The following is a 57671-nucleotide window of genomic DNA, read 5'->3' on the forward strand; positions in this document are numbered from 1 at the left end:
GTGAAGTCATTGCTATGAAGCCACTTGATATTATAGAATTTGAGTAATCTGAAATTTTGAAGAAACCCGGTATTATGTGGGCTTGCGGATTTTCAGGCAGTCTTTTGATAACAAATTCATATTATTTAGAAAGCCATTAACTGTGGATAGAAACTCATAGTTAATGGCTTTTTGTGCGGCTGAAATCTCGGCAAAATCTGGAAGTTTATGATTGACAGAAAAAAGAGATTGCTTTATAATATTATGATGCAATTAGTATGGAGCCTTAGGCCTTCCGGTCTGGGGTTTTGATAGGCTTAAAGTAACTTTTTAACGGTTGTTTAAATATTTAAGGAGTGAAAAACCGTCAATGAACAGTATGAAGCGTATTAAGCCAGTGAAATCTGGCAGAGGCATTCGTATGAGCTACGCAAAGCAGCGAGAAGTTCTTGAGATGCCGAACCTCATTGAAGTACAGAAAAACTCTTATCAGTGGTTTCTGGATACCGGTTTGAAAGAAGTATTTGATGATATTTCCCCGATTGCGGATTACAGTGGCCATTTAAGTCTTGAATTTACAGATTTTACATTATGTAAGGATGATGTAAAATACAGCATTGACGAATGTAAAGAAAGAGATGCGACTTACGCAGCGCCTTTGAAGGTGAGAGTACGTCTCATCAATAAAGAAACGGATGAAATTAACGAGCATGAAATCTTCATGGGCGATCTGCCGTTAATGACGGAAACAGGAACCTTCGTGATCAATGGTGCTGAACGAGTTATCGTCAGCCAGTTGGTTCGTTCTCCAGGCATCTACTATGGCATCGGTCATGATAAGATTGGTAAGAAGCTTTATTCCTGCACAGTTATTCCGAACCGTGGCGCCTGGCTGGAATATGAAACGGATTCCAATGACGTATTCAGTGTTCGTGTTGACCGTACCCGTAAAGTACCGGTAACCGTTCTGATTCGTTCTCTTGGTATTGGTACAAACCAGGAAATCATCGATATGTTTGGTGAGGAACCAAAGATTCTTGCAAGTATTTCCAAAGATACATCCGACAATTATCAGGATGGTCTTCTGGAATTATATAAGAAGATTCGTCCGGGCGAGCCTTTGGCTGTAGAAAGTGCGGAGAGCCTTATCAATGCCATGTTCTTTGACCCGAGACGTTACGACCTGGCAAAGGTTGGACGTTATAAGTTTAATAAAAAACTGGCGTTCAAGAATCGTATAAAGAACTGGCCGCTGGCTGAGGAAGTTGTGGACACAACCACCGGTGAGATTATTGCCGAGGCAGGCACCGTTGTGACTGAGCAGCTGGCAAATGATATTCAGAATGCGGCTGTTCCGTATGTTTTCATTCAGACAGAAGAAAGAATTGTCAAAGTGCTGTCCAATATGATGGTTGATCTGACAAGCTGGGTGGATGTGGATCCTGCCGAAGTCGGCGTTACAGAAAAGGTTTATTATCCGCTGTTGAGCTCTATTCTTGAAGAGAATGAAGATATCGATGCGATCAAAGAGGCAATTCGCCGGAATCTGAGCGAATTAGTACCAATGCATATCACAAAGGAAGATATTTTTGCTTCCATTAACTATAATATTCATCTGGAATATGGCATCGGAAATGATGATGATATCGACCATTTGGGCAATCGTCGTATCCGTGCTGTTGGTGAGCTTTTGCAGAACCAGTACCGTATCGGCTTGTCCCGTATGGAACGTGTGGTTCGTGAACGTATGACAACTCAGGATTTGGATGGCATTTCCCCACAGTCCCTGATCAACATCAAACCGGTGACTGCGGCTGTGAAGGAGTTCTTCGGAAGCTCCCAGTTGTCCCAGTTTATGGACCAGAATAATCCATTGTCCGAGTTGACACATAAGCGTCGTCTTTCCGCATTGGGACCAGGCGGTCTGTCCCGAGACAGAGCAGGTTTCGAAGTCCGAGACGTTCACTATTCCCATTATGGGAGAATGTGCCCGATTGAGACGCCTGAAGGCCCGAACATCGGTCTGATCAACTCCCTGGCATCCTATGCCCGGATAAATCAGTATGGCTTTATTGAAGCACCGTATCGTGTTCTGGATAAGTCCGATCCGAAGAATCCTCGGGTAACGGATGAGGTTGTTTATCTGACAGCCGATGAAGAAGATAACTACACCGTAGCACAGGCCAATGAGCCGATTGACGCGGATGGATATTTTGTAAATAACTCTGTGTCCGGACGTTATCGTGAAGAAACTTCTCAGTTTGATAAATCTAAAGTAGATTTGATGGATGTTTCTCCTCGGATGGTATTCTCTGTGGCAACTTCTATGATTCCGTTCCTTCAGAACGATGATGCGAACCGTGCGCTGATGGGATCCAACATGCAGCGTCAGGCCGTGCCGTTGATGCTTACGGATTCATCCATTGTCGGTACAGGGATGGAACAGAAAGCAGCCGTAGACTCCGGTGTCTGTGTAATTGCTAAGCGCAGTGGCGTGGTTGAGCGTTCCGCAGCCAGCGAGGTTATCGTTAAGACGGATGATGGCCAGCGTGATGTTTATAAATTACAGAAATTTGTGGGCAGCAACCAGGGTGCCTGCTACAATCAGCGTCCGATCGTATTCAAGAATGAACGGGTAGAAGCCGGCGACGTTCTGGCTGACGGGCCATCCACTTCACAGGGTGAACTTGGTCTCGGTAAGAATCCATTGATTGGTTTCATGACCTGGGAAGGTTATAATTTCGAGGATGCTGTTCTTCTGAGCGAGCGTCTTGTGCAGGAGGATGTTTACACATCGATTCATATCGCTGAATATGAGGCGGAAGCCAGAGATACAAAACTGGGACCGGAAGAAATCACAAGAGATGTACCGGGTGTCGGAGATGATGCTCTGAAGAATCTGGATGAAAGAGGTATTATCCGTGTGGGTGCGGAGGTTCGTGCCGGAGATATCCTTGTCGGAAAGGTGACACCAAAGGGTGAAACTGAACTGACAGCCGAAGAACGTCTGCTGCGTGCTATTTTCGGTGAAAAGGCCAGAGAGGTTCGTGACACATCTCTGAAAGTGCCGCACGGTGATTATGGTATTATTATCGATGCCAAGGTATTTACAAGAGAAAACGGAGACGAGCTTCCGCCGGGAGTAAATGAATCCGTTCGTGTATATATTGCTCAGAAACGTAAGATTTCCGTTGGCGATAAGATGGCCGGACGTCATGGTAACAAGGGTGTTGTTTCCCGTATTTTACCAGTTGAAGATATGCCGTTCCTGCCGAATGGCCGACCGCTGGATATCGTGCTGAACCCGCTGGGCGTACCTTCCCGTATGAATATCGGACAGGTCCTGGAGGTCCATCTTGGTCTTGCCGCCAAAGCTCTTGGCTTTAAGATTGAAACACCGGTATTCAATGGTGCGGATGAAGAGGATATTATGCAGACATTGGAAATGGCCAATGACTACGTAAATAAATCCTGGGAAGAGTTTACGGAAATCTGGAAAGACCGTATTTCCGAGGAAACTTACAACTACCTTGAAGAGCATATGGACTATCGCGAAGAGTGGAAAGGTGTTCCGATTGACCGTACCGGTAAAGTACGCCTTCGTGACGGACGTACCGGTGAAGAGTTTGACAGTCCGGTTACCGTAGGTTATATGCACTACCTGAAACTCCATCATCTGGTTGATGATAAGATTCATGCCCGTTCCACAGGTCCCTACTCCCTCGTTACACAACAGCCTCTGGGTGGTAAAGCCCAGTTTGGCGGACAGCGTTTCGGTGAAATGGAGGTTTGGGCGCTGGAAGCTTATGGCGCATCTTATACATTGCAGGAAATCCTGACCTTCAAGTCAGATGACGTGACTGGCCGTGTGAAGACTTATGAAGCTATTATCAAGGGCGAAAACATTACTGAGCCGGGTATTCCGGAATCCTTTAAGGTACTTCTTAAGGAACTTCAGTCTCTGGCTCTGGATGTTCGGGTGCTCCGTGATGATCAGACAGAGGTCGAAATCGGTGAAACTGTCGATTACACCGATGATGAAGAATATCGCAGTTATATGGACAGCCAGAGAAATTATGTCGGTTCCGATGAGTCCTTTGGCGATTATGGATATAGAGAACAAACCGTGGAGGGCGATGAAATTGTGGACGTTGACGTGAGCGACGACCCGGATGACAGTGAAGACTTTGACCTGTATGAAGAACCGGACATGGATTAAAGAAAGGAGTGTCGTGAATGCCTGAGATGAATAGTAGTGAAGCATATCAACCGATGACATTTGATGCCATTAAGATTGGTCTGGCTTCCCCTGAGAAAATCAGAAGCTGGTCCCATGGTGAAGTAAAAAAACCGGAGACCATTAACTATAGAACTTTGAAACCGGAAAAAGACGGCTTGTTCTGTGAGCGGATTTTTGGACCTCAGAAAGACTGGGAGTGCCATTGCGGTAAGTATAAGAAAATCCGTTACAAAGGCGTTGTCTGTGATCGATGCGGCGTTGAGGTAACAAAATCCAATGTTCGTAGAGAGCGTATGGGACATATCGAGCTGGCCGCTCCTGTGTCGCATATCTGGTATTTTAAAGGTATTCCGAGCCGTCTGGGCCTGATCCTTGACATGTCTCCTCGGAATCTGGAAAAAGTCCTTTATTTTGCATCTTACGTTGTTCTGGATAAAGGTTCCACAGATCTGCAGAATAAGCAGGTTCTTTCTGAAAAAGAATATCGGGATGCCTATGAAAAATTCGGTAATGCCTTCCGGGCCGGAATGGGTGCGGAATCCATAAAAGAACTGTTGGAAGGCATTGATCTGGAAAAAGAAGCAGATGAACTGAAAAAAGATCTGAAAAATTCCTCCGGTCAGAAGCGGGCGCGGATCATTAAACGTCTGGAAGTTGTTGAAGCATTCCGCACTTCCGGTAACCGTCCGGAGTGGATGATACTGACTGTGATTCCGGTCATCCCGCCGGATATCCGTCCAATGGTCCAGCTGGATGGCGGCCGTTTTGCAACGTCTGACCTGAACGACCTTTACCGTCGTATTATTAATAGAAATAACCGTCTGAAACGTCTCCTTGAACTGGGAGCGCCGGACATCATCGTGCGTAATGAAAAGCGTATGCTTCAGGAAGCTGTTGACGCCCTGATCGATAATGGACGCCGCGGCCGTCCGGTAACAGGACCTGGAAACCGTGCGTTGAAATCCCTTTCTGATATGCTGAAAGGTAAACAAGGGCGTTTCCGTCAGAACCTTCTTGGTAAACGTGTTGACTATTCCGGTCGTTCTGTTATTGTCGTAGGCCCTGAATTAAAGATTTATCAGTGCGGTCTGCCAAAGGAAATGGCCATTGAGCTGTTTAAACCGTTCGTAATGAAAGAACTGGTTGCCGGCGGACTGGCTCACAATATTAAGTCTGCCAAGAAGATGGTCGAACGTCTTCAGCCGGAAGTCTGGGACGTATTGGAAGATGTTATCAAAGAACATCCGGTTATGCTGAACCGTGCACCTACACTGCACCGTCTGGGTATCCAGGCTTTTGAACCGGTGTTGGTTGAAGGTAAAGCCATCAAGCTGCATCCGCTGGTATGTACCGCTTACAATGCCGACTTCGATGGTGACCAGATGGCTGTGCATGTACCATTGTTTGTGGAAGCTCAGGCAGAATGCCGCTTTATGCTGCTTTCTCCAAACAACCTGCTGAAACCGTCCGATGGCGCGCCGGTAGCCGTACCTTCTCAGGATATGGTCCTCGGTATTTACTATCTGACGCTGGAGAAGCCGGGAGACCCTGGCGAAGGCAAGTTCTTCCACAATGTGAATGAAGCGATCATGGCTTATGAGAATAAAGTCATTACCCTTCAGGCAAGGATTAAAATCCGTAAAGAAGGTTATGTGAACGGTCAAAAAACAAGCCGTATCATCGAATCCACACTGGGACGGTTCATTTTCAATGAAATCATTCCTCAGGACCTGGGTTTTGTAAATCGTTCATTACCTGAAAATGATCTGGTTCCTGAAATTGATTTCCTTGTTGGGAAGAAACAGCTGAAACAGATTATTGATAAATGCATCAATACTCACGGTGCTACAAAGACTGCGGAAGTACTCGACCTGATCAAATCAACAGGTTACAAATATTCCACTGTCAGCGCTATCACCGTATCCGTATCCGATATGTCCGTACCGGGAGCTAAGAAACAGCTCATTGACGATGCGGAGAAGACGATTGAAAGGATTACAAAAAACTTCCGTCGTGGTTTTACTACTGAAGAAGAACGTTATAAAGCTGTTGTTGAGACCTGGAAACAGGCCGATGATAAGATTACGGATGCTCTGTTGTCGAATCTTGACAAATATAACAATATTTATATGATGGCCGATTCCGGTGCCCGTGGTTCTAACCAGCAGATCAAACAGCTGGCGGGTATGCGTGGTCTGATGGCCGACACATCCGGACGCACCATCGAATTGCCGATCAAATCCAACTTCCGTGAAGGTCTGGACGTACTGGAATACTTCATTTCCGCCCATGGAGCCCGTAAAGGTTTGTCCGACACAGCTCTTCGTACCGCCGACTCGGGTTACCTGACCCGCCGACTGGTTGATGTATCTCAGGATTTGATCATCCGTGAGACAGACTGCTGCGAAGGCACAGGCGAGATTCCGGGTATGTGGATCAATGCTTTCATGGATGGCAAGGAAGTCATTGAAAGTCTTGAAGACCGTATGACCGGCCGTTATGCGGCAGAGGATATCGTTGATCCTCAGACCGGCGAGGTTCTTGTCAAAGCCAATACGATGATCACGCCGAAACGTGCATCAATCGTGACAAAAGCGGGAATTGAAAAAGTTAAGATTCGTACGGTCCTTTCCTGCCGTTCTCACATTGGTGTGTGTGCAAAATGTTATGGTGCCAATATGGCTACCGGACAGGCCGTACAGGTTGGTGAAGCGGTGGGTATTATCGCTGCCCAGTCCATTGGTGAACCTGGTACTCAGCTGACCATGCGTACGTTCCATACCGGTGGTGTTGCCGGTGATGATATCACTCAGGGTCTTCCGCGTGTCGAGGAGCTTTTTGAGGCAAGAAAGCCAAAGGGCCTTGCGATCATTTCTGAATTTGCCGGAACGATCAGCATCAAGGACACGAAGAAAAAGCGTGAAGTTGTTGTTTCTAACAGTGAGACCGGAGAGACAAAGGCTTATCTTATCCCGTATGGTTCGAGAATTAAGGTTCTGGAGGGACAGGTCATTGAAGCCGGAGATGAACTGACAGAAGGTAGCGTTAACCCACATGATATTCTGAAGATCAAAGGTGTGCGTGCCGTCCAGGATTACATGATTCAGGAAGTTCAGCGTGTATATCGTCTCCAGGGTGTAGAAATCAATGATAAACACGTTGAAGTCATCGTGCGTCAGATGCTGAAAAAGATTCGTATTGAAAATAGTGGAGATACAGATTATCTTCCGGGAACTCTGGTTGACGTCCTTGATTTTGAAGAAATCAATGAAAATCTCGTTGATCAGGGTAAAGAACCGGCTGAGGGAAGTCAGGTTATGCTTGGTATTACCAAAGCATCTCTGGCAACAAACTCCTTCTTGTCTGCCGCATCCTTCCAGGAGACAACCAAGGTTTTGACCGATGCTGCAATTAAGGGAAAAGTTGACCCGTTGATCGGTCTGAAGGAAAATGTTCTTATTGGTAAACTGATTCCGGCCGGTACCGGTATGCGCCGTTATCGGGCAACACGCTTGAATACAGATATCTATATGGATATGGATGTTGTATTGGATGAGAGTGAAGAAGAAGATGTGACAGGTGAAGAAGTCGCAGAATATACAGATGTTCAGCCGGAAGAGATAAATTCTGATGAAGAATCTGTCATCGGTGTTGTTGAGGAGTAGGCAACTATATAAAAATATGGTAGGAATCCACAGTTTATTTAGAATTGTGGGTTCCTTTTATGTTTATGAGAGAAAAAAATGGGAAAACTTTTAGTAAAAGCAATTGACAAGGGAAAAAATAGTTGATATACTCAGTTAGTGTGCGTAAATGGACATCTTTGTTTATTTGCGCAAAAAACGTAAAAATTTACGGTAACCGATTTAATTTACGCAGGAGGTGAAAATAATGCCAACATTTAACCAGTTAGTAAGAAAAGGAAGACAGACTGTAGAGAAAAAATCCACAGCACCAGCACTTCAGAAAGGTTATAACTCCCTTCACAAAAAGCCGACAGATCAGTCAGCTCCACAGAAACGAGGAGTTTGTACAGCAGTGAAGACAGCGACTCCTAAGAAACCTAACTCAGCTCTTAGAAAAATCGCCAGAGTTCGTCTCTCCAACGGTATCGAAGTAACAAGTTATATTCCGGGTGAAGGCCACAACCTTCAGGAGCATAGCGTTGTGCTTATCCGTGGCGGTAGAGTAAAAGACTTACCAGGTACAAGATATCACATTATCCGTGGTACATTGGATACAGCTGGTGTCGCTAAGAGAAGACAGGCCCGTTCCAAATATGGAGCTAAGAGACCAAAGGACGCTAAATAATACTGTTTTCAAACCAAATACTATTGCGGCGAATGTAGCATTATTTTACCAGGCAGTGAAGGTTGCAGGTTTATATAAACGCGATTCGGCGCGAACACGTAGGGAAACGTGAGTACCTATGAATTAAATAGCCGGACGGAATTCCGGCCGGTAATATTAAGGAGGGAAGTAACGTGCCAAGAAAAGGACATATTGCAAAAAGAGACGTATTAGCAGATCCTATTTACAACAACAAGGTTGTAACTAAGCTTATCAACAACGTTATGTTAGATGGTAAGAAGGGTGTTGCTCAGAAGATCGTATACGGTGCATTTGACAGAGTGGCAGAGAAAACAGGCAAAGATGCCGTTGAAGTTTTCGAAGAAGCTATGAATAATGTAATGCCTGTATTGGAAGTAAAAGCTCGTCGTATCGGTGGTGCAACATATCAGGTACCAATCGAAGTAAGAGCTGACAGAAGACAAGCATTAGCGCTGAGATGGTTAACTCTTTATTCTCGTAAGAGAGGCGAGAAGACCATGGAAGAAAGGCTCGCTAATGAAATTATGGATGCAGCAAACAACACAGGTGCATCTGTTAAGAAGAAAGAAGACATGCACAAGATGGCAGAAGCAAACAAGGCATTTGCTCACTACAGATGGTAAGCAGAACCTTGCTGCCTGACTTATTTTTAAGGAGGAATTATCCTTGGCTGGAAGAGAATATCCATTAGAGAGAACCAGAAACATTGGTATTATGGCGCATATTGATGCTGGTAAAACAACAACAACAGAGCGTATCCTTTACTATACCGGTGTTAACTATAAGATTGGTGATACTCACGAAGGTACTGCAACCATGGACTGGATGGAGCAGGAACAGGAACGAGGTATTACAATTACATCAGCCGCCACAACATGTCACTGGACACTCCAGGAACAGAACAAACCGAAGCCGGGTGCGGAAGAAAACCGTATCAATATTATTGATACCCCTGGACATGTTGACTTTACAGTAGAGGTTGAACGTTCTTTGCGTGTGCTCGACGGTGCTGTCGGTGTATTTTGTGCAAAGGGCGGTGTTGAGCCTCAGTCTGAAAACGTATGGCGTCAGGCTGATACCTATAATGTACCACGTATGGCATTCATTAATAAGATGGATATCATCGGTGCAAACTTCTATGGCGCAGTTGATCAGATTAAAACCCGCCTGGGTAAAAATGCCATCTGTATCCAGCTGCCAATTGGTAAAGAAGATGAATTCAAAGGAATCATTGACTTATTTGAAATGAAAGCATACATCTATAATGATGAGAAGGGTGACGATATTTCAGTTGTCGATATCCCTGAAGATATGCAGGATGAAGCTGAGCTTTATCGTACAGAATTAGTAGAAAAAATCTGCGAGCTGGACGATGATTTAATGTTAGCTTATCTTGAAGGCGAAGAACCATCCGTTGATGAGATGAAAGCTGTTTTAAGAAAAGCAACATGTAATTGCGAAGCTGTTCCGGTATGCTGTGGTACAGCATATAGAAATAAAGGAGTTCAGAAACTTCTGGATGCTGTTGTTGAGTTCATGCCGTCTCCATTAGACGTTCCGCCTATTCAGGGTGTCGATGAAGATGGTAATGAAACGGTTCGTCATTCCTCTGATGAAGAACCATTTTCAGCGCTTGTATTTAAGATCATGGCAGACCCATTTGTAGGTAAACTGGCATTCTTCCGTGTTTACTCCGGTACAATGAACTCCGGTTCCTATGTATTAAATGCGACAAAGGGCAAAAAAGAACGTGTTGGACGTATCCTTCAGATGCATGCTAACAAGAGACAGGAACTTGATAAAGTTTATTCCGGTGATATCGCTGCCGCTGTAGGTTTTAAAGTATCTGCAACAGGTGATACCATCTGTGATGAACAGCATCCGGTAATCCTTGAGTCCATGGAATTCCCAGAACCGGTTATTGAGCTTGCTATCGAACCTAAGACAAAAGCTGGTCAGGGCAAGATGGGTGAGGCTTTGGCAAAGCTTGCTGAAGAAGACCCGACCTTCCGTGCACATACGGATCAGGAAACAGGCCAGACGATCATTGCTGGTATGGGTGAGCTTCATTTGGAGATCATCGTAGACAGACTTTTACGTGAATTCAAAGTTGAAGCCAATGTAGGTGCCCCTCAGGTTGCTTACAAAGAGACCTTTACGAAACCTGTTGATGTTGACAGCAAGTATGCAAAACAGTCCGGTGGCCGTGGACAGTATGGTCATTGTAAAGTTAAATTCGAGCCAATGGATCCAAATGCTGAAGAAACATTCAAATTTGATTCCACTGTTGTCGGCGGTTCTATTCCTAAGGAATACATTCCGGCCGTTGGCGAAGGTATCGAAGAAGCATCCAAAGCCGGTATCCTTGGCGGATTCCCTGTATTGGGTGTTCATGCAACTGTATACGATGGTTCTTATCATGAAGTCGACTCTTCTGAAATGGCATTCCACATTGCTGGTTCCCTGGCATTTAAGGATGCTATGAAGAAAGGTAATCCGGTATTACTTGAGCCAATCATGAAAGTTGAAGTAACCATGCCTGAAGAATACATGGGTGATGTTATCGGTGATATCAACTCCCGGCGTGGACGTATCGAAGGTATGGAAGACATCGGCGGCGGCAAGATGGTTAAAGCCTATGTTCCGCTGGCAGAGATGTTCGGTTACTCTACAGACCTTCGTTCCAGAACTCAGGGACGTGGTAACTATTCCATGTTCTTCGAAAGATACGAACAGGTTCCGAAGAGTGTACAGGAAAAAGTGCTTAACGCAAAAGAAAAATAAATAATATAGAGTCTTGAATATATGCGTGAAATGCAATATAATCAAAGATAGCCAAAAATGAAGCCCAGAGAGGCATTATAAAAAGGAGGACGTTAAAAATGGCAAAAGCTAAGTTTGACAGAAGTAAGCCACATTGTAACATTGGTACTATCGGTCACGTTGACCACGGTAAAACAACTTTAACAGCTGCTATCACAAGAGTATTAGCAGAAAGAGTAGAAGGTAACGAAAAAGTAGATTTCGAAAATATTGATAAGGCTCCAGAAGAAAGAGAACGTGGTATCACAATCTCTACAGCACACGTTGAATATCAGACAGCTCGTCGTCACTATGCACATGTTGACTGCCCAGGACATGCCGATTATGTAAAGAACATGATCACAGGTGCTGCTCAGATGGATGGTGCTATTCTTGTTGTAGCCGCTACTGATGGTGTTATGGCTCAGACTAAAGAACATATCCTTCTTTCCCGTCAGGTAGGTGTTCCTTACATCGTTGTATTCATGAACAAATGTGATATGGTTGACGATGAAGAATTACTTGAATTAGTTGAAATGGAAATCACAGAACAGCTTGAAGAATATGAATTTACAGATTGCCCAATCATCAAAGGTTCTGCTTTAAAAGCTCTTGAAGATCCAAACAGCGAATGGGGCGACAAGATTATGGAACTTATGGATACAGTTGACAGCTATATCCCAGATCCACAGCGTGCTACAGACCAGCCATTCCTTATGCCTGTAGAAGATGTATTCTCTATCACAGGTCGTGGTACAGTTGCTACTGGTAGAGTAGAACGTGGTACACTTCATCTGTCCGAAGAAGTTGAAATCGTTGGTGTTAAAGAAGATACACGTAAAGTCGTTGTTACAGGTATCGAAATGTTCCGTAAACTTCTTGATGAAGCTCAGGCTGGTGATAACATTGGCTGCTTGCTTCGTGGTGTTCAGAGAACTGAAATCGAAAGAGGACAGGTTCTTGCAAAACCAGGCAGTGTTCATCCACACAAAAAATTCACAGCTCAGGTTTACGTATTAACAAAAGATGAAGGTGGACGTCATACTCCATTTTTCAACAACTACAGACCACAGTTCTACTTCAGAACAACAGATATCACAGGTGTTATCAACCTTCCAGAAGGTACAGAAATGTGCATGCCTGGTGATAACGTAGAAATGACAATTGAACTGATTCATCCAATCGCTATGGAACAGGGTCTTACATTCGCTATCCGTGAAGGTGGACGTACTGTTGGATCAGGCCGTGTTGCTACAATCATCGAGTAATACAATCTGAAAACAGATTTGTTATCGCAAGATAACGTTGTGTTCAAACGCAAAATGAGGGTGTTGCAAAATCATCAAATTAGATGATGGAGCAATGCCCTCGTTCTATATATGCAATAATCCAGAAAGAATCTTTTGGACTGTTGAATCTTTCTGGATTTTTTGCACTCAGGATATTTTCATAAGATTTCTCATAGACAAATGTATTCTGTGGAAGTATAATGTTTAGAAAAGGAAAGAGGAGATTTTTATAAGAGAAGCACCAGAAAAATTTAAGTTGGAAGATACAACGATATGGTCTTTTCCGGAAAGAGGGGATTGGGCTACACATTCAGGAAAATATAGAGGAAACTGGTCTCCATACATTCCTAGGAATCTTATTTTACGATATTCAAAGAAAAACGATTGGATATTGGATCAATTCTTAGGCAGCGGTACAACATTGATTGAAGCAAAACTATTAGGAAGAAATGCCATCGGTGTTGATATAAATTCTGAAGCTGTCAAATTATCTAACACAAATCTTAATTTTACTTGTCAAGAAAGATCAAAAATTTTCACTAAACAAGGAAATGCAACCAATTTATCATTTATAAAAGATGAGAGTATAGATCTTATTTGTACGCATCCGCCTTATGCAGATATTATAAGGTATAGCAAGGATATTCAGGGAGACATCTCTCATTTAAAATATGATGAGTTTTTGAAAAAATTGGAACAAGTTGCAAGAGAGGCTTATAGAGTATTAAAGAAACAAAGGATATGTACATATATGATTGGAGATATACGGAAAAAGGGATATGTGCTACCTTTGGGAATGAACTCTATGCAGAAATTTGTAGATGCGGGATTTAAACTTAAAGAAATTATTATAAAAGAACAGCATAATTGTCGATCATCAGATTACTGGGAAGGGAGAGAACGAAAATTCTTAATGTTAGCACATGAGTATATTTTAGTCTTAGAAAAATTAAACTGATATGGGGGAGTTTATTAGTGATTAAAGAACAACTTTTATAAATACAAACAAATGTTCGCGCAAAAGTCTGCGATCGCTGAAATTAATATTGATACCGCTGAAATCATATGATAGAATAACGCTATAGCAATATTTTAGAAAGTTGATTTAGAGGTTCAAATATGGCGGTTAGTTATAAAAAGTTGTGGAAATTACTTATTGATAGAGATATGAAAAAGAAGGATTTATGTGCGGCTGCAGGTATTAGTCATGCTTCAGTAGCAAAACTTGGAAAAAATGAAAATGTTACTACAGATGTGCTGGTGAAAATTTGCACTGCTTTAAAATGTGATATTAGTGATATCATGGAAATAATAGAGATTGAAGGGGAAAAGGCGTGATGGAACAAGTTTTAAAGAAAGAAAAACGGATACAGGCAAAGCCTATCATAAAATGGGCTGGTGGAAAGACTCAGATGTTAGGCGATATCATGCCAAAAATTCCTCAAAAGTATGGAAAGTACATAGAGCCATTTATTGGCGGTGGTGCGTTGTTTTTTGCATTAAGTCCGGATAAAGCAATAATTGCAGATAGTAATCCAGAACTGATCAATATGTATCGGCAAGTTGCAGATAATGTAGAAGCTGTTATTTCATACTTGAAAAAATATAAAAATACTAAAGAAGATTTTTATGAAGTACGTTCATTGGATTGGGTTAAATTAAAAAAGGAAGAAGCTGCAGCAAGAACTATTTATTTGAATAAAACATGTTTTAATGGTTTGTATCGTGTAAATAAAAAAGGACAGTTTAATGTTCCATTTGGCAAATATAAAGCACCAAATTTTTGTGATGAAGAGGCTTTATATGCTGCTTCAGACGTGTTGAAAAAAGCGACTATAACATGTGGAGATTATCTTTGGGTATTGAAAGAATATGCAGAACCAGGAGATTTTATCTTTTTAGATCCTCCGTATTTGCCAATTTCAGAATATTCAGATTTTAAGAGATATACGAAAGAACAATTTTATGAAGAAGATCATGTAGAATTAGCGAAAGAAGTCAAAAGATTACAGGAGTTAGGGTGCCATGTAATATTGACAAATTCCAATCATCCATTGGTTCATGAGTTATATGCAGATTATAAGATTGAGGTTATTCAAACAAAAAGGTATATTTCTTGTAATGGAAGTAAAAGAAAAGGCGAAGATATTATAGTAAATATTCCACCAAAACAGAAAACTATGTTAAAAATAGTTCCAAAACCTTTGCCTGAACAGGTAATGAAATATCCAGCAACTAGATATATGGGTTCTAAAAGTAAATTATTGCCTCAAATTTGGGCTGTCGCTTCACAATTCAATTTTGATACGGTAGTGGATCTGTTCTCAGGTTCTGGAATTGTTGGTTATATGTTTAAGGCTCAAGGGAAAACGGTAATTAGCAATGATTATATGGCAATGTCGGCAACTTTTACCAAAGCAATGGTGGAAAACAATAATGTTGTATTGCCGTTGGATGAAGCAAAAAAATTACTGATTGAAAAAAAGGAGTCTGATCATTTTGTAGAAGAGACGTTTCAAGGATTATATTATAAAGATGAAGAGAATAAACTAATAGATATTCTACGAACCAATATCGCTAGTATTAGAGATCAATATAAGAAAGCGATTGCAATGACAGCACTGATTAGAGCCTGCACAAAGAAAAGACCAAGAGGAATTTTTACATATACCGGAGATCGATATAATGATGGAAGAAAAGATTTGCAGAAATCTTTAGAGCAACAATTCCTGGAAGCAGTGGAGAGTATCAATAATGCAATTTTTGATAATGGGTGCAAAAATAAATCTAAACATGGAGATGCAATGGAAGTAAAAATTAAACATCCAGATTTAGTATATATCGATCCACCGTATTATTCTCCACTGTCAGATAATGAATATGTTCGTAGATACCATTTTGTTGAAGGACTGGCACGAGACTGGAAAGGTGTAGAAATACAAGAAAATACGATAACAAAGAAATTTAAGTCATATCCTACACCATTCTCAACTAGGAAAGGTGCTGCAGATGCATTCGATAAGCTGTTTAAAAAGTTTTCGAATAGTATTTTGATTGTATCTTATTCCTCAAATAGTCAACCAACACAAGATGAAATGGTTGCGCTTATGTCTAAGTATAAAGAACATGTAGAAGTGGTGCCAATAGATTATACATATTCTTTTGGAAATCAAAAGCATGCTAAGACAAATCGAAATAAGGTACAGGAATATTTGTTTGTTGGGTTTAACGGAGAAGACGTATGGAAGAAAAAATAGATATTTGGTTAGTAGGAAATACCGGATTACGGAATCCCAATAGAATACAGGAAGGTTTTAAAGCATTTGCAAATTCACCGTATGTGGGAAAACTTCGTGGAAAAGAGAATGAAATTGGTTTTATGAATTTTCTTAATGACCAGGGAATCATTCAAAATGAAGCCGGAAAAGATACATCCGGTAGTCATGCTCGGAAATGGCGTTTGATGTTTTCAAAAAATGGCTTCATCTATCCACAAGTAAAGAAGAAGGATGGAGATCAAGATGAACTGGGAAACTTGGATGACATAACACCATTCGGACGAACTTTTTTAAAGGCGGATACGTATCCGGCAGTGCAAGAATGTTATTTAAGGGCATTAAGTGTTGAACAATTTGCCATGCCAGATGGTAATTCTTATTTTTCTCCATTGAGATGGATATTGGCAATTATGCTGGAGTTAGAGAAGCGAACAGGAAGTTCAGAGATTACCAGAATAGAGTTTGCATTATGGGGGCATACGACAAATCCGAGTTATTCAACTGGAGAGGTTGTGGACAATATTTTGGATTTGCGTACTCGTAGAAAACAAGCATCGTCAAAGCGCAATTTTGATAGGAAAGAAGTTGCAGAACGTGGAAAATACTATGATAAGAAAGCAGATAATTTTCTTGATTATTGTGATATGAACATGCGGTACTTACGTATTTCAGGGGTGTTACAACGAAAAGGAAGAGGAATGGTCATTGCTCCGGCTAAGCATATTCTGGCTGAAAAATTAGCAAAATCAACATCGAATGAAGAATCAATAGTGCTTCAATATAAGAGATTATGCGAAGGTGCAGAATTACCAACGGATAATGTGGATACGGCTAGAGCTTTACTGAATGACTTGATGATGCAGATGAAGAGCAGACAAATTATGTTTGATATTTCTGATCTGCCGTTGAATACCGCAACAGAAATCAATATTGCCAGACGGCGTTTGGAAAATATATTATCCCAAACAGATGAAATTCAATATGCAAAAGAGCAGTGTAATCAATGGCAAGAAATAGCCGATTATATGGAACTGTTGATCAAAGGTGGTGGAAAGCGTACATACGATGATGACAATGTTATTGAAGTTCCAAAAGACGAAACTCCGGCATATTTGGAATGGATTTTATGGAGAGCATCTTTAGCCATTGATCATATGATCAATAAACCATATGAAGTGAGGGGCTTTAAACTGGATTCAGATTTTCTTCCGGTATCTGCAGCTGGTGGTGGAAAAGGTGATCTGTATTGTGAATTTAACGATTTTACAATTTTAACAGAAGTTACGATGTCTACGTCATCACGCCAGGAAGCAATGGAGGGAGAACCTGTAAGAAGACATGTATCAGATGCAGTTCTGAAATATGATAAGCCAGTATATGGAATGTTTATTGCAGTAAAAATAGATACGAATACAGCAGAAACATTCAGACATGGAATTTGGTATGCACGAGGAGATGTAAAGCAGAGATTAGATATTGTTCCATTGACCTTAGCCCAGTATAGAGATTATTTTATAGCTATGTTTAGAACAGGTAACGCTAACCCGGAAAAATTACGTGAGTTGATTTTGTTGTGTGAAACCAGAAGGGATATTTTGAACGCACCGGGATGGAAAGCATATATAGGTACTGCAATTGATGAAAAAATAAAAAGAATGGAAAAAGGACTATTAGTAAGCAAAAATAAGAAAGTGCCGATAGTGCCACCAGGGGCAAATATATGTCATTTAATATATGGTGAAGGGCGAGTAGTTGCAATGGATGTATATTTTCCTGAAGCAAAAGTGAAAGATAAAAAAATTCCATATTTAATGGGGATTCCGGATGAAATTAGTTTGTATGCAGATGGAAAAAGTGTATTGCATGAAAGATATGGCGAAGGTGTAATACGTGCGTATGTGGTCGCTTTTCAAAATGAAATAATGTCATTGTGCTTTCCTAAAGTATTTAGTGATGGGTGTGCAAAGATATTGTAAATAAAAGTATAAAAAGTATAACTGTGCATAAGATAAGGAGTAGATGATGTATAATTATGTAAGCAATTATAAAGGACGAACTGATTTGGTGAATTTATATGGAGATAATTCATTGCTATTGTATGCATTGCAATTGCGCTATGACATTGAAGATATAATATCAGTTGCTTCGGAAGCGTTGACGGATGGAAGTGATGATAAGAAGTGTGATTTGATTTATATTGATAGAGATTCGGGATTTGCAGTTGTAGCTCAAGCTTATATGAAGAAAAATCCGATGGAAACAGACTTAGCCAAAGTAAATAAAGCAAGCGATTTAAATGTGGCAGCATCATGGATTTTTACGAGAGATATAAATGATATACCAGATAGAATAAAAGATTCAGCTAGTGAGCTGCAAGAAGCGATTAAGGAAGGCGATATTAACACAATTTATTTTTGGTATGTTCATAATATGAATGAAAAAAATAATCCAGAAGTTCAGGAGGAATTAAACACTGTCCAGATTGCAGCACAAAAATTAGTAAATGATTTGGCTGGAGATAATTCTGTCAAAATAGTAGCATTAGAAGTTGGAAATAATACGATTGAACGTTGGTACAATAGCTCTAGTAAAAGAATTACAATCGAAGAAATGATTGATGTGGAAGGAAACGGAAAAGCCTTTGAAGTCAAGGGGGGAAAGTGGAAATCTTGTGTAACAGCAGTAAAAGGTAGTTGGATACGAAAACTTTATTTGATGTACAAAGATGATCTTTTTTCTGGGAATCCAAGAAATTATTTAGGAGCGGGAAAAAGAAAAAATAAGATTAATTTAGGCATTATGGACACAGTACAAGAACAACCAGAAAACTTTTGGGCATATAACAATGGATTAACAGCATTAGTGAATGATTACGAAATAGAGGATGATAATATAACAAAAGTACATGGAATAACTATTATTAATGGAGCACAATCAACAGGAGCTATTGGAGCTGTTGAAAGTTTAAAAGAAGATTTCCTTGTGCCGATACGCTTTATTGTGTGCAGTGATCCTAAAATTATAGAGGAAATTATTAATAATAACAATAAACAAAACGAAATTTTGCCATCTGATTTAAGAAGTAATGATAAGCAACAAGTAAGACTTAGAAAAGAATTTGAAAAATATCCACAATTATATTACAGCGGTGGAAGAAGAGATAGTACAAGGGTTAGAAACAAAGAAGTATTTGATCCATATTTGGTTGCACAAACTTTACTAGCTTTTCATGGGGATTGTGTAACTGCTTATAATTCAAAGAAATTGATATGGGATGAGGATAAAGAATACACAAATATTTTTTCAGATCAATTGACGGCAGAGCATATTATTTTTGTATATTCGTTAGGTCGAGCTATTGATGAATTTAAACTTAATTTAAAAAATAAAAAAGAACAGAGAACGGATATAGAAAATGACGAATTCAATTTTTTGAGTAAGCGTGGCTCTAAAATGTTGTTGATATCAGCAGTAAGTACTTGTATGGAAAACTTACTTGGAAAGAAAATATTAGATTCTTGGAAGTTAGTATTTAAGGATAATGGAAATTTTGATAAGTTAGTTGAAGAATGGAAGGCAATATTAGATGTTTTGATGCCATTGCATACTACGCTTGAACCGGCAATATCAAGTGGTTTAAAAAGTAAGGAAGCTACACAAAATGCAACTAAGCAATTAAGAGCAATGTTGGCATCGTTTAGTGCGATGTATGCTCAACAACTGAAACCATTTTCAGATATTATAAATACAAATATGTAGATGGGTGATGAAATACTGTTGATAACACCATGATAACAAAATCCTCCAAAACCACACGGCCACAGTGGAAAATTCGTATTTTCTCCAACGAATCACACGAAAAATCACCATTCGTACACCGCAATACGCTGGTCTGATATCGTGAAGGTGGACGTACTGTTGGATCAGGCCGTGTTGCTACAATCATCGAATATATCGTAAACATTAAGTAGTGCTAAAATGAATAATAGAACCGGGAGAGTATTCGTACTCTTCCGGTTTTATTTTATGGAGAGGAAGACCATTTCTTATATATCAAAAAGTGAAATAATTCTCAAAAAGGCTTTAATTTCCCACTTTTTTCGTGTATAATAGATTTATATGTTGTGTGAAAATACCCTCATCAGGTATAAAATTGTCTGATGGAGGGGAATTTTTTCATATAGCAAAAATTTCGGGGGATTGGAGATAACAATGGGTAAAAAGGAAGAAAAAAGAAGCAGCTTTTCAGGAAAAATCGGCTTTGTTCTGGCGGCCGCCGGTGCTTCGGTGGGATTGGGAAATATATGGCGATTTCCTTATCTGGCTGCGAAGTATGGCGGAGGAATTTTTCTACTGGTGTATATCATTTTGGCGCTGACCTTTGGGTATACGATGATTATGGCAGAGACGGCTTTGGGGCGTCTGACGAAAAAAAGTCCGGTGGGGGCCTTTAGTGCCTTTGGGCATACATGGTCGTTTCGCTTTGGTGGATGGATCAATGCGATTGTTCCGATGCTGATCGTTCCATACTATTCCACGATCGGTGGATGGGTTATCAAGTATATGTTTGAATATATACGGGGAAATGGAACGGAACTGGCAGCCGACGGCTATTTTACAGGTTTTATTTCCGGCGGGTTTTCTGCGGAAATATGGTTTTTGGTTTTTGCACTTGTTACGCTGGTGGTCATTTATGCCGGTGTGGAAAATGGAATTGAGCGTGTATCAAAATTTATGATGCCGGTATTAGTTGTGCTGGCTGTGGTTATTGCTATCTATTCAATGACAAGAGAGGGAGCCTTTGAGGGCGTGAAATATTTCCTTGTTCCTGAATTTGAGAATTTTTCATGGATGACGGTGGTATCCGCCATGGGACAGATGTTTTATTCCCTGTCGATTGCAATGGGAATTTTGATTACCTTTGGTTCCTATATGAAAAGGGAAGTGTCGATTGAGAGTGCGACGAAAAATGTAGAAATTTTTGACACAGCGATTGCTATTATGGCCGGGTTGATGATTATTCCGGCAGTTTTCGCTTTTTCCGGAGGGAATCCGGAGATGCTGCAGGCTGGACCGTCATTGATGTTCATTACGATTCCTAAGGTGTTGGACAGCATGGGATTCGGCACGGTGATGGGAATCCTGTTCTTTGTTCTGGTATTTTTTGCGGCGCTCACCAGCGCGATCGCTCTGACGGAAAGCGCGGTAGCAACTTTTGAGGATGAATTGAAATGGAGCCGGAGCAAAGCTACAGCGATTGTTGGTCTGATTATTATTATCCTGGGCACATTGTCTTCTCTGGGATATGGTCCGTTAGCTTTTATCGAGATTATAGGTATGCCATTTTTGGATTTCTTTGATTTTATCACAAACTCTGTAATGATGCCGATTGCAGCCTTGATGACGTGCTTATTGATCGTGCGTGTGATTGGTATTGAACGTATTGCGGAAGAAGTGGAAAAAGAGGGGGCGTCTTTTAAACGAAAAAAAGTATTTAACTTTATGATAAAATACCTCTGCCCGATTTTTGTAGTGATTATATTAATTTCATCCGTGGCAAATGTATTTGGATGGATTTCTATGTAGAAATTAAATTGAGGCAATCGTCCGGATCATTGTAAATCGAAAAGGTTCCCCCTTTGATTTAAGGCGGAGCCTTTTCTTATTGCAAATGCACAGCAGGTGTGATATATTATCAATAACTGAATAGATAACAGCAGGTGTCAGATTGAAATCATTTCAGATCTGGTGAAAAGGGAAACAGGTGAGAATCCTGTACGAACTCGTCACTGTATTTAGGGAGCCAAGGCCGATATGTCACTGGGAAACCGGGAAGACGGCGGAAGGCGTTGATCTATAAGCCAGGAGACCTGCCTGACTGTTGTACAGGAACAGCTTGTTCCAGACCACGAGTAATTGGTTGTACATGTGAAATGCGATTTTGTATGATGCGACCCTTTGCCTGTTTTTCAGCAAAGGGTATTTTTTTTCAATGCCGCAGATGAACCAGCAGGATTCTTATGGAGTGACTGTTTTCCTGTACGTTATTCAATGATACAAACAGACCGGGATATGGTCAGAAAGAGGAGGAGAATCATGAAAAAGAGATTTGCAGCATTTTTAGCGGCAGCCCTGATGGGCACGATGATCTTGTCCGGTTGCGGCAGCAGCAAAGAAGAAACAAAGGCAGCGGAGACGACCGCTGAAACAGCAACAGAAACGAAGGTGGATGAAACGAAAGCAGCAGAAGGGACAACGGGCGGAGCGACAGAGAAAGTGATTATGGTCGTCAGCTTCGGAACAAGTTACAATGACAGCAGAGAAGCTACGATCGGCGCAATTGAAACAGCCATTGCAGATGCTTATCCGGAATATGAGGTGCGCCGGGCATTCACAAGCCAGATGATCATTGATAAACTGAAAGAGCGCGACGGACTTGAAATTGATAATGTGGAGGAAGCTTTGGACAGAGCAGTAGCGGACGGTGTGAAAACACTGGTGGTTCAGCCAACACATTTGATGGACGGGTATGAATATACAGATTTAGCCGATGCGCTGAAGGCGTATGAAGATAAATTTGAACAGGTTGTGTTGGCCACGCCATTGCTGACGAGCGATGAAGATTTTGATGCCGTAGCCAAAGCGATTGCTGAAGAAACAGCTTCCTATGATGACGGCGAGACGGCTATCTGCTTCATGGGTCATGGCACAGAGGCAGATTCCAATGGAATCTATGCAAAACTTCAGGAAAAAATGACCGCGGCCGGTTATGAGAATTATTATATCGGAACAGTTGAGGCAGAACCGACTCTGGAAGATCTGCTTACAGCGATTAAAGAAAAAGGCGTTTACACCAAAGTTGTCCTCGAGCCTTTGATGGTCGTTGCCGGTGACCATGCGAATAACGACATGGCCGGTGACGAGGATGATTCCTGGAAGAGCCAGTTTGAAGCTGAAGGCTATGAGGTTGAGTGCATCCTTAAAGGTCTTGGCGAGCTCCCGGCTATTCAGGATATCTATGTAGCACATACACAGGCTGCCATTGACAGTCTTGCAAAATAATTGAATGATTGGAGAAACGATGTTGAAAAAGCGGATAGTATATTATGCAGCGCTTCTCATGACGATTACCGGTGTGCTTGGCACACCGGTAATCTGCCATGGGGAGGAAAATTCAGAAACAATGACGGAGAGCTCAGATCTCATCGCCGGTGAGGGTGAGCGGGCGGCGCAGCAGACCGTTGGTGAGCAGGGCCTGGAGCCTGTTTACGCCGGCAATTTGAAAGAGGGAACCTATTCTATTGCGGTGGATTCCAGTTCTTCCATGTTCCGTATTGTGGATGCGGAATTGACAGTCAAAGATGGAAAGATGACTGCTGTACTTACCCTGGGAGGTAAAGGCTACTTAAAGCTGTTTATGGGAACAGGGGAAGAGGCCGTGGCAGCGGATGAATCAGCCTGTGCAGAGTTTGCAGAAGACAGCGAGGGCGCCTATACCTACGAGATTCCGGTGGCGGCTCTGAATATGGAGCTGGAGTGTACCGGCTTCAGTAAGCGAAAAGAAAAATGGTACGATCATCAGATTTTCTTTAAAGCAGAAACTCTTCCGGCAGAGGCTTTTGTGATGGAGACGGAACCCCTGGATTTGAAGGATGGAGATTACACGGTCAATGTGGAATTGTCCGGTGGTACGGGGCGGGCCACGGTGATCTCACCGGCCAGACTTCGGATTCAAGATCAAAAAGCGACGGCAGTTATTGAGTGGAGCAGTTCAAATTATGACTATATGATAGTCAACGGTGAAAAATATCTTCCGATAAATACAGAGGGGAATAGCGTCTTTGAAATTCCGGTGCCAGTATTCGATGAAGCGATGGCTGTGACGGCAGATACAACAGCGATGAATGCACCTCATGAAATCGAATATACACTAATCTTTGACAAAGCGTCCATTAAAGGAAAATTCGGCCAGACGCCTCGGATCATCGGAGTTGGAATGGTGATCATTGCGCTGATTGTCGGGGCAGCGGCTTTGACAAAAAAGAGGGGAACTTCAGATGAAGCATAAAACATGTTTTATTTTATTAATCTTTAGTTTCATAGTGACAGTTTTTGTCTCCTGCGGTTTGCCGAAGGAAACAAAAAAACGGTTGTCTGAGGACAGGGATATCAGTCCGGCGCTTGAGTATGAGAGCCGGATGGATCTGGAGTATGCACAGGAGTTTGCGGTAGACCGTTACAGCGGCGGTCATGCGTTGATTACGATATCCGACGGCAGCCGCTTTTTAGTTGTGCCGGAGGGCCAGGGCGTGCCGGAAAATCTGGATGAGGATATTGTTGTCCTGAAACAGCCAATGGACCATATTTATATGGTAGCTTCAGCAGTGATGGATATGTTCCGGGTCATTGATGCGATGGATGCTGTCCGGCTTTCCGGAACGGATGTGGATGGATGGTATATTGAAGAAGCGCAACAGGCTATGGAGGATGGCAGGATACTTTACGCGGGCAAATACAGCATGCCGGATTATGAACGGATTTTATTGGAAGGCTGTCGGTTGGCTATCGAGAACATGATGATCACCCACACGCCGGAAGTGCAGGAACAACTGGAGAGTTTTGGCATTCCGGTGTTAATTGACCGTTCCAGCTATGAACTTCATCCGCTTGGACGGATGGAATGGGTGAAGCTTTATGGTGTGCTTATGGACAAGGAGGATGAAGCGGAAGCGGCATTTAAATCGCGGACGGAAGCTCTGAAAGATATCAGTCATCAGGAAAATACGGGAAAAACCGTGGCCTTCTTTTATCTGACGGCCAATGGTTCGGTCAATGTCCGAAAATCTTTTGATTATGTGCCGAAGATGATTGAACTGGCCGGCGGAAAATATATTTTTGAAAATCTTGGAGATAGGGACAGCCGGGCGTCCACGATGAACATGCAGATTGAAGAATTCTATGCCGGAGCAAAGGATGCCGATTATCTTATTTATAATAGTACGGTGGACGGAGAGATGGCATCTCTGGATGAGCTTTTGGCGAAAAGTGATCTTTTGAAGGATTTTAAGGCAGTCAAAGACGGGCATGTCTGGTGTACGACAAGTAACTTTTATCAGGAATCCATGTCTCTGGGAAGATTTATTATGGACGTTCACAACATGCTGACAGAGGGAGTAACGGCAGACACGGAGTATATGTATCTGCTCAGATAAACGAGGGATGGTGTAGAAAATGGCAGAAAAACGATGCGGAGGGATGGGGGCGGATGACGGAAACAGGCAAAGGAGTATAAGATATATTTTGTCTTTTGGCATATTATTCGCCCTGCTGTTGCTGTTTTTAGTGTGGAATATCCGGGTCGGGAGTGTTTCGGTTTCTTATGATGAAATTATAAGAAGTCTTTTAGGACAGGAGATCGGGGAGACAGCGGCCAATATTCTCTGGCGTATCCGGATGCCGAGGGCGTTGGCGGCCGCTATTCTCGGCGGCGCGCTGGCCTTGTCAGGCTATTTGTTACAGACATTTTTTCATAATCCCATTGCAGGTCCTTTTGTTCTTGGAATTTCATCGGGAGCCAAATTAACGGTGGCGCTGGTGATGGTGTTTTCTTTGGGAAACGCTTTCAGAGCCAGTTCGGGGATGATGATCATTGCCGCCTTTGTCGGCGCCATGTTGTCTATGGGATTTGTCCTTCTTATGTCAAGAAAAGTTCAGCGAATGTCCATGCTCATCATCAGCGGCGTTATGATCGGCTATATCTGTTCAGCCATCACGGATCTGATCGTCACCTTTGCCAACGATGCGGATATTGTGAATCTGCACAATTGGTCGAAGGGGAGCTTTTCTGGAATTACCTGGGAGAATGTGGCCGTCATGACGTTGGTCGTGGGAGTTGTTTTTGTCATCGTCTTTTTTATGTCCAAGCCAATCAGCGCCTATCAGATGGGAGAGGCTTATGCACAGAATATGGGAATCCATATCCGTCTGTTCCGGGCAGCGCTGGTCGTTTTGTCCAGCATTTTATCTGCCTGTATCACGGCCTTTGCCGGACCGGTGTCCTTTGTGGGAATTGCAGTGCCCCATTTGGTAAAAAATCTTTTTAGGACATCCAAACCCATCCTTATGATTCCTGCCTGCTTTCTGGGCGGCGGCGTATTTTGTCTGTTTTGTGATCTGATCGCGAGAACATTATTTGCCCCGACCGAACTCAGCATCAGCACGGTCACTGCCGTTTTTGGGGCGCCGGTAGTTATCCTCATTATGATATGCCGTCAAAAGGAGAAAATGTGACATATGGAGAAAAAATATTTTTATACAGAGGCCATGACGGTGGGGTATCAGGGAGTACCCCTGATTCATAACATTAAAATTCACATTTCCCGAGGTGAAATACTGACTATGATCGGACCGAATGGCGCCGGGAAATCTACTATATTAAAGAGTATTGCCAGGCAGTTAAACCTTTTAGGCGGTATGGTCTATCTGGACAACAGAGACCTGACCAAAATGCCGGGGAATGAACTGGCACAGAAAATGGCTGTCGTGTTTACGGAGCGTATCCGTTCAGAAATGATGACCTGTGAAGATATTGTGGCGACAGGCCGTTATCCTTATACGGGAAAGTTTGGAATATTATCGAAAGCAGACAGGAAAGTTATTGCGGAGGCCATGGAAATGGTTCACATGACTGAACTCAGGAATCAGGATTTTATGAAAATCAGTGATGGACAGCGCCAGCGGGTCATGCTGGCCCGGGCTATCTGTCAGGAGCCGGAGATCATTTTGCTGGATGAACCGACTTCCTATCTGGATGTGAAATATAAACTGGAGTTCATGACGATTCTTCAGGAAATGACACGGACAAAGAAGCTATCCGTCATCATGTCTTTGCATGAGTTGGATTTGGCTGAGCGGATTTCGGACCGGATTCTCTGCGTTCACGAAAATTATGTAGAAAAATTTGGGCCGCCTGAGGAAATATTTGTTCCGGGATATATTTCCCATCTTTTTGAAATGACGGCCGGGAGTTTTGAAGAAGGCAGCGGTTTGGTGGAACTGGAAGCGCCCCAGGGAGCGCCGGAAGTTTTTGTGATTGCCGGGGCCGGAACCGGACGAAGCATTTTTCGTCGGCTTCAGAGAAAAGGTATTCCATTTGCTGTGGGTATTTTATATGAAAACGATCTGGACTATCCAACGGCAAAAGCTCTGGCGGTAAAAGTCTTGTCGGCAGGGCCTTTTGAGGCGATTTCAGAAGAGCAGATAAAATCGGCAAAAGATTGGATGGATCAGTGCCCTGAGGTGATCTGTTGCCGGGATTCTTTTGGTGTGTGGGACCAGGCTAATGCCCGGTTATCAGAATATGCGAAACAGTGCGGAAAGTTAAAGGTATACCCATGAGGGCATCCCGCAAGACATGCCCTTCGGGCGGGCGCGCTCCGTCAGACTGCGCTCGATAAAGTATAACTGGCTAGCAGAATTTCTTATTGGACGCTAAAACCGAAGTATGCTATTATTACCTCGTAATCAGGTAGGAATTATATGATAAGAAATATCATAGACAGACTAAGAAAAGAGGTAAGTTATGGAAAAGAAACCATATGCGGAAAGAAATTTAAAGTTTGAAACATTACAGTTGCATGTAGGACAGGAACAGCCGGACCCGGTGACTGATGCCAGGGCAGTGCCGATTTATCAGACATCTTCTTATGTATTTCGAAACAGTGACCATGCGGCTGCCCGGTTTGGCCTTGAGGATCCGGGCAATATTTACGGACGTTTGACAAATCCGACAGAGGATGTGTTCGAACAGCGTATCGCAGCGCTTGAAGGCGGTGTGGCAGCTCTGGCGGTTGCTTCCGGAGCAGCAGCCATTGCATATACATTTCAGAATCTGGCCCATGCGGGAGACCACATTGTAGCGGCTAAAAATATTTACGGCGGCACATATAACCTGCTGGCCCATACACTGCCGGAGTACGGAATTACAACGACCTTTGTAGACCCATTTAATTATGAAGAAGTTGAAGCGGCCATTCAGGAAAATACAAAGGCGATCCATATTGAAACTCTGGGGAATCCCAATTCGGATGTTGTTGATATCGAGAGGATTGCGAACATCGCCCATGTACACAAAATTCCGTTGGTTGTGGATAATACGTTTGCCACACCGTATCTGGTACGGCCAATTGAATACGGGGCAGATATTGTTGTTCACTCCGCGACGAAATTTATCGGCGGTCATGGAACGACCATCGGCGGTGTGATCATCGACAGTGGTAAATTCGACTGGGAAGCCAGTGGAAAATTTCTGTCATTGACCGAGCCAAATCCAAGCTATCATGGCATTAGCTTTACAAAGGCAGTGGGTGCAACAGCTTTCGTCACAAAAATTCGTGCCATTTTACTTCGTGACACGGGTGCAACCCTGTCTCCGTTCCATGCATTTATATTTCTTCAGGGCTTGGAAACCTTATCTCTTCGTGTAGAACGTCATGTGGAAAATGCATTGAAGGTTGTGGAATATTTGAATAATCATCCCCAGGTTGAAAAGGTACACCATCCATCGGTTTCCGATGAGCCGGGACAACAGGAGCTGTACAAAAAATATTTCCCGAAGGGTGGCGGTTCCATCTTTACTTTCGAGATTAAAGGCGATGCTCAGAAGGCCAAGGATTTTATTGACAACCTGGAACTGTTCTCGCTGCTGGCTAATGTGGCGGATGTAAAATCCCTTGTCATTCATCCGGCGACAACAACCCACAGTCAGTGCACTGAAGAGGAATTACTTGATCAGGGAATCCGGCCAAATACGATTCGTTTATCCGTTGGAACGGAAAACATTGACGATATCATTGAGGATCTTGAAGAGGCATTCAAAACTGTGTTGTAGCGATATTCTAAAATTTCTCGGATTAAAGAGGTGTGGACAAACCCGGATAGAAAATGTATACTTTATGATAACAAAGTAATTGGAGGGATTTTATGGAGACAATATTCAAACGACGCAGCGTGCGTAAGTATACGGAAACTCCGGTAACAGATGTGCAGGTGAAACAGATCATCCGGGCGGGTATGGCGGCGCCGAGTGCAAAAAACAGTCAGGAGTGGGTGTTTATCGTTTTGCGGGACCCGGAGATTTATAAGACATTTTTCGAAGTGCATGTGAATGCCTTTGCGATGAAAACAGCCCAGGCGGCAGTTCTTGTCTGTGCGGATCTATCCAAAGAACAGGACCCGGGACAGGGCTGGTGGATTCAGGATTGTTCAGCCGCTATGGAAAATATGCTTCTTGAAGCAACGGATTTGGGACTTGGTTCTCTTTGGCTTGGTGTTCATCCGAAGTCGGATCGTATTGCATGCTTAAAGGAAGTGTGTAAGCTCCCGGAAGGTATTGAACCTTTAGGTATCGTGGCTTTGGGTGAACCGACAAAGGACCGTCCGGCGATCGACCGGTATCTTGAAGATCAGGTGTTTTTAGATACATATGGTAATCCATGGGAGAAATAGAGGTAAAGGGAAATGAAAAGTAAAATCAGCAGAGAAGAAGCGTTTGCCCTGCTTCAGAAATACAATAAAGAGCCATTTCATATCCAGCATGGTCTGACGGTGGAAGGTGCGATGCGCTGGTATGCAAACGAGTTGGGATACGGTGAAGAAGAGGATTACTGGGGGATTGTCGGACTGTTACATGATATTGATTTTGAACTGTATCCGGAAGAGCATTGTGTAAAAGCACCGGAGCTTTTGCGAGAGGCCGGTGTGGGCGAAGATATGATTTATTCCATCTGCAGCCATGGCTATGGCATTTGCTGTGAGCTGGAACCAAAACATGAGATGGAAAAGGTCCTTTTTGCCGCGGATGAATTGACCGGCCTCATTGGCGCGGCGGCCCGGATGCGCCCGTCGAAAAGCGTTATGGATATGGAGGTTTCCAGTCTGAAAAAGAAATTTAAAGACAAACGGTTTGCAGCCGGATGTTCCAGAGACGTCATCCGTCAGGGGGCAGAGCGTCTTGGATGGGAACTGAACGATTTATTTGAAAAAACAATTCTTGCCATGCGGTCCTGCGAGAGTCAGATTAATGATGAAATGAAAAATTTGTTGTTGAATGAAGACGAATTTTGAATTAATATATATAGTATCTATCTATTATGACGGGGGTGAAGAAGAATGACAGGTGCAGATGCCATGGTAAAATGTTTAGAGGCACAAGGGATTGACGTGGTATTTGGCTATCCGGGGGTAGCGATTGCTCCTTTTTATAACAGCCTGTATGATTCAAAGATTCAAAGTATTTTAGTTCGGCAGGAACAGAATGGCGGACATGCAGCCAGTGGTTATGCCCGTGTAACAAGAAAACCGGCAGTTTGTATTGCCACATCCGGTCCGGGAGCCACGAATTTGATTACCGGTATTGCTACGGCTTATGCCGATAGTATACCCATGGTGGCGATTACAGGACAGGTGTCGACGCGGCTTTTAGGAAAAGACGTTTTTCAGGAGGCCGATATCACGGGTGCATGTGAACCGTTTGTAAAATATAGTTATCTTGTTAAAAATGTAGAAGATATTCCTCGGGTTTTCAAAGAGGCTTTTTATATTGCGTCCACTGGGCGGCAGGGCCCCGTGCTGATTGACGTGCCGATCGATATCCAGAAACAGGAATTTGAGTATGAGGAACCGGGAGAGGTTTCAATCCGCGGTTACAAACCGAAGGTAAAAGGCCATATTGTTCAGATTAAAAAGGTCGTTGAGGCGATTCAGAAAGCGAAAAAACCGTTGATCTGCGCCGGCGGCGGAGTTGTCCTCGGACATGCTGAACCGGTGATTCAGGAGTTTTGCGAAAAGTATAGCATTCCGGTAGTCACGACCATGATGGGCGTGGGAAGTATGCCGAAGCGTCATCCACTATTTTTCGGAATGCTTGGGACAAATGGCAAACCTTATGCGAACCGGGCAGTGGCTGAAAGTGATCTTTTGATTATTGTTGGCGCCAGAGTGAATGACCGGTCCATTGGAGCATTATCCAAACTGGAACAGGACCGTCTGATCATTCATATTGATATTGATACGGCAGAAATCGGAAAGAATATCGGACCGACGATTCCACTTGTTGGAGATGCCCGTCTGATTTTTGAAAGCCTGATGGAATACGATATTCATGTCTCCTTTGAGGATTGGGTCGAACGGCTGCGGAATATTAAGGTGAATTGTGTGGATTACCGGACATTCCATGAAGGGTTTATCAATCCGTGCTTATTTGTCGAACATCTGACAGAACGGATGGATGAAGACGCCATTTATGTGGCGGATGTCGGGCAGAATCAGCTTTGGTCAGCAGATAATTATGTTATGAAAAAAGGTCGTTTTCTCACAACGGGCGGCTTTGGAACGATGGGATATGCAATTCCGGCGGCCATTGGCGCAAAAATGGCAGCGCCGCACCGTCAGGTAGTTGCTGTCTGTGGCGACGGTTCTTTCCAGATGTCCATGAATGAGCTGGCGACCATGCTTCAGAATCATATCAAGGTCAAGATTATTATCATGAAGAATATGTATCTTGGACTTGTACGTGAGTATCAGTATAATAATTACGATAAAAATTATATTGCAGTCGAACTGGGAGATATTCCAAATCTGAAAAAGATTGCGGAGGCCTATGACATGGAGTATTTCCATCTGAGAAATATGTCAAAGATGGATGAGACGATTGAAGCCTTCCTGGCCTGTGACAATTCGGCATTGTTTGTCTGCCATGTGTATAAATTTGATAAAGTAAAGGAGTAGAGACAGATGAAAGGTATATTTTCCGTACTGGTTGAGAACCAGGCCGGTGTGTTATCAAAAACTGCCGGACTGTTTGCACGACGGGGCTACAATATCGATAGCCTTGCCGTTGGTGAAACAGATAATCATGAAATATCCAATATGACCATCGTCTCTACAGGAGATGCAAGGGTCATTGATCAGATTGAGAAGCAGTTGAATAAAAAGGTCGATGTGATCAAAGTACGTCGATTGAAAGAACTTCAGAGTGTCTGCAGGGAACTTTTAATGATGAAGGTTTCCTATAATAATACGACGCGCAAGGATATCATGGAAGTCTGTATGATCATGAATGCGAAAGTCTCTCATGTATCTACCAAAAGTATGATTATTGAACTGAATGCAAGTCCGGATATTATTGAGAGTTTTATAAAGATCATTCAACCGTTTGGTATTATTGAGATGGCACGGACAGGTGTTATTGCTCTTCAAAAAGATGAGTGATGATCATAAGATGATAATTGCCAAAATTTTGAAAAAGTGGTAGAATGCGGAATAAGGGAGACATATTTTATTTTTGCGGCGTAACATCGAGGAGAGACATTTTATGAATCAGAAATCGCAAATCACAGAAGAAGCATTAGTTGCAGGAATGAAACATTTAATAACCGTTATGCCATTTGAAAAAATAACCGTGAAGGAAATTGCCGATGCAGCCAATGTAAAGCGACCAACATTTTATAATCATTTTAAAGATAAGTATGATGTTGTCGAATATATTCTCAAACAGGAACTGGTTGAACCGGCCCGGACGCTGGTAGCCTGCGATATGCTTGAAGAGGCTATTCGTCTGATGCTTATGACGATGAAAAAGGAAAAGGCCTTCTATATGCGGGTGGCGCGTATCGGGGAAGACCGTATCTTTCATCAGATCGTGCTGCAACTTTTGAAAGAATTGCTGTTGGACGTTATGCGGGAACGGATGGTGGATGACGACGATAACAAAAATCCGATGCTGACAATGGATAATATTGCCGAATATTATGCTTATGGACTTACCTTTGGTATCAGCAAGTGGATACAGAAGGGAATGAAGATGGAAGTGGATGAGGTGCTTGAAGCATTGAAGGTACTATTATCCGAATCGTTGACGGATTTGGTTTATCGTCGCGATACAGAACAGAGTTTGACAAATATCACAAAAAAACGACGTTTTGGTGAAAATGTCGAAAATAGAAAACAAATTCAAAAGATTGAGTCTTAACAGATTCAATCTTTTTTTTTATGATGAATGGTAAATAAAGACAGAAATGTTTAATACAATATAAGAAGGGTGGTGGATGAATGGCGATAGGTATCGTTGCCATTATTGCGCTTGGCGTAGGCACCCATATTTTTGAGATTACAATGAAAGCAGCGGCAACTCAGGCCAGTTTAAGCCGAAAGCGGATGGTCGTATTGGGAGCAGTTTTTGGAGGCATCCAGATGCTTCTGATGCTTTTGGGGCTGTTTGTAACCTGGATAATTGAAGAAAACTGCGAAATGGATATGGTAAATCATATTTATCGATACGCCGCCATATGTTTTCTGTTTATGCTCATAGCCAAAAGTTTGTTTGAAGGAATATATACAAAGGAATTTCTCGAATGCCGGGCAGAGCCTTTATCTTTAAAGCAATGGGGGATGCAGGCGATACGGGCCGGAATTGAGTCATCTGTTGTCGGGATGAGTATTACCTACTTAAATCCCGATACTTTATATGATATGGTCTGTGTTTTGTGCATCAGCATTTTATCTGCCATCGGCGGGCTTTGGTATGGATATTGGAGTGGCGTTAAAGGGCAGCGGGTATTAAACTTAAGCGGCGCATTTATGTTGGGAATTGCCGGCGTTTATATGATTATACGTCAGAAGGCAGGAATTTAAAAAGGAGGAAACATATGAATACAGCAATTAGTAATCTTTCTCACGCAATGCAGAGGAAGGCAATCGGAATATTAGTGGATACAGTATTGAAACAAGTAAATAAGGACCGGGAGAAAGGTTTTCTGGATGCGGTGGACCTGGCAGAGCAGTTCTGGGGAAAAGGTTTTTCGAAAGAAGACTATGATAAAGTCCGGGCAGCGATCAAGGATCCAAATAATAAATGGATACGTTATATTAACCGGGTGCTGGATGAAACACATCCGAATGTAGCAAAAACAGCCATTATGAATCTGGGCTATGAAGCCTTTATTCGCGGAACAAAAACGATCCGTAAAAACCGGGAGATTTATAACTGCAATATTCCGTGGTTGATTTTATTTGACCCGACATCGGCTTGTAATATGCACTGTGAGGGTTGTTGGGCTGGTACTTATGGGAACAAACATAATCTGAGTTTTGAAGATATGGATAAAATTGTCACAGAAGGTAAAGCATTGGGTGTTTACCTTTACATGCTGACCGGTGGAGAACCGTTGGTACGCAAGAAAGACATTCTGCGTCTGGCTGAAAAACATAATGATGTGGAATTTTCTATTTATACGAATTCCACATTGATTGATGATGAGTTTTGTCAGGAAGTTGTTCGTCTTGGTAATATTACTTTCCAGCTTTCCATTGAAGGAACGCCGGAGACCAACGATGCAAGACGTGGTGATGGTCACTATGATGCGGTCATGAAGGCTATGGACCTGTTTAAAAAGTATGGAATTATTTTTGGAACTTCCATTTGTTATACGCGTTATAATATTGAAGCGGTAACCAGTGATGAATTTTTAAAGATGATTACGGAAAAGGGTGCACGTTTTGGTTTTTATTTCCACTATATGCCGGTAGGCAACAATGCGGTGACGGATTTAATGCCGACGGTAGAACAGCGGAAATACATGATTCAGAGAATACGTTATATCCGTTCAGCTGAGTCGGATATAGAGTTCTTCCCGATGGATTTCCAGAATGATGGTGAGTATGTGGGCGGCTGTATTGCTGGAGGACGGAACTATTTCCATATCAATTCGGCCGGAGATGCCGAACCTTGCGTATTTATTCACTATTCCAATGCAAATATCCACGATATGTCCATTCTTGAGATTTTGCAGAGTCCATTGTTTATGGCTTATCATGAAGGCCAGCCGTTTAACAAGAACCATCTCCGTCCGTGCCCGATGTTGGAAAATCCGGAATTACTTCAGGAAATGGTACACCGGACCGGGGCGCACAGCACAGATCTGGAATCTCCGGAACCGGTAGAGCATCTTTGTGGTAAATGCGCTGAGTATGCTTCTAATTGGCAGCCAAGTGCGGATGAGATCTGGAATCATTCGAAACATAAAAAGAAACCATATGAAAACTATAAAAAATCGGCAGAGAACAAAGCTGTCGGAGCTTAAATAAATCCATCTATTGTCATAATGCTGCATTTTCGTTATAATTAGGGTCAGGTAAAACTGACGAAGGGAAGTAACGAAGATGCAGCATTTTGATAGTGATTATATGGAAGGCGCCCATCCGGTCATTTTGCAGCGGCTGCTGGAGACGAATATGGAGAAGACGCCGGGATATGGAACAGATATATATTGTGAGAGGGCCGAAAAAAAGATTCTGGAAGCTTGCGGCTGTCCGGAGGGGAAAGTCTATTTTATGGTCGGAGGTACTCAGGTTAATTCTACGGTCATTGGGGCTCTGCTGAAATCCTACGAGGGAGTTGTGGCTGCCGATACGGGGCATATCAGCGTCCACGAGGCGGGAGCCGTGGAGGCGACAGGTCACAAAGTGCTGACGGTTCCGGGGGTACAGGGAAAACTTTTGCCGGAGACGTTAAAAACATACATGGAAACCTACTATGGCGACGAGAACCATGAGCATATGGTCTGGCCGGGAATGGTGTACATTTCTCATCCGACGGAATATGGTACGCTGTACACAAAAGATGAACTGGAAAAGCTGCATCAGATCTGCGGTGAATATCATATGCCTTTGTTTTTGGACGGAGCCCGGCTGGGATATGGATTGATGGCGGATGGTACGGATGTCACCCTCAGAGATGTTGCCCGGAACTGCGATGTATTTTATATTGGCGGAACAAAGGTTGGAGCGCTGTTCGGAGAAGCAGTCGTTTTGCCAAAATCCGGATGGATTCCCCATTTCTTTACAAGTATCAAACAACATGGCGCGCTGCTCGCAAAAGGACGTATCCTGGGTATTCAGTTCGATTCGCTTTTTACAGACAATCTGTATTTTGAAATCAGCCGCCATGCCATCGATATGGCTATGAAACTCAAGAAAGGTCTTTTGGAAAGGGGCTATACACTGTATATGGATACGGTGACGAATCAACAGTTTGTTCTGCTGGATAACAGCCAGTTGGAGGCTCTGGCCGGACAGGTTTCCTGTGGTTTCTGGGAAAAGCGGCCGGATGGCCGGACAGTGGTTCGGTTTGCGACAAGTTGGGCGACCCGGGAAGAAGATGTGGATGAATTGTTAGAAATTTTGGGACAGGTGAGTAGGGATGTATAATGAATTGACGGAAAATGATATTAAAAAGATGGAAGAGGAGATTGAATACCGGAAGCTGGTTGTGCGCAAAAATGCTCTTGAGGCAGTGAAGGAGGCCCGCTCTCATGGAGATTTGAGCGAAAACTTTGAATATCATGCGGCAAAAAAGGAAAAGAATCAGAATGAAAGCCGGATTCGCTATCTGGAAAGAATGATAAGAACGGCGAAGATTGTTACTGATGAATCTAAAGAGGATGAAGTGGGTTTAAATAACCTGGTCGATGTTTATTTTGAAGACGATGATGAAATGGAACGGTTTAAACTTGTGACGACGATACGGGGTAACTCTTTGGAGGGGCGTATCAGCACGGAATCACCCATCGGAAAAGCGATTTTCGGTCACAAGGTCGGTGATCGGGTTTATGTGGAGATGAATGAGAAACAGGGATATTATATTATCATAAAAAATATAGAAAAGATTCCGGATGACGATTCGGACCCGATTCAGAAATTTTAGAAATATTTTAGGAAAAATCCAGTAAAGTTTAATTGAATTTCTGGAGAGCAAAGGGTATAGTAATATCATTGTATAAATGGAAGGACGATGCATATGCGTAATAAGTTGCAGCGTTTTATGATGGGGCGCTATGGAATTGATAAGATGAATCAGGTGCTGTCAATCTGTTCACTTATTCTGGTTGCTTTAGGAATTTTTTTGAAGGTGCCTGTGCTATATTGGGCCGGCCTGGTGCTTATCGGATTTATATATTTTCGTATGCTTTCGAAGGATATTCCAAAAAGATATGCAGAAAATCAGGCTTTTTTACGGCATTACGATCGTCTGACCGGGTGGTTCGGCAGCAGGAAGCAGTCGATGGAACGGAATAAGGGGCATCGTATCTTCAGTTGCCCTCAGTGCAAACAGAAGGTGCGGGTTCCAAAGGGCAAAGGCAACATCAGCATTCACTGTCCAAAATGCGGAAATGATTTTATTAAACGGAGTTAGGCGGTTTCTATGTTCGGCTATGTGGTTATCAATGAACCGGAATTGAAAATTAAAGATTATCGGGAATACAGAGGGGTATATTGCGGCTTATGTCAGACATTGAAGCGCAAGTATGGCCCCTTTGGTCAGTTATGTCTGAATAATGACATGACGTTTATGGCCCTGCTGCATATGTCCCTTTACGAGGATGAGGAAGCCGGACGGGAGCGGATGTACCGGTGTAAATTGCATCCGACACGAAAACAGAAAATCTATGATAACCCATGTCTGGAATATGCGGCGGATATGACGTTGGTTTTGAGCTACTATCTGGCCAGAGATCACTGGATGGATGACCGGAAGCCGGAGGCCCTGCTGCATATGCATCTGCTCCGGAAAAAGGTGCGGAAGCTTTTAAAAATTTATCCGAGGCAGTTCCAGGCGGTACGGAATTATGTCTACCGGTTGGAGGCGGCAGAGCGTGCCGGAGAAAAGGATCTGGACGTGCTGGCCGGGCTGACAGGAACCATGCTGGGCGAGATCATGAACTGGAAGAACGATGTCTGGGCTGATATGATTAGAGAGACGGGATTTTACCTGGGAAAATTCATTTATTTGATGGATGCGTATGAAGATCTGGATAAAGATATTAAGAAACATCGGTTTAATCCGTTGACGGTTTATAAGGATCAGCAGGATTTCGAGAAGAAGATATTTTCCATGTTGGATCTGATGATGGCAGACTGCGCCCGGAGTTTCGAAAAACTTCCGCTGCATCTGGATGTTGAAATTTTGCGGAATATACTGTATGCTGGAGTATGGAGTAAGTACATGAAGATCAGAAATGATAAAAATAAGACGGAGGAAGTTCGGGATGAATCCTTATGATATATTGGGTGTTTCACCATCAGCGTCAGATGAAGAGATCAAGAAAGCCTATCGGACGTTGAGCAGAAAATATCATCCGGATGCCAATGTGGGCAAGCCGGGGGAAAAGGCGGCCGAAGAAAAATTTAAACAGATTCAGCAGGCCTATACCCAGATTATGAAGGAAAGAGAGCAGGGATATAGCACCTATGGTTATCAAAATAATAACCAGACGGCCGGAGGGGATTCGGATACAGTGGAAATGCAGGCAGCGGCAAATTTCATTAACAGTCGTCGTTTCAGAGAAGCGTTGAATGTTCTGGAAGGTATTCGGAACCGTAATGCTCAGTGGTATTATTTTTCAGCAATCGCCAATGCGGGACTTGGAAATAACCTTCGCGCCCAGGATATGGCCCGTCAGGCCATGGAAATGGAGCCGAATAATGCCCAGTATCAGATGCTCTGGCAGCAGCTTCAGTCCGGACGCCAATGGTACGGCAATATGGCCGGCGGTTATGGCCGACCTCAGATGTCTATGGATAATATATGTTGTCAGATTTTAGCTTTAAATATGATGTGCGGCTGTTGTTGCCGGCCGTGTTAAAAGAGGTGTGGTGGCTGTTTTTTGCCATTTTAAATAATACCTTCCGGTTATTGTTCAATGAATAAACAATATTGTACAGATTGTATTTATTTTAGTACAATATAGTTGGGTTAAGAATTCAAGGGAAATGAACAGTAACATGGGAGGTATTATTATGGGAAAAATCATGAGCGCCGAAGAAGCATCGATGTTGGTAAAGGGCGGAGACACGATTGCGGTTGGTGGTTTTGTTGGATGTAATCATCCAGAAGAATTAACCGTGGCATTGGAAAAACGTTTCCTGGCAACGGGGTGTCCGAGAGATTTAACGCTTGTTTATGCAGCCGGACAGGGTGATGGAAAAGATAAAGGACTGAATCACCTTGGCCATGAAGGCATGCTTAAAAAGATTATTGGGGGCCATTGGGGGCTTACACCGAAGCTTCAGAAGCTGGCGGTGGAAAATAAGGTAGAGGCTTACAACCTGCCGCAGGGAGTTATTACCCATCTCTTTAGAGATATTGCGGCAGGGAAGCCGGGAACCATTACACATGTAGGCCTGGAAACTTTTGTAGATCCTCGTTTGGACGGTGGAAAAATCAATTCGAAAACAAAAGAAGATATCGTAAAACTGATTGAACTGGATGGCGACGAATTCCTATATTATAAAGCTTTCCCGATTGATGTGGCATTCATTCGGGCCACCTATTGTGACCCGGACGGCAATGCCTGCATGCGGAAGGAAGCGGTAACTCTGGAAAGTCTCTCCATTGCTCAGGCAGTAAAGGCTTCCGGCGGCAAAGTTATACTTCAGGTGGAGAGCATCGTGGAATCCGGAAGTATCGATCCAAGACTTGTGAAGATTCCGGGTATTTATGTGGATGCTATCGTTATCTCGGAACCGGAAAATCATATGCAGACCTTTGGCGAACATTTCAATCCGTCTTACTGCGGGGATATCCGTGTTCCTGTGGACAGCCTGAAACCGATGGAACTGGGGGTCCGTAAGATTATCAGCCGTCGGGCGGCGATGGAACTTCAAAGTCAGGCAGTGATCAATCTGGGAATCGGTATTCCGGAAGGCATTGCAAGTGTGGCCAATGAAGAGGGCGTCAGGGGGCTCAAGCTGACAGTGGAATCCGGTCCGATCGGCGGCGTTCCGGCCGGCGGCAAGAGCTTTGGCGCTGTGGCGAATCCGGAGTGTATTCTGGATCAGCCATATCAGTTTGATTTCTATGATGGCGGCGGCCTGGATATGGCCTTCCTTGGTCTTGCACAGTGCGATGAAGAAGGTAATATCAATGTCAGCAAGTTCGGTCCGAAGATTGCAGGCTGCGGCGGATTTATTAATATTACACAGAATGCAAAGAGAGTTGTTTTCTGCGGGACCTTTACGGCCGGCGGCCTGGAGGTGGCTGTTGAAGATGGTAAGCTCAATATCCGCCAGGAAGGCAAGAGCCGTAAGTTTATGAACCATGTAGAACAGATTACTTTCAGCGGCAATTATGCAAAACGTTTAAATAAAGAAGTTCTTTATATTACGGAGCGGGCTGTGTTCAAATTGACAAAAGAAGGCCTGATGCTTATTGAAATAGCTCCGGGTGTGGATCTTGAGAAAGATGTTCTGGCTCATATGGATTTTAAGCCTTTGATTTCCAAAGACTTAAAGCTTATGGATGACTTCCTCTTCCGTGAGGAACTGATGAATCTGGCTAAGAAAATTGCATAAATTGCTATAATGTAGATTTGCCTATATTTGAAGTGGTTTTTCAACGGATATCGTTGGGGAGCCGCTTCTTTTTTATGGAAAATATTTTGCCAGCTATGAGGATGCGATGGCTTTACTGGATGAGGATGGTAAGCTTGGGAGTTTTGGAAAATACTTTTTGAGTTTTCGGATAAAGGGGAGTCTTACTACATATAATGAAAATGCTGTAAAGGCGGATTTCAGTATATGTGCAAGGCTCCTCTTTTCAAATGGGAAGGGGTAGTGTAAAATGGATATAAAACGATGAAATAGGACGGGAGCGATAGGATGCTTGAAAAACTGCAGGGGCGTAAGCCGACGTTAATTGATATGGAAAGCTACCGGCGGTCGGCAGTGGTCATACCGTTGATGGAAACAGAAAATGGCTATGAAGTTCTTTTTGAGGTGCGGGCCATCGGATTGAAGCATCAGCCGGGGGAAATTTGTTTTCCGGGCGGCGGATGTGACAGGGGAGAGATGCCGGAAGCAGCAGCCCTTCGGGAAATCTGCGAGGAATTATTGCTTTCATCGGACCAGGTACTGCTTGAAGCGCCGATGGATATTTTTGTTTCGCCCTTCAATATGGTCATTTATCCCTATTTGGGAACATTGAAGAGTTATGAAGGAACCTATAGCAGAGATGAGGTTTTAGAAATATTTACCGTTCCGCTGAGGTTTTTTATGGAAAATGAACCGGGAATCTACTATAATAAGGTATACACCGAACCACCTGAGAATTTTCCGTGGGACAAAGTTCGGGGGGGATATCGGTACCGTTGGAATACGGGAACCTATCCGGTGCTTTTTTATGAATATAAAGACCGGGTCATCTGGGGAATTACGGCGCGGATCATGCGGAATACGGTGCAGCTCATGCGGGCAGCCGGCTGGAGGATAGAATGAAGATGAAGAAGATAAAGAAAAGTACGATTGTTGAGGCACAGAAACGAAAAAAGAAGATTGTCGAATTTTATTATATGACACCGGAAAAGACGGATGCCAAAGAGTTGACAAGGTTTATAACTTCCGTGGATGAGGAGAAAGTGGACGTCTGGCCGGAACTGAATTTGATGGAAGTCGTATTGGACAGTGATTCGCTTATTTTTCAGGATGGCCGGGAATGTTTTGTGGACCCGCTGGATCTGGAATTTATCGAAGAACGAAAGATTCAGTCGATTTATGTGGTCAGTTATGAAGAGGGAGACGACCAGAAAGCCCGCAGGGTCATCAAGGAGATTCTGGACGCAAAAGGCGGTTTTCTGTGCAGCGATACGGAAGATTTCGAGCCGATGTTTACGGCAGATACGATTTTGTAAAGCGGGATGAGTGATCGTGGGGACAGTTTTATGAGATACGATATTTTGCTCTGGGATGTTGACGGAACGTTGATGGATTTTAAGCAGGCGGAAGCAAAAGCTTTGAGCCAAAGTCTGAAAGAAATCAGTGTAGAGCCGACGGAGAAATTGATCAGTGAATATTCCAGAATCAACATTTCTTATTGGAAGCGTCTGGAGACCGGAGAATTGACAAAAGATGAAGTGCTTCTGGGACGGTTTGTTGAATTCCTTGGTAAAATGAACATACAAGCTGAGGCGGAAACATTTTTAATGAGCTATGAAGAGCATCTTGGACATACCTGGTTTATTCAGGATGATTCTCTGGAATTATGTAAAAAACTTCGTAGGGAAGGACTTCGCCAGTACGTGGTTACGAACGGGTGGGTGTTTGTTCAGAAGACCAAGCTTCGGGAATCAGGCTTTGATCAGGTTATGGACGGCAGTTTCATTTCCGATGAATTCGGCGTGCCAAAGCCGAAAAAAGCTTTTTTCGAAGCCTGTTTTGAACAGATTTTCGGGACAAAGACGCCGTCGCCGTCGGACCTTAGCCGGGTGTTGATCATTGGTGACTCGCTGAGCAGCGATATGAGAGGCGGCGTGAATGCCGGAATCGACCGCTGTTGGTACAGACCATCCGGCGAGACGAATACAGAAAATATTCCGGTCAACTATGAAATTGAGGATTTATGGCAGATATGGGATGTCTTGGCAGGCTCTGACTGAAACTATCCGGATATCTGCCGTGTTAAAAAGCGGAAATAAAAAAATGCCTTTGGGACAATCCGTCACGACTGACAGGAACCCAAAGGCGTTTTTTTGTTTTATTCACGGCGCCATCTTCCGGAAGCGCCGCATGGTAAGATCAGGCCGTTGCCGGAAACAGGTAACCCAACTTCGTCGGAAACAACATGACCGCCGAATTTTGGAGTCAGTTCGGTGGAAAGCATGTAAGTCAATACTGCTGGCTGTAAGCCGGTTGTATAGGAATTTACAAGATAAAACAGTGGATTGTCACTGAGCAGCTTTGCGCATAATTGAATAAACGGATGGATATTGGCTTCAATTTTCCAGATTTCACCCTTAGGTCCGCGTCCGTAAGAAGGAGGATCCATGATAATGGCATCGTAAGTGTTGCCGCGTCGAATCTCTCTCTCAACAAATTTTACGCAGTCATCGACAATCCAACGGATAGGTGCGTCGGAAAGGCCGCTGGACCGGGCGTTTTCCTTTGCCCAGGTGACCATCCCTTTGGATGCGTCCACATGGGTGACGCTGGCGCCGGCGGCTGCGGCAGCACAGGTAGCCCCGCCGGTATAGGCAAAAAGATTTAATACTTTGATTGGTCGGTGGGCGTCGCGGATGAGCTTGCTGAACCAATCCCAGTTTGCCGCCTGTTCCGGAAACAATCCAGTGTGTTTGAAGCTGAACGGTTTTAAGTTAAACGTCAGACTGCCATAGTGGATGGACCATTGTTCCGGCAAGTCAAAAAATTCCCATTGACCGCCGCCTTTATTGCTGCGGTGGTAATGACCGTTCATTTTGTTCCAGCCCCGATGTGTTTTCGGGGTATTCCATATCACCTGTGGATCCGGTCGGACGAGCAGATATTTCCCCCAACGTTCCAGTTTTTCTCCACCGGATGTATCAATAACTTCATAATCTTTCCAATGATTGGCAATAAACATAAGGCACCTCTTCGCATTTTTTCTACCCTATATAATACATGAGGGATGCAGGTTTGTCCATCCTGCGTCTGGATGGATTTCAATATTCGTTTTTGTAGATATTTTTGAGTATATGAATTATAATGAAATTGAAACACAAATGGGGGGATTGAAAATGGAACGGATAGAGGATCGTCTGGATTTCAGCAGATATGATAAATTGTTGGATGTGAAGAAGCTTATATCCCGGGGACTTGATGCAGTTGTGGGAGAACTACTGTATACCCGTGAGATTTATGAAAAGTTACATGCCATTTTCGAGGATTCTCAGGATGGCTTTTTTATTACTGACGGCGAAGGACGTATTTTGATGGTAAATAAAGCTTATGAAGAAATGTCCGGGATTAAGAGCGAAGAAATATTGGGTGGTCATGTCAGGGAACTGGAAGGAAAATTAATTTCTTATTCTGCATCTTTGATCACGATTCAGTCAGGGAAGCCAATGACAATTGAGCAGACCTTCTACAGGACCGGACGAAAGGCCTACATCAGCAGCACGCCGATTTTTGATGATGACGGGAAGATTGTCATGATTGTGAGTAATACAAGAGATTTTCAAATGATTGAAGATTTGCGGCGGGAACTGACTCAGAAGAATGAGCAGGTACAGGAGTACGAAGAACGGATTAAGGCGATGGCCCAACAGAATATCAACCAGTCCCAGCTTCTGGTCAATGACCCCCGGATGTATGAGACGATTTACAAGGCTTCCAAGGTGGCTGATAAAGATACAACAGTCCTAATCCAGGGGGAAACCGGTACGGGCAAGGAAATGCTGGCAAATTTCATACATCAGAACAGTTTGAGAAAAGATAAGATTTTACTGTGTCTGAACTGCGGAGCCATCTCGAGAGACTTGATCGAGACCGAATTGTTTGGCTATGTGGGAGGCGCTTTTACGGGCGGGCTTCCGAAGGGGAAGCCGGGATACTTTGAGATAGCTGACGGCGGGACCTTGTTTTTAGATGAAATCGGAGAATTGCCTTTTAATGTTCAGATGAAGCTATTAAGAACCCTCCAGGAGAAAGAAATTATCCGGGTAGGAGCAGGCAAACCCAAAAAGGTCGATGTACGGGTGATCGCGGCAACGAACAGAGATTTGATGCAGATGGTCGAACGGAATGAATTCCGGGCCGATCTCTATTATCGCTTAAATGTGGTCAATATTGAGATTCCGCCGCTCAGGGAGAGAAGGCAGGATATTGTTCCGTTGGCAAATCTTTTTTTAAAGCGGTTTAATGATAAATTCAAAACAAATAAGAGCCTGAGCGCTTATTCTTATAAAATGCTTGAGGATTATGACTGGCCGGGAAATGTCCGGGAACTTAAAAATACCATTGAGAAAATGGTGATTTTAAGCGATGAAGACATCATATCTGTGGCGGATATTAAGAAAGAAGAATCCAGATTTGCTTTTGAACGTCCTGAAATCGGAGCCGTGAACTTGAAAGAGATACTGGAACAGATTGAATTGCAATATATCCATGAATATTATGAGGAGTATAAGACGTTGGAGAAGGCTGCGGACAAGTTGGGGGTAAATGTGAAGACGCTTTCCAGGAGAAAAAGATATCTTGAACAAAAATATTTATTGGATGAACAGGAGTTTAACAAGGAGAAATCTCAAATATAAGAAAAATCTCAAAAACGAGAAGCGGGAAAGGGAAATAAATCTCATAATTGAGAATAAAATCGGAGGAATTGACGGAGAGAATTGATTTTACACCGTCAGTTCCTTATTTTATTGGATTTATAATTGATTTTCAAGTTGGCACAAAATTTGCTATTAGTTAAATTGATGACAAAAATGGCAGTGAAAGCTAAAATAAAAAAGGAGAGGTAACTATGGCTTTAATGACAGGTAAAGAGTATGAAGAAAGTTTAAAAAAAATGAAGATGCGGATTTTCCTTTTTGGTGAGGAAATGGAAACGGCAGTCGGCAATCCGATTCTCCAGCCGTCCATCAATTCCATCAAAGCGACCTATGATCTGGCGCATATGCCGGAGTATGAGGATTTGATGACAGCAACCTCCAATATTACAGGTGAAAAAATCAATCGTTTTACACACATTCATCAGAGCGCCGAGGATCTGGTGAAGAAGGTAAAAATGCAGCGTCTGCTCGGACAGAAGACAGCGGCTTGTTTCCAGCGCTGTGTTGGCATGGATGCTTTTAATGCGGTATACAGCACAACTTATGAAGTGGACCAGAAGTGCGGAACAAATTATCATGAGAATTTTAGAAAATTTGCCGCATATGTTCAGGAGAATGACCTGGTGGTTGACGGCGCTATGACAGACACCAAGGGTGACCGGAGTCTTGCGCCTTCCAAACAGGCAGACCCGGATTTGTATCTTCACGTTGTTGAACGTCGTCCGGACGGTATTGTTGTCCGCGGCGCAAAGGCCCATCAGACAGGTATTGTCAATTCCCATGAGGTTCTCGTTATGCCGACAGTGGCTATGGGACCGGATGATAAAGACTATGCCGTATCTTTTGCAGTGCCGCTGGATTCGGAAGGTCTGGTCATGGTCGTTGGACGTCAGAGCTGCGATACACGAAAGACAGAAAATACCACATTGGATGTAGGTAACGATGTCTACGGCGGTATGGAAGCGTTGACTGTATTTGACAACGTGTTTGTTCCGAATGACCGTATTTTCTTAAATGGTGAAACCGAATTTGCCGGTATGCTTGTAGAACGCTTTGCCGGATACCACAGACAGAGCTATGGCGGATGTAAAGTCGGCGTGGGCGACGTACTGATCGGCGCAACAGCCCTTGCAGCCGAATACAATGGCGCGGAGAAAGCTTCCCATATCAAAGATAAACTGATCGAAATGACCCACTTGAATGAAACATTATATTGCTGCGGCATTGCATGTTCCTCCGAAGGAACAGAGACAGCGTCAGGCAACTATCTGATTGATCTGATGCTGGCCAACGTATGTAAGCAGAACGTGACACGCTTCCCATATGAGATTGCCCGTCTGGCTCAGGATATTGCCGGAGGTCTGATGGTAACTCTTCCGTCGGAAAAAGATATCAACCATCCGGTAGCCGGCGCTTATATTAAAAAATACTTTGCCGGAACATCGACAACGCCGATTGAAAATCGTTTTAAGATCATGCGTCTCATTGAAAACCTGACAATGGGAACCGCCGCGGTAGGATATCTGACCGAATCCCTCCACGGCGCAGGAAGTCCGCAGGCTCAGAGAGTCGTTATTTCCAGACAGAGCAATATGCCGGGTAAGAAAGCGCTGGCAAAAGCCATTGTACATATTGAAGATTAATTAAGAAACGGGACGCCCCGAAGGTTTGAAAGGACCTTTGGGGCGGCGTTTTTAAGTTTTTTCAAAAGTACAAAAAAAAACTTGCATATTACTGGCAAATCATGTATAATAACGAATGTTGTGACATTGATAGCTGTGAAGCGTGAGGTTGCTGCAGGCCATGCAGGTGTTCCGTGGAGCGAATGTCAAGTTAGAAAAACTGGCGACAAGTCACTGTACAATGTAGAACCATCTGTGAGGAACAGAGATGACGTGTGCGTAGAGAGAAGAGGACACACACGGGAAGATGTACAGTCACCGCTTGTCGTACTGAATGTAAAAGTGCGAAAAGGAGGCGACTTTTTTTATGGCAAGTCAAGTAATGAGAATTACGTTAAAAGCGTATGATCACAAATTAATCGATCAGAGTGCCGGAAAAATTATCGAAACTGTAAAGAAAACGGGATCCAAGGTGAGTGGACCAGTGCCGCTGCCGACAAAGAAAGAAGTAGTTACAATTCTTAGAGCTGTACACAAATATAAAGATTCCCGGGAACAGTTCGAACAGAGAACGCACAAGAGACTGATCGATATCATCACACCAACACAGAAAACTGTAGATGCATTATCCAGACTGGAGATGCCTGCCGGTGTGTACATCGACATCAAGATGAAAACAAAATAATTCATGATGGAAATTATCCTTAGTGTTGAGGAAGTATAGAATTACCGAATCAATACATCTAGGATGATTGCACATACAGTGTAATCCGCTGTAGATGAAACAGGAGGTAAATATGAAGAAAGCGATTTTAACAACCAAAGTTGGAATGACTCAGATTTTCAACGAAGATGGAGTTCTGACTCCAGTAACAGTTCTTCAGGCCGGACCTTGCGTTGTAACACAGGTTAAGACTGTAGAAAATGATGGATACGCTGCAGTTCAGGTTGGATTCGGCGATATCAGAGAAAAATTAGTGAACAAACCGATGAAAGGTCACTTTGCAAAAGCAGGTGTTGCTCCAAAGAGATTTGTTCGGGAATTCAGATTAGAAGATGCTGAAAGCTATGCTGTAGGTCAGGAAATCAAAGCGGACGTTTTTGCTGCTGGAGATAAAGTAGACGCTACTGCTAAATCCAAAGGTAAAGGCTTCCAGGGCGCAATCAAGAGACACGGACAGTCCAGAGGACCTATGGCTCATGGTTCCAAATACCACAGACATGCAGGTTCCAACGGTTCCGCAACAACACCAGGCCGCGTTTTTAAAGGAAAGAAAATGCCGGGACATATGGGTGCGGTAAGAATTACAGTTCAGAATCTTGAAGTTGTCAGAGTTGATGCTGAACAGAACTTAATCTTAGTTAAAGGTGCGGTACCAGGACCTAAGAAATCTTTAGTAATGATTAAGGAATCAACCAAAGCCTAATGAGCTTTGAGGAAGGAGGACATACAGATGGCAAACGTATCTGTTTATAATATCGAAGGCAATCAGATTGGCGAGATGGAATTAAGCGATGCAGTATTTGGCGTTGAAGTAAACGAACATCTCCTGCACATGGCTGTTGTAAATCATCTTGCTGCAAAACGCCAGGGAACACAGAGCGCAAAAACGCGTTCTGAAGTCAGCGGCGGAGGAAAGAAACCATGGAGACAGAAAGGAACCGGTCATGCAAGACAGGGTTCAACAAGAGCTCCACAGTGGACAGGCGGCGGTGTTGTATTTGCTCCGAAGCCAAGAGATTATTCTTTCAAATTGAATAAGAAAGAAAGAAGAGCAGCTCTTAAATCTGCTTTATCCAGCAAAGTTGCAGAAAACAAGATCATCGTTTTAGATGCTTTTAATATGGAAGAAGTTAAGACAAAGAAATTCAAAGCTGTTATGGATGCTTTAAAAGTTTCCAAAGCGCTGGTCGTTGTTGATAATAATAACAACGTTGTATTATCCGCAAGAAACATTCCGAGTGTTAAGACGGCTTCCACAAGCACAATTAACGTATACGATATTCTGAAATATGACACATTAGTGGTTACTCAGGATGCAGTTGCTACAATCCAGGAGGTGTACGCATAATGGCTGATATTAAATATTATGACGTAATCCTTAAACCAGTGATTACAGAAAAAAGTATGAACCAGATGGCTGAGAAAAAATACACTTTCTTAGTGCATCCGCAGGCTACAAAGAGCCAGGTAAAAGAAGCTGTTGAGAAAATGTTCGAAGGAACAAAAGTTGCAAGCGTAAACACAATGAACTGCGAAGGAAAAAACAAACGCCGCGGCATGGTTTATGGAAAGACAGCTAAAACCAAAAAAGCAATCGTTAAATTAACAGAAGACAGCAAAGATATTGAAATCTTCGCCGGGTTATAAGGATACCTGTTATAAGACTTGCTGAAACCAATAAATATACGCAAACAAGCGTGACAATAAATCAGACACTTGAAAGGAGTGAACAAAATGGGTATTAAGACATTTAACCCATATACACCTTCCAGAAGACATATGACCGGTTCTGATTTCTCGGAGATCACAAAATCCACACCGATGAAATCCTTAGTTGCAAAAAAGAAAAAAACTGCCGGACGTAATAATCAGGGAAAAATCACAGTTAGACATCACGGTGGTGGTGCAAAACAGAAATACAGAATTATCGATTTCAAGAGAAATAGAAAAGATGGTATTCCGGCTACGGTTAAAGCAATCGAATACGATCCAAACAGAACAGCCAATATCGCTTTGATCTGCTATGCAGACGGTGAATATTCTTATATCCTGGCTCCAAACGGACTTCAGGTTGGAATGAAAGTTATGAGTGGTGCGGATGCTGAAGTCAGAGTGGGTAACTGCTTACCTCTTTCCGAAATTCCTGTTGGTACTCAGGTACACAATATTGAGTTATATCCTGGCAAGGGCGGCCAGCTGGTTCGTTCCGCTGGTAACGCTGCTCAGTTAATGGCTAAAGAAGGAAAATATGCAACCCTTAGATTACCTTCCGGTGAAATGAGAATGGTACCGATCAGCGGCCGCGCGACCATCGGTCAGGTTGGAAACACAGATCATGAGCTGATCAATATCGGTAAAGCTGGTCGTAAACGTCACATGGGTATCCGCCCAACAGTCCGTGGTTCTGTTATGAACCCGAATGACCATCCACACGGTGGTGGTGAAGGACGCGCACCAATCGGACGTTCTGGCCCAATGACTCCATGGGGCAAACCAGCACTGGGTCTTAAGACTCGTAAAAAGAACAAAAAATCTAACAAGATGATTGTTCGTAGACGCGACGGAAGCATGATTAAATAAGAATAATCTAAGGAGGTAAGACGCATGTCTAGATCATTAAAAAAAGGACCATTTGCAGATGCAAGCTTACTTAAAAAAGTAGATGCTATGAACGCAGCTGGTGACAAGTCTGTTATTAAGACCTGGTCCCGCCGTTCCACGATCTTCCCGCAGATGGTTGGACATACAATTGCTGTACATGATGGCAGAAAACATGTTCCAGTATATGTTACTGAAGATATGGTTGGTCACAAATTAGGAGAATTCGTTGCCACTCGTACTTACAGAGGACATGGCAAAGACGAAAAGAAAGCAAGACGTTAGTTTGAAAGGAGGTTTTATCCATGGCTAAAGGACATAGATCCCAGATTAAAAGAGAAAGAAATGCGAATAAAGATACAAGACCAAGCGCAAAATTATCCTACGCCAGAGTATCCGTTCAGAAAGCGTGCTTCGTTCTCGATGCGATCAGAGGCAAGGATGTAAAAACAGCATTAGCAATTTTGGCATATAACCCAAGATATGCTTCTACAGTTATAGAGAAATTATTGAAATCTGCAATTGCAAATGCAGAGAACAACAATGGAATGAACCCAGACAACTTATTCATTGAGGAATGTTATGCAGATAAGGGACCTACAATGAAGAGAATCAGACCGAGAGCACAGGGTAGAGCTTACAGAATCGAAAAGAGAACAAGCCACATTACCATCGTGCTGAATGAGAGATAGGAGGAAAATCATGGGACAGAAAGTTAATCCTCACGGCCTCAGAGTCGGAATTATTAAGGATTGGGATTCCAGATGGTATGCGGAAGCAGATTTTGCAGACAATCTGGTAGAAGATTATGAAATCAGAAAATACCTTAAAAAGAGATTATACAACTCAGGTGTAGCCAAGATTGAAATCGAAAGAGCGTCTGACCGTCTGAAAATTATCATCTACACAGCAAAACCGGGTGTGGTTATCGGTAAAGGTGGTTCTGAAATCGAAAAAGTTAAAAGAGAACTTCAGAAATTTACAGATAAGAAATTACTGCTTGATATCAAAGAAGTAAAGAGACCAGAAAGAGATGCTCAGCTTGTTGCTGAAAACATCGCTGCTCAGCTGGAAAACCGTATTTCTTTCCGTAGAGCAATGAAATCTGCAATGCAGAGAACAATGAGAGCCGGCTGCCAGGGTATCAAAACTTCCGTATCCGGCCGTCTTGGCGGAGCTGATATGGCTCGTACAGAGTTCTACAGTGAAGGTACTATTCCACTTCAGACACTTCGTGCTGACATCGATTATGGATTTGCAGAAGCTGATACAACTTATGGTAAAGTTGGTGTTAAAACATGGATTTACCATGGAGAAGTACTTCCAGTAAAGGGAACAAAGGAAGGGAGCGATAAATAATGTTAATGCCTAAAAGAGTTAAACGTCGTAAGCAGTTCCGTGGTACTATGAGAGGAAAGGCAACACGTGGTAATAAAATTTCTTATGGTGAATATGGTATCGTAGCCTTAGAGCCAGGTTGGATTAAATCAAACCAGATTGAGGCAGCCCGTATCGCTATGACACGTTACATTAAACGTGGTGGTAAAGTTTGGATTAAAATTTTCCCAGATAAACCAGTAACTACAAAACCAGCTGAAACACGTATGGGTTCCGGTAAAGGATCTCTTGAATATTGGGTAGCAGTTGTTAAGCCGGGCCGTGTAATGTTTGAAATTGCCGGTGTGCCTGAAGAAGTTGCCAGAGAGGCTCTTCGTCTTGCAACACATAAGCTTCCTGTAAAATGTAAAGTTGTTTCTCGCGAAGACTTAGAAGGCGGTGATAACAGTGAAAATTAATGTATATGTAGAAGATTTAAAAAAGAAATCAGCTGCAGAATTAAATGACGAATTAGTAGCTGCTAAAAAGGAACTTTTCAACCTGAGATTCCAGAACGCAACAAATCAGTTAGATAACACGAGCAGAATTAAGGAAGTTCGCAGAAACATTGCCAGAATTCAGACCGTTATCTCTGAAAAAGCGAACGCTGCACAGTAATCTGGAAAGGAGGAATTTGTTGTGGAAAGAAACCTTAGAAAAGTAAGAGTTGGAAAAGTAGTCAGCAATAAGATGGACAAGACAATCGTTGTTGCTATTGAAGACCGTGTAAAACATCCTCTTTATAAGAAGATTGTTAATAGAACTTATAAATTAAAAGCTCACGATGAAGCAAATGAATGTAACATCGGCGACAGAGTAAAAGTGATGGAAACAAGACCGTTATCTAAAGATAAGAGATGGAGACTTGTAGAAATCGTTGAAAAAGCTAAATAATTGGTTTCGGATTAAGGAGGTAACGTCATGATTCAACAGGAGACTAGACTTCGTGTTGCTGACAATACAGGTGCAAAAGAATTACTCTGCATCCGCGTATTAGGTGGTTCAACAAGAAGATATGCGAATATCGGTGACATTATCGTTGCTTCGGTCAAAGATGCAACACCAGGCGGTGTTGTAAAGAAGGGCGATGTTGTTAAAGCCGTTGTAGTTCGTACTGTAAAAGGTGCCCGCCGTAAAGACGGTTCATATATCAGATTCGACGAAAACGCTGCAGTTATCATCAAAGATGATATGAATCCAAAAGGAACTCGTATTTTTGGACCTGTGGCCAGAGAGCTGAGAGAGAAACAGTTTATGAAGATTGTTTCCCTGGCACCAGAAGTACTTTAAGGAGGCGCCAACCATGATGAAGATTAAAAGAGATGACCTTGTAAAGGTAATCGCAGGTAAAGATAAAGGTAAAGAAGGCAAAGTTATTGTTGTCAATCATAAAAAAGGCACTGTTCTTGTAGAAGGTGTAAATATGGTTACAAAACATACAAAACCATCCGCGCAGAACCAGGCCGGCGGCATCGTTACTCAGGAAGCTCCAATCGACGCATCCAACGTTATGTATGTTTACAAGGGAAAAGCAACACGTATCGGTTTTGCTGAAAAAGACGGTAAAAAAGTCCGTGTGGCTAAACAGTGTAATGGTGAAGTTATTGACTAATTGAGAAGGGAGGTTATTCACGGTGAGTAGATTAAGAGATATGTATTACAATGAAATCGTTCCGGCAATGATTTCAAAGTTCGGATATAAGAATGTCATGCAGGTACCGAAGCTTGACAAAATTGTTTTAAACATGGGCGTTGGCGAAGCTAAGGATAACGCTAAAGTTTTGGAATCTGCAGTTAAAGATATGGAAATTATTGCAGGTCAGAAAGTTGTTACGACCAAAGCAAAAAATTCCGTTGCTAACTTCAAGATCAGAGAGGGTATGGCTATCGGCTGTAAGACAACTCTGAGAGGCGAAAAAATGTATGAATTTGCAGATCGTCTTGTAAACCTTGCACTTCCACGTGTACGTGACTTCAGAGGTGTTAATCCGGATGCATTTGACGGAAGAGGTAACTACGCTTTAGGTATTAAAGAACAATTAATCTTCCCTGAAATCGAGTATGACAAAGTTGACAAAGTAAGAGGTATGGATGTTATCTTCGTTACAACAGCCCATACAGATGAAGAAGCTCGTGAATTATTAAGATTATTTGGTATGCCATTTAAAAAGTAGTTAGGAGGGAAATCCATGGCTAAAACAGCGATGAAAATTAAACAGCAGCGCCCACAGAAATTCTCCACAAGAGAATACAATCGCTGCAGAATCTGCGGACGTCCACATGCTTATTTAAGAAAATATGGCATTTGCAGAATTTGTTTCCGTGAATTAGCATATAAAGGTGAAATTCCAGGAGTTACAAAATCAAGCTGGTAGGAATAAGTGAAAGGAGGAACTTATCATGTCAATGAGCGATCCAATTGCAGATATGCTTACAAGAATCCGTAATGCAAATACTGCGAAACATGATACTGTCGATGTTCCGGCATCCAAGATGAAGGAATCCATCGCTAAAATTCTTTTAGATGAAGGATATATTAAAGGCTACGAAATCATTGAAGACGGAATAGCAAAAACGATTAAAATCACCCTGAAATATGGTGTAGATAAAAACCAGAAGACCATCAGCGGAATTAAGAGAATTTCCAAACCGGGTCTTCGTGTATATGCTGGCAAAGATGAACTGCCAAAGGTACTTGGCGGACTTGGTGTTGCTATCATTTCTACAAACAAAGGTGTTGTAACAGACAAAGAAGCCCGCGCTATGAACGTAGGCGGCGAAGTTATCGCTTTTGTGTGGTAACCATGAGACCTTGGTGAGTGCGAACGTTTGCGAAGCACGAACCTAGTTCGAAGGTTCTTCGCGACACTTAATGAAAGCAAGCTTTTGCGCAGCTTGAATTTAGTGGAGGCGAAGATACCCCTATATTTACCTCTTTAGTGGAGGCGAACATTCTCGTATGCTTGCCTCTTTAGTGGAGGCGAAGATACCCGTTCTCTCGTAGTTGAGATGAACAAATCCGTTCTGCTTTGTCGGAAACGGAGCGTCTCTCTCCGGGGAGACTTTAAGCCCTGCTGTCAGGGGTGAATCGGCAGTGAACTGAAAACAGAAGGGGTACGGCCCCTTCCGAGAATTTAAGTTAGGAGGAAAAAGGCATGTCACGTATCGGTAGATTGCCAATCGCAATTCCTGCAGGTGTTACTGTAGAAATCGCAGAGAACAACAAGGTTACTGTTAAAGGACCAAAGGGAACTCTTGAAAGAGAATTACCTGTTGAAATGAAAATCGAAAAAGATGGAGATTCCATCATTGTTTCCAGACCAAATGAATTAAAGAGAATGAAATCTTTACATGGTCTGACCCGTACATTGATCAACAACATGGTGATCGGTGTTACCGAAGGTTATAAGAAAGAACTTGAAGTAAACGGTGTTGGCTACAGAGCTCAGAAACAGGGCAAGACACTTGTTTTAACTTTAGGCTACTCCCATCCGGTAGAGATGGTTGATCCGGAAGGTGTTGAGACCACATTGGATGGCCAGAACAAGATCATCGTTTCTGGTATTGATAAAGAAAAAGTTGGCCAGTACGCTGCTGAAATCAGAGACAAGAGAAGACCTGAACCATACAAGGGCAAAGGTATCAAGTATGCTGATGAAGTCATCAGACGTAAAGTTGGTAAGACTGGTAAGAAATAATTAAGGAGGATAGCGTAAGATGGTTAAGAAAGATTCAAGAAAAGAAATTCGAGTTAAAAAGCATAGAAGACTGCGTAACCGTTTCTCTGGCACTGCCCAGCGTCCTCGTTTAGCTGTATTCCGAAGCAACAACCACATTTATGCACAGATCATTGATGATACTGTAGGTAATACACTGGTAGCAGCTTCCACAGTTGAAAAAGAAATCAAAGCTGGTCTTGAAAAGACGAATGATGTTGCAGCTGCAAGTGCTGTAGGCACAGCAATTGCTAAAAAGGCTTTAGATAAAGGCATTACTGAAGTCGTATTCGACAGAGGCGGATTTATTTATCAGGGTAAAATTAAAGCTTTAGCTGAAGCAGCTAGAGAAGCTGGATTACAGTTCTAGCAGGGAGGAGAACAGATGAAACGTACAATTATTGATGCTAGCCAATTAGAGTTAACAGAAAAAGTAGTATCAATTAAACGTGTCACAAAGGTTGTTAAAGGTGGACGTAACATGCGTTTTGCCGCTTTAGTTGTTGTAGGCGACGGCAATGGACACGTTGGTGCTGGCTTAGGAAAAGCAACTGAAATTCCTGAAGCTATCCGCAAAGGAAAAGAAGATGCTATAAAGAAACTTATTGAAGTTCCGTTGGATGAAAATAAGAGTATTCCACATGATTTCCAGGGTAAATTCGGTAGCGCAAACGTATTGTTAAAAAGAGCTCCTGAAGGTACTGGTATCATCGCTGGTGGTCCGGCGCGTGCCGTACTGGAATTGGCTGGATACAAAAACATCCGTACAAAATCTTTAGGTTCCAATAATAAACAGAACGTCGTACTTGCCACAATCGAAGGATTGGGTGCCTTAACGACTCCAGAAGAAGTTGCTAAGAAACGTGGAAAATCTGTTGAAGAAATCTTGGCATAGGAGGAGGAGTATAAAATGGCAGATAAATTAAAGATTACTTTAGTTAAATCTACAATTGGTGCAATTCCTAAACATAGAAGAACTGTTGAAGCTTTAGGTTTGAAGAAACTTAACAAAACTGTTGAGCTTCCGGATAACGCATGTACCAGAGGTATGGTAAAGCAGGTAAAACACTTAGTGAAAGTAGAAGAAATCTAATAGACAGTGAGGAGGTGCACGTATGAATTTATCAGAATTAAGACCGGCAGAAGGTTCAAAACACAGCGATAATTTCAGAAGAGGCCGTGGACACGGTTCAGGAAACGGCAAGACAGCTGGTAAAGGTCATAAAGGTCAGAAAGCTCGTTCCGGAGCACCAAGACCAGGCTTTGAAGGTGGTCAGATGCCATTATACAGAAGATTGCCGAAGAGAGGTTTCACAAATAGAAATTCCCTGGAGATTGTAGCCATTAACGTTGATGCATTAAATCGTTTTGATAACGATGCAGAGGTTACTGTAGAGACATTAATTGAAACAGGCATCATCAAAAATCCTAAGGATGGCGTAAAGATTCTTGGTAACGGCGAACTTACAAAAAAATTAACAGTAAAGGTTAATGCTTGCAGCGCAAGTGCCGAGGAAAAAATTAAAGCTTTAGGTGGAACAGTAGAGGTGATCTAATGCTTACAACCTTAAGGAATGCATTTAAGATCAAAGAAATCCGTGGAAGAATTCTTTTCACATTATTTATACTGGTTGTCGTGAGATTGGGAGCTCAGCTTCCAATCCCAGGCGTCAGCCGGGATGTGTTCAGTGCCTGGTTTGCAGCCCAGACTGGCGGAGCATTTAATTTCTTTGATCAAATGACCGGCGGTTCATTCACTCAAATGTCTGTATTTGCTTTGAGTATTACACCGTACATTACATCTTCTATTATCATGCAGCTGATGACCATCGCCATTCCAAAACTGGAAGAGATGCAAAAAGATGGTGAAGATGGAAGAAAGAAAATTCGTGAATATACAAGATATGTAACCATTGCTCTGGCTGTTGTTGAAGGCCTCGCAATGGGTATTAATCTTTACCGGGGCGGCAATCTGATGCATAACAACGTGTTGGATGTTATCATGGTAGTTGTAGCTTTGACAGCCGGTTCATCACTCCTGATGTGGATGGGCGAGCAGATTACGGATAAAGGTGTGGGTAATGGTATTTCCATTATCCTTCTGATCAATATTATTTCGACCATTCCAAACGATTTCGGACTTTTATATGACAAGTTCATGCGTGGAAATAATATTGTCAAAGCAGGTATCGCAGCGATCATTATTCTTGCGGTTATCTTGTTTATTGTCGTATTTGTTATTTATCTGCAGGACGGCGAGCGCCGCATTCCTGTACAGTATTCAAAAAAAGTCGTTGGACGCAAGATGGTAGGGGGAAGTACTTCAAGTATTCCTTTGAAGGTTAATACCGCCGGCGTAATGCCGATCATCTTCGCATCTTCGATTATGTCTTTGCCGGGAATCATTGTCGGTTTTCTTGGCAAGAACCCAGGCGGTATTCCAGGAACAATCCTGGCTGTATTGAGTAGTTCCAACTGGTGTAAACCATCACAGCCGGTCTACTCGGCTGGTTTACTGATTTATATTCTTCTGGTCGTGTTTTTTGCTTATTTCTACACATCCATTACTTTCA

General features: G+C 42.8%; 59 protein-coding genes, 1 pseudogene and 1 riboswitch (2 of these 61 cut by a window edge). Of the genes and pseudogenes, 59 read left to right on the forward strand and 1 reads right to left on the reverse strand.

Going from position 1 to position 57671, the window contains the following annotated elements:
* From EV212_RS08215 to EV212_RS08385, 35 genes and pseudogenes are all read left to right on the forward strand, one after another.
* Nucleotides 1-47: the final stretch of an MBL fold metallo-hydrolase gene (locus EV212_RS08215; RefSeq protein ID WP_132091629.1), read on the forward strand. Its footprint begins 703 nt before the window's first position; 47 of the gene's 750 nt are visible here — the last part of the coding sequence; its start codon lies beyond the left edge, outside the window; the stop codon is at nt 45-47.
* A 311-nt stretch (nt 48-358) separates the two neighbouring features.
* Nucleotides 359-4198, forward strand: coding sequence for a DNA-directed RNA polymerase subunit beta (gene rpoB, locus EV212_RS08220; protein WP_132091632.1), 3840 nt, complete (start codon nt 359-361; stop codon nt 4196-4198).
* 17 nt (nt 4199-4215) lie between these two features.
* Complete coding sequence (gene rpoC / locus EV212_RS08225; protein ID WP_132091635.1) at nt 4216-7884, forward strand: DNA-directed RNA polymerase subunit beta'; 3669 nt, start codon at nt 4216-4218, stop codon at nt 7882-7884.
* A 226-nt stretch (nt 7885-8110) separates the two neighbouring features.
* Nucleotides 8111-8530, forward strand: a complete 420-nt coding sequence (rpsL, locus tag EV212_RS08230; protein ID WP_132091638.1) for a 30S ribosomal protein S12 — start codon at nt 8111-8113, stop codon at nt 8528-8530.
* Nucleotides 8531-8703: 173 nt separating this feature from the next.
* The gene (gene rpsG, locus EV212_RS08235; protein WP_178040642.1) at nt 8704-9174 is read left to right on the forward strand and encodes a 30S ribosomal protein S7; all 471 of its coding nucleotides are present in this window, start codon (nt 8704-8706) and stop codon (nt 9172-9174) included.
* A 43-nt stretch (nt 9175-9217) separates the two neighbouring features.
* The gene (fusA, locus tag EV212_RS08240) at nt 9218-11335 is read left to right on the forward strand and encodes an elongation factor G (RefSeq protein WP_132091644.1); all 2118 of its coding nucleotides are present in this window, start codon (nt 9218-9220) and stop codon (nt 11333-11335) included.
* 98 nt (nt 11336-11433) lie between these two features.
* On the forward strand, nt 11434-12621 hold the full coding sequence (gene tuf / locus EV212_RS08245) for an elongation factor Tu (protein ID WP_132091647.1): 1188 nt from the start codon (nt 11434-11436) through the stop codon (nt 12619-12621).
* A 250-nt stretch (nt 12622-12871) separates the two neighbouring features.
* Nucleotides 12872-13600, forward strand: a complete 729-nt coding sequence (locus EV212_RS08250; protein ID WP_165873341.1) for a DNA methyltransferase — start codon at nt 12872-12874, stop codon at nt 13598-13600.
* Between the two features lie 161 nt (nt 13601-13761).
* Nucleotides 13762-13980, forward strand: coding sequence for a helix-turn-helix domain-containing protein (locus EV212_RS08255; RefSeq protein ID WP_019163073.1), 219 nt, complete (start codon nt 13762-13764; stop codon nt 13978-13980).
* Nucleotides 13980-15899, forward strand: a complete 1920-nt coding sequence (locus EV212_RS08260; protein WP_132091650.1) for a Dam family site-specific DNA-(adenine-N6)-methyltransferase — start codon at nt 13980-13982, stop codon at nt 15897-15899. Before EV212_RS08255 ends, EV212_RS08260 begins: the two co-directional genes overlap by 1 nt.
* Before the next feature lie 206 nt (nt 15900-16105).
* Nucleotides 16106-17362: pseudogene (locus tag EV212_RS14045) on the forward strand (AlwI family type II restriction endonuclease); the annotation flags it as partial.
* 577 nt (nt 17363-17939) lie between these two features.
* The gene (locus EV212_RS08270; protein ID WP_165873338.1) at nt 17940-19679 is read left to right on the forward strand and encodes an AIPR family protein; all 1740 of its coding nucleotides are present in this window, start codon (nt 17940-17942) and stop codon (nt 19677-19679) included.
* Nucleotides 19680-20132: 453 nt separating this feature from the next.
* Nucleotides 20133-21506 carry a sodium-dependent transporter gene (locus EV212_RS08275; protein ID WP_132091659.1) on the forward strand — a complete coding sequence of 458 codons (1374 nt, stop codon included), beginning with the start codon at nt 20133-20135 and terminating at the stop codon, nt 21504-21506.
* A gap of 115 nt (nt 21507-21621) precedes the next feature.
* Nucleotides 21622-21813, forward strand: a riboswitch (cobalamin riboswitch).
* Nucleotides 21814-22016: 203 nt separating this feature from the next.
* Nucleotides 22017-22982: a sirohydrochlorin cobaltochelatase gene (locus EV212_RS08280; protein ID WP_132091662.1), complete on the forward strand. Its 966-nt coding sequence runs from the start codon at nt 22017-22019 to the stop codon at nt 22980-22982.
* 4 nt (nt 22983-22986) lie between these two features.
* Nucleotides 22987-23988 carry a hypothetical protein gene (locus EV212_RS13720; protein ID WP_243115509.1) on the forward strand — a complete coding sequence of 334 codons (1002 nt, stop codon included), beginning with the start codon at nt 22987-22989 and terminating at the stop codon, nt 23986-23988.
* Nucleotides 23978-25132: an ABC transporter substrate-binding protein gene (locus EV212_RS08290; protein WP_132091665.1), complete on the forward strand. Its 1155-nt coding sequence runs from the start codon at nt 23978-23980 to the stop codon at nt 25130-25132. Before EV212_RS13720 ends, EV212_RS08290 begins: the two co-directional genes overlap by 11 nt.
* Before the next feature lie 19 nt (nt 25133-25151).
* Nucleotides 25152-26210: a FecCD family ABC transporter permease gene (locus EV212_RS08295; RefSeq protein ID WP_243115510.1), complete on the forward strand. Its 1059-nt coding sequence runs from the start codon at nt 25152-25154 to the stop codon at nt 26208-26210.
* 3 nt (nt 26211-26213) lie between these two features.
* The gene (locus EV212_RS08300; protein WP_132091668.1) at nt 26214-27317 is read left to right on the forward strand and encodes an ABC transporter ATP-binding protein; all 1104 of its coding nucleotides are present in this window, start codon (nt 26214-26216) and stop codon (nt 27315-27317) included.
* A gap of 184 nt (nt 27318-27501) precedes the next feature.
* Nucleotides 27502-28809: an O-acetylhomoserine aminocarboxypropyltransferase/cysteine synthase family protein gene (locus tag EV212_RS08305; RefSeq protein ID WP_132091671.1), complete on the forward strand. Its 1308-nt coding sequence runs from the start codon at nt 27502-27504 to the stop codon at nt 28807-28809.
* Nucleotides 28810-28901: 92 nt separating this feature from the next.
* Nucleotides 28902-29426 carry a nitroreductase family protein gene (locus tag EV212_RS08310; protein ID WP_132091674.1) on the forward strand — a complete coding sequence of 175 codons (525 nt, stop codon included), beginning with the start codon at nt 28902-28904 and terminating at the stop codon, nt 29424-29426.
* A 12-nt stretch (nt 29427-29438) separates the two neighbouring features.
* A complete protein-coding gene (locus EV212_RS08315; protein WP_132091677.1) occupies nt 29439-30044 on the forward strand; it encodes a hydrolase in 606 nt (201 codons plus the stop codon).
* A gap of 45 nt (nt 30045-30089) precedes the next feature.
* Entirely contained in the window at nt 30090-31706 is a 1617-nt protein-coding gene (gene ilvB / locus EV212_RS08320) for a biosynthetic-type acetolactate synthase large subunit (RefSeq protein ID WP_132091680.1), read from the forward strand.
* A gap of 6 nt (nt 31707-31712) precedes the next feature.
* Nucleotides 31713-32189 (forward strand): acetolactate synthase small subunit, encoded by a 477-nt coding sequence (gene ilvN / locus EV212_RS08325; protein ID WP_132091683.1) that lies wholly within the window; start codon nt 31713-31715, stop codon nt 32187-32189.
* A 103-nt stretch (nt 32190-32292) separates the two neighbouring features.
* Entirely contained in the window at nt 32293-32949 is a 657-nt protein-coding gene (locus EV212_RS08330) for a TetR/AcrR family transcriptional regulator C-terminal domain-containing protein (protein ID WP_132091686.1), read from the forward strand.
* A gap of 80 nt (nt 32950-33029) precedes the next feature.
* Complete coding sequence (locus tag EV212_RS08335) at nt 33030-33611, forward strand: manganese efflux pump (protein ID WP_132091689.1); 582 nt, start codon at nt 33030-33032, stop codon at nt 33609-33611.
* 14 nt (nt 33612-33625) lie between these two features.
* Nucleotides 33626-35059, forward strand: a complete 1434-nt coding sequence (locus EV212_RS08340; RefSeq protein ID WP_132091692.1) for a radical SAM protein — start codon at nt 33626-33628, stop codon at nt 35057-35059.
* A 79-nt stretch (nt 35060-35138) separates the two neighbouring features.
* On the forward strand, nt 35139-36185 hold the full coding sequence (locus tag EV212_RS08345) for a threonine aldolase family protein (protein ID WP_132091695.1): 1047 nt from the start codon (nt 35139-35141) through the stop codon (nt 36183-36185).
* Nucleotides 36178-36681, forward strand: coding sequence for a transcription elongation factor GreA (gene greA, locus EV212_RS08350; protein ID WP_132091698.1), 504 nt, complete (start codon nt 36178-36180; stop codon nt 36679-36681). Before EV212_RS08345 ends, greA begins: the two co-directional genes overlap by 8 nt.
* A gap of 93 nt (nt 36682-36774) precedes the next feature.
* Entirely contained in the window at nt 36775-37170 is a 396-nt protein-coding gene (locus EV212_RS08355) for a hypothetical protein (protein WP_243115511.1), read from the forward strand.
* A gap of 9 nt (nt 37171-37179) precedes the next feature.
* Nucleotides 37180-38037, forward strand: coding sequence for a DUF5685 family protein (locus tag EV212_RS08360; RefSeq protein ID WP_132091704.1), 858 nt, complete (start codon nt 37180-37182; stop codon nt 38035-38037).
* Nucleotides 38024-38620, forward strand: coding sequence for a J domain-containing protein (locus EV212_RS08365; protein WP_132091707.1), 597 nt, complete (start codon nt 38024-38026; stop codon nt 38618-38620). The genes EV212_RS08360 and EV212_RS08365 overlap by 14 nt, the downstream gene beginning before the upstream one ends.
* 154 nt (nt 38621-38774) lie before the next feature.
* Entirely contained in the window at nt 38775-40328 is a 1554-nt protein-coding gene (locus tag EV212_RS08370) for an acyl CoA:acetate/3-ketoacid CoA transferase (protein ID WP_132091710.1), read from the forward strand.
* Between the two features lie 306 nt (nt 40329-40634).
* Nucleotides 40635-41249, forward strand: a complete 615-nt coding sequence (locus EV212_RS08375; protein ID WP_132091713.1) for an NUDIX hydrolase — start codon at nt 40635-40637, stop codon at nt 41247-41249.
* On the forward strand, nt 41246-41662 hold the full coding sequence (locus tag EV212_RS08380) for a hypothetical protein (RefSeq protein ID WP_132091716.1): 417 nt from the start codon (nt 41246-41248) through the stop codon (nt 41660-41662). Before EV212_RS08375 ends, EV212_RS08380 begins: the two co-directional genes overlap by 4 nt.
* Nucleotides 41663-41692: 30 nt before the next feature.
* Complete coding sequence (locus tag EV212_RS08385) at nt 41693-42406, forward strand: YjjG family noncanonical pyrimidine nucleotidase (RefSeq protein WP_165873339.1); 714 nt, start codon at nt 41693-41695, stop codon at nt 42404-42406.
* 98 nt (nt 42407-42504) lie between these two features.
* On the opposite strand, the gene EV212_RS08390 is transcribed toward EV212_RS08385, so the two are convergent.
* Nucleotides 42505-43368: a class I SAM-dependent methyltransferase gene (locus EV212_RS08390; protein WP_132091722.1), complete on the reverse strand. Its 864-nt coding sequence runs from the start codon at nt 43366-43368 to the stop codon at nt 42505-42507.
* Nucleotides 43369-43522: 154 nt separating this feature from the next.
* Between EV212_RS08390 and EV212_RS08395 the strand changes: the two genes are divergently transcribed.
* The 24 genes from EV212_RS08395 to secY all read left to right on the forward strand — a co-directional run.
* The gene (locus EV212_RS08395; RefSeq protein ID WP_165873340.1) at nt 43523-45040 is read left to right on the forward strand and encodes a sigma-54 interaction domain-containing protein; all 1518 of its coding nucleotides are present in this window, start codon (nt 43523-43525) and stop codon (nt 45038-45040) included.
* A gap of 212 nt (nt 45041-45252) precedes the next feature.
* Complete coding sequence (locus EV212_RS08400) at nt 45253-46704, forward strand: 4-hydroxyphenylacetate 3-hydroxylase family protein (protein WP_132091727.1); 1452 nt, start codon at nt 45253-45255, stop codon at nt 46702-46704.
* A 346-nt stretch (nt 46705-47050) separates the two neighbouring features.
* Nucleotides 47051-47368 (forward strand): 30S ribosomal protein S10, encoded by a 318-nt coding sequence (gene rpsJ, locus EV212_RS08405; protein WP_132091730.1) that lies wholly within the window; start codon nt 47051-47053, stop codon nt 47366-47368.
* Nucleotides 47369-47480: 112 nt separating this feature from the next.
* Nucleotides 47481-48110, forward strand: coding sequence for a 50S ribosomal protein L3 (rplC, locus tag EV212_RS08410; RefSeq protein WP_132091733.1), 630 nt, complete (start codon nt 47481-47483; stop codon nt 48108-48110).
* Nucleotides 48111-48137: 27 nt separating this feature from the next.
* Entirely contained in the window at nt 48138-48755 is a 618-nt protein-coding gene (rplD, locus tag EV212_RS08415; protein ID WP_132091736.1) for a 50S ribosomal protein L4, read from the forward strand.
* On the forward strand, nt 48755-49054 hold the full coding sequence (gene rplW / locus EV212_RS08420) for a 50S ribosomal protein L23 (RefSeq protein WP_132091739.1): 300 nt from the start codon (nt 48755-48757) through the stop codon (nt 49052-49054). Before rplD ends, rplW begins: the two co-directional genes overlap by 1 nt.
* 87 nt (nt 49055-49141) lie before the next feature.
* Entirely contained in the window at nt 49142-49987 is an 846-nt protein-coding gene (gene rplB / locus EV212_RS08425) for a 50S ribosomal protein L2 (protein WP_132091742.1), read from the forward strand.
* Between the two features lie 24 nt (nt 49988-50011).
* Complete coding sequence (gene rpsS, locus EV212_RS08430; RefSeq protein WP_132091745.1) at nt 50012-50290, forward strand: 30S ribosomal protein S19; 279 nt, start codon at nt 50012-50014, stop codon at nt 50288-50290.
* Nucleotides 50291-50310: 20 nt separating this feature from the next.
* Nucleotides 50311-50697 (forward strand): 50S ribosomal protein L22, encoded by a 387-nt coding sequence (gene rplV / locus EV212_RS08435; protein WP_132091748.1) that lies wholly within the window; start codon nt 50311-50313, stop codon nt 50695-50697.
* 10 nt (nt 50698-50707) lie between these two features.
* On the forward strand, nt 50708-51364 hold the full coding sequence (gene rpsC, locus EV212_RS08440) for a 30S ribosomal protein S3 (RefSeq protein ID WP_132091751.1): 657 nt from the start codon (nt 50708-50710) through the stop codon (nt 51362-51364).
* Entirely contained in the window at nt 51364-51801 is a 438-nt protein-coding gene (gene rplP / locus EV212_RS08445; protein WP_132091754.1) for a 50S ribosomal protein L16, read from the forward strand. Before rpsC ends, rplP begins: the two co-directional genes overlap by 1 nt.
* Nucleotides 51791-52000, forward strand: coding sequence for a 50S ribosomal protein L29 (rpmC, locus tag EV212_RS08450; protein ID WP_132091758.1), 210 nt, complete (start codon nt 51791-51793; stop codon nt 51998-52000). The genes rplP and rpmC overlap by 11 nt, the downstream gene beginning before the upstream one ends.
* A gap of 21 nt (nt 52001-52021) precedes the next feature.
* Nucleotides 52022-52276, forward strand: a complete 255-nt coding sequence (gene rpsQ / locus EV212_RS08455; protein ID WP_132091760.1) for a 30S ribosomal protein S17 — start codon at nt 52022-52024, stop codon at nt 52274-52276.
* Nucleotides 52277-52303: 27 nt separating this feature from the next.
* Entirely contained in the window at nt 52304-52672 is a 369-nt protein-coding gene (gene rplN, locus EV212_RS08460; protein ID WP_132091763.1) for a 50S ribosomal protein L14, read from the forward strand.
* A gap of 13 nt (nt 52673-52685) precedes the next feature.
* The gene (gene rplX, locus EV212_RS08465) at nt 52686-52994 is read left to right on the forward strand and encodes a 50S ribosomal protein L24 (RefSeq protein ID WP_243115512.1); all 309 of its coding nucleotides are present in this window, start codon (nt 52686-52688) and stop codon (nt 52992-52994) included.
* A gap of 22 nt (nt 52995-53016) precedes the next feature.
* Complete coding sequence (gene rplE, locus EV212_RS08470) at nt 53017-53556, forward strand: 50S ribosomal protein L5 (RefSeq protein ID WP_132091766.1); 540 nt, start codon at nt 53017-53019, stop codon at nt 53554-53556.
* Between the two features lie 15 nt (nt 53557-53571).
* Nucleotides 53572-53757, forward strand: coding sequence for a type Z 30S ribosomal protein S14 (locus EV212_RS08475; protein ID WP_132091769.1), 186 nt, complete (start codon nt 53572-53574; stop codon nt 53755-53757).
* 25 nt (nt 53758-53782) lie between these two features.
* Nucleotides 53783-54184: a 30S ribosomal protein S8 gene (gene rpsH, locus EV212_RS08480; RefSeq protein ID WP_132091772.1), complete on the forward strand. Its 402-nt coding sequence runs from the start codon at nt 53783-53785 to the stop codon at nt 54182-54184.
* 353 nt (nt 54185-54537) lie between these two features.
* On the forward strand, nt 54538-55080 hold the full coding sequence (gene rplF, locus EV212_RS08485; RefSeq protein WP_132091775.1) for a 50S ribosomal protein L6: 543 nt from the start codon (nt 54538-54540) through the stop codon (nt 55078-55080).
* 19 nt (nt 55081-55099) lie between these two features.
* On the forward strand, nt 55100-55468 hold the full coding sequence (rplR, locus tag EV212_RS08490) for a 50S ribosomal protein L18 (RefSeq protein WP_132091778.1): 369 nt from the start codon (nt 55100-55102) through the stop codon (nt 55466-55468).
* A 15-nt stretch (nt 55469-55483) separates the two neighbouring features.
* Nucleotides 55484-55993 (forward strand): 30S ribosomal protein S5, encoded by a 510-nt coding sequence (gene rpsE / locus EV212_RS08495; protein WP_132091781.1) that lies wholly within the window; start codon nt 55484-55486, stop codon nt 55991-55993.
* Nucleotides 55994-56008: 15 nt separating this feature from the next.
* Nucleotides 56009-56191 (forward strand): 50S ribosomal protein L30, encoded by a 183-nt coding sequence (rpmD, locus tag EV212_RS08500; protein WP_132091784.1) that lies wholly within the window; start codon nt 56009-56011, stop codon nt 56189-56191.
* A gap of 22 nt (nt 56192-56213) precedes the next feature.
* The gene (rplO, locus tag EV212_RS08505) at nt 56214-56654 is read left to right on the forward strand and encodes a 50S ribosomal protein L15 (protein ID WP_132091787.1); all 441 of its coding nucleotides are present in this window, start codon (nt 56214-56216) and stop codon (nt 56652-56654) included.
* Nucleotides 56654-57671: the 5' portion of a preprotein translocase subunit SecY gene (secY, locus tag EV212_RS08510; protein ID WP_132091790.1), read on the forward strand. 296 nt of this gene lie beyond the right edge of the window; 1018 of the gene's 1314 nt are visible here — the first part of the coding sequence; the start codon lies at nt 56654-56656; the stop codon falls past the right edge of the window. Before rplO ends, secY begins: the two co-directional genes overlap by 1 nt.

This window comes from Frisingicoccus caecimuris (assembly GCF_004340975.1).
Classification (GTDB): domain Bacteria; phylum Bacillota; class Clostridia; order Lachnospirales; family Lachnospiraceae; genus Frisingicoccus; species Frisingicoccus caecimuris.

Coding starts and splice junctions, on each gene's coding strand:
- rpoB (WP_132091632.1), top strand. CDS start 359: ATGAAGCGTATTAAGCCAGTGAAATCTGGCAGAGGCATTCGTATGAGC.
- rpoC (WP_132091635.1), top strand. CDS start 4,216: ATGCCTGAGATGAATAGTAGTGAAGCATATCAACCGATGACATTTGAT.
- rpsL (WP_132091638.1), top strand. CDS start 8,111: ATGCCAACATTTAACCAGTTAGTAAGAAAAGGAAGACAGACTGTAGAG.
- tuf (WP_132091647.1), top strand. CDS start 11,434: ATGGCAAAAGCTAAGTTTGACAGAAGTAAGCCACATTGTAACATTGGT.
- EV212_RS08255 (WP_019163073.1), top strand. CDS start 13,762: ATGGCGGTTAGTTATAAAAAGTTGTGGAAATTACTTATTGATAGAGAT.
- EV212_RS08260 (WP_132091650.1), top strand. CDS start 13,980: ATGGAACAAGTTTTAAAGAAAGAAAAACGGATACAGGCAAAGCCTATC.
- EV212_RS08270 (WP_165873338.1), top strand. CDS start 17,940: ATGATGTATAATTATGTAAGCAATTATAAAGGACGAACTGATTTGGTG.
- EV212_RS08275 (WP_132091659.1), top strand. CDS start 20,133: ATGGGTAAAAAGGAAGAAAAAAGAAGCAGCTTTTCAGGAAAAATCGGC.
- EV212_RS08280 (WP_132091662.1), top strand. CDS start 22,017: ATGAAAAAGAGATTTGCAGCATTTTTAGCGGCAGCCCTGATGGGCACG.
- EV212_RS13720 (WP_243115509.1), top strand. CDS start 22,987: ATGATTGGAGAAACGATGTTGAAAAAGCGGATAGTATATTATGCAGCG.
- EV212_RS08290 (WP_132091665.1), top strand. CDS start 23,978: ATGAAGCATAAAACATGTTTTATTTTATTAATCTTTAGTTTCATAGTG.
- EV212_RS08295 (WP_243115510.1), top strand. CDS start 25,152: ATGGCAGAAAAACGATGCGGAGGGATGGGGGCGGATGACGGAAACAGG.
- EV212_RS08300 (WP_132091668.1), top strand. CDS start 26,214: ATGGAGAAAAAATATTTTTATACAGAGGCCATGACGGTGGGGTATCAG.
- EV212_RS08305 (WP_132091671.1), top strand. CDS start 27,502: ATGGAAAAGAAACCATATGCGGAAAGAAATTTAAAGTTTGAAACATTA.
- EV212_RS08310 (WP_132091674.1), top strand. CDS start 28,902: ATGGAGACAATATTCAAACGACGCAGCGTGCGTAAGTATACGGAAACT.
- EV212_RS08315 (WP_132091677.1), top strand. CDS start 29,439: ATGAAAAGTAAAATCAGCAGAGAAGAAGCGTTTGCCCTGCTTCAGAAA.
- ilvB (WP_132091680.1), top strand. CDS start 30,090: ATGACAGGTGCAGATGCCATGGTAAAATGTTTAGAGGCACAAGGGATT.
- ilvN (WP_132091683.1), top strand. CDS start 31,713: ATGAAAGGTATATTTTCCGTACTGGTTGAGAACCAGGCCGGTGTGTTA.
- EV212_RS08330 (WP_132091686.1), top strand. CDS start 32,293: ATGAATCAGAAATCGCAAATCACAGAAGAAGCATTAGTTGCAGGAATG.
- EV212_RS08335 (WP_132091689.1), top strand. CDS start 33,030: ATGGCGATAGGTATCGTTGCCATTATTGCGCTTGGCGTAGGCACCCAT.
- EV212_RS08340 (WP_132091692.1), top strand. CDS start 33,626: ATGAATACAGCAATTAGTAATCTTTCTCACGCAATGCAGAGGAAGGCA.
- EV212_RS08345 (WP_132091695.1), top strand. CDS start 35,139: ATGCAGCATTTTGATAGTGATTATATGGAAGGCGCCCATCCGGTCATT.
- greA (WP_132091698.1), top strand. CDS start 36,178: ATGTATAATGAATTGACGGAAAATGATATTAAAAAGATGGAAGAGGAG.
- EV212_RS08355 (WP_243115511.1), top strand. CDS start 36,775: ATGCGTAATAAGTTGCAGCGTTTTATGATGGGGCGCTATGGAATTGAT.
- EV212_RS08360 (WP_132091704.1), top strand. CDS start 37,180: ATGTTCGGCTATGTGGTTATCAATGAACCGGAATTGAAAATTAAAGAT.
- EV212_RS08365 (WP_132091707.1), top strand. CDS start 38,024: ATGAATCCTTATGATATATTGGGTGTTTCACCATCAGCGTCAGATGAA.
- EV212_RS08370 (WP_132091710.1), top strand. CDS start 38,775: ATGGGAAAAATCATGAGCGCCGAAGAAGCATCGATGTTGGTAAAGGGC.
- EV212_RS08375 (WP_132091713.1), top strand. CDS start 40,635: ATGCTTGAAAAACTGCAGGGGCGTAAGCCGACGTTAATTGATATGGAA.
- EV212_RS08380 (WP_132091716.1), top strand. CDS start 41,246: ATGAAGATGAAGAAGATAAAGAAAAGTACGATTGTTGAGGCACAGAAA.
- EV212_RS08385 (WP_165873339.1), top strand. CDS start 41,693: ATGAGATACGATATTTTGCTCTGGGATGTTGACGGAACGTTGATGGAT.
- EV212_RS08390 (WP_132091722.1), bottom strand. CDS start 43,368: ATGTTTATTGCCAATCATTGGAAAGATTATGAAGTTATTGATACATCC.
- EV212_RS08395 (WP_165873340.1), top strand. CDS start 43,523: ATGGAACGGATAGAGGATCGTCTGGATTTCAGCAGATATGATAAATTG.
- EV212_RS08400 (WP_132091727.1), top strand. CDS start 45,253: ATGGCTTTAATGACAGGTAAAGAGTATGAAGAAAGTTTAAAAAAAATG.
- rpsJ (WP_132091730.1), top strand. CDS start 47,051: ATGGCAAGTCAAGTAATGAGAATTACGTTAAAAGCGTATGATCACAAA.
- rplC (WP_132091733.1), top strand. CDS start 47,481: ATGAAGAAAGCGATTTTAACAACCAAAGTTGGAATGACTCAGATTTTC.
- rplD (WP_132091736.1), top strand. CDS start 48,138: ATGGCAAACGTATCTGTTTATAATATCGAAGGCAATCAGATTGGCGAG.
- rplW (WP_132091739.1), top strand. CDS start 48,755: ATGGCTGATATTAAATATTATGACGTAATCCTTAAACCAGTGATTACA.
- rplB (WP_132091742.1), top strand. CDS start 49,142: ATGGGTATTAAGACATTTAACCCATATACACCTTCCAGAAGACATATG.
- rpsS (WP_132091745.1), top strand. CDS start 50,012: ATGTCTAGATCATTAAAAAAAGGACCATTTGCAGATGCAAGCTTACTT.
- rplV (WP_132091748.1), top strand. CDS start 50,311: ATGGCTAAAGGACATAGATCCCAGATTAAAAGAGAAAGAAATGCGAAT.
- rpsC (WP_132091751.1), top strand. CDS start 50,708: ATGGGACAGAAAGTTAATCCTCACGGCCTCAGAGTCGGAATTATTAAG.
- rplP (WP_132091754.1), top strand. CDS start 51,364: ATGTTAATGCCTAAAAGAGTTAAACGTCGTAAGCAGTTCCGTGGTACT.
- rplN (WP_132091763.1), top strand. CDS start 52,304: ATGATTCAACAGGAGACTAGACTTCGTGTTGCTGACAATACAGGTGCA.
- rplX (WP_243115512.1), top strand. CDS start 52,686: ATGATGAAGATTAAAAGAGATGACCTTGTAAAGGTAATCGCAGGTAAA.
- EV212_RS08475 (WP_132091769.1), top strand. CDS start 53,572: ATGGCTAAAACAGCGATGAAAATTAAACAGCAGCGCCCACAGAAATTC.
- rpsH (WP_132091772.1), top strand. CDS start 53,783: ATGTCAATGAGCGATCCAATTGCAGATATGCTTACAAGAATCCGTAAT.
- rplF (WP_132091775.1), top strand. CDS start 54,538: ATGTCACGTATCGGTAGATTGCCAATCGCAATTCCTGCAGGTGTTACT.
- rplR (WP_132091778.1), top strand. CDS start 55,100: ATGGTTAAGAAAGATTCAAGAAAAGAAATTCGAGTTAAAAAGCATAGA.
- rpsE (WP_132091781.1), top strand. CDS start 55,484: ATGAAACGTACAATTATTGATGCTAGCCAATTAGAGTTAACAGAAAAA.
- rpmD (WP_132091784.1), top strand. CDS start 56,009: ATGGCAGATAAATTAAAGATTACTTTAGTTAAATCTACAATTGGTGCA.
- rplO (WP_132091787.1), top strand. CDS start 56,214: ATGAATTTATCAGAATTAAGACCGGCAGAAGGTTCAAAACACAGCGAT.